Origin of the sequence: Actinomadura syzygii, assembly GCF_008085905.1 — a bacterium.
GTDB lineage: Bacteria > Actinomycetota > Actinomycetes > Streptosporangiales > Streptosporangiaceae > Spirillospora > Spirillospora syzygii.
Map to the genome: position 1 here is coordinate 56,893 of NZ_VSFF01000017.1, position 56,966 is coordinate 113,858.

Sequence of the window (56,966 nt, forward strand, 5' to 3'; positions counted from 1 at the left end):
CATGCCGGTCTGGGCCGTGTGGAACGGCGAGGCACTGCTGTTCAGCAGCGCCGTCCCGTCCAGGAAGATGGTGAACCTGCGGGCGAACCCGCAGGTCACGGTCGCCACCGAGGAGGCGGAGAACCCCGTGGTCATCGAGGGCCGCGCGGAGATCCTCACCGAGCGGCGCGACCTCCAGCGCTTCATCGACCTTGTCAACTCCAAGTACTCGACCCGATATCGTGTCGACTTCCTGGACCCCGAAGTGAACGCGACCGTCGCGGTGCGGCCACAGCGGGTGTTCGGGCTCCGCCAGGGAGACTTCACCGGTTCTCCCACCCGGTGGTCGTTCGCGACCTGACCTCCCGCCGGGATCAATCTGGAGACTCATCGCGTTGGAGAGTGTGTGAAGTCACCCTTTCGCCGCCGCAAGCGCGTCAAGGGACGCGCCATGGGCACCCGCCCCGAGCCGGCCCAGCATGAGTCCGTCGAGTGGCCCACCGACGGGACGGGCAAGTCGTCCCTGATGGGCGCCATCCGCGGCGACGGCAAGACCGGCGCCGGGTTCGGCGGCGGCATGTTCGAGGACCTCGCCTCCGTCTTCGAGGGATCGAAGAAGGTCAAGGTCGAGGAGCAGGAGCGGCAGAAGTCCATGCGCCAGGACGACCACCAGATGACCGGCGACGGCGACTCCCGGGACGATCTGGCCTCCGGCAAGATCCGCATCCGGCGGACCCCGCCCGCCGAATGACCGCCTCCGTCCATCGAACATAGGTTCGAATCCGGGTTATCCTGGCCTCGTGAGCGCCTACGTCCCGCCCGGCTGGCCGTCGCGGGTGCACCCGCCGGGCACCGACCGCTTCGAGGACACCGCCCTCGCCTGGCTGCTGGAGCTCGTCCCGCCCGAGTACCGGCGCTACGGCGTCCTGCGCCGCTACCCGATCGCCCTCGCCCGGATGGCGCGCCACCACGTCGCGGCCTCCGTCGAGGCGGCCCGCGAGGGCTTCCGCACCGCCCGTGTCGACCTCGGGGACGTCGTCCCGCCGCACGGGGTCGAGTCCGTCCTCGACACCTACCGCCGCGAGGGCGCCCGCCTCGTCGCGCTCCTCCAGGGCATCGAACTGGTCGAGACGGCCCTGCGCGGCCTCGCCGAGCCGGACGACCCCTCGCACCGCCGCCCCTTCACGCCGAAGCTGTGACCGTCCCGTTGACGCTGAGTCGCGGCGCGCGCAAGCCTTGACCCGCCCTGACGGGAGGCGGAGTCCGGTGAGCGCACCACCTGGGTGGTACCCAGACCCGGAGTTGATGGGCCGCGAACGCTACTGGAACGGCCACGCCTCGACCGACCACTCCCGAACCCGCCACCGCACTCCCCAATCACCCCCCACGGAGGACGCCCCCCACACCCCCGCACCCTCACCACCCGAGCCGCCTTCTCAGGGGCCGATGCACCTGCCTCCCGGTGCAGCCCAGGTCGAGGCGGGACGGGATTGGGCGGGCGTCTCCATCGGAGTCGCATTGGTCCGTGGGAGCCCTTTGGGTCGCTTGCGGCGATGCGCGCACCGCCCAAGCGGATTGACATCTGACTTGTCAGGCCGTCCATGTGGTTTCGACCTTCCCCTCGGACGCCTTGCTCAATAACCTGACCGACCATGACCCTGGACCGGGACGGGAACACGGAGAAGACCGACCGTCCGGCGGAGCCCGCCGAGCGTCCGCCCGCGCCGCCGCCGGATCGCCCCGGCGGCGAGGGCGGGCCGTCCCGGACGGAAAGCCGCGCGGAAAGCCGGACGGAGAACCGGGCGGCGGGCCGCGACCGTCCGGACGAGGCGTCGTCCGGCGAAAAGGAGGAATGGTTCGTGGTCTCCGCCGCATCCCGTCCCCCCGGGCCGGGCGGCGGCGGAGCGCCCGACCGGCCGCTCTTCCCCGTCGCCACGGACCAGACCGGGTACACGTTCTCCGAGCGCGAGTACGGTTTCGCCGACGTCACCCCCGAGCGGGCGTGGGACATGCGGGCCCGCCGCGCGCCGCTCGGAATGCGTCCCGAGCAATGGACGCGGTGCGTCGACGAACTGCGGGACGCGCTCACGGCGGAGGGCATCACCGGCGCCGACGTCCGGCTTCAGGGGCCGGGCGCGGCGTTCTGCACGCAGGACCCGAAGAAATGGTTTCCGCAGAACGAGGGCGAACTGCGGTCGAGGGTCATCCAGCAGCACCGGGGCGCGTCGGACGACGAGCGCATCCGCCGGGCCGACAACGCCGTCGCGAAATACCGTTCCGCCGGTTTCTCGCAGGGCGGGCCGAAACCCGCCAAGCCGTTCTTCGACAGCCTCTACAAGCTCGACCTCGCCCGCGATCCCGACGCGTACGAATTCCAGTTCGCGGGCGACGACCTCGCCGCGCGCCTGCGGGACGTTCAGCACGACGCCCCGGCGCTGCACGCCTGGGCGTGCCGCTGGGAGGAGGCCACCGGCCGCGACTTCACCCTGTCCGCCACCGACCGCCGCAACCCGGGCACGGGCCTGGGCGAGGACGACTGGATGGTGATCGACGAAGAGCGGGACCGCTGACGTGCGGGACGCCGTGCACGACCAGCCGGTCTGCCGCCTCCTCGAAATCCCGCGAAGGGACACGGCGGACGGCCGCGCCGAATGGCGCGACCAGCGCGTGGCTGCGCTTCTACATCACGCCCCCTGAAGAGGACGCTCATGCATCATGGAAAGCATGGGGACCTTGGAGCAGGTGGCGCCGAATCTGGTCGGCGTCCTTCGTCGTGACATCTGGTGGATGGGCTGGAACACCCTTCTCGCCTGGATACCCGTCGCTCTCGCCTGCGTCCTCTTCCGCGGGCGGCGCCTTTCGCGCTCACCGTTCTGGTGGGCCGGGCTCGTACTGTTCGTGCTCTTCCTGCCGAACGCGCCGTACGTCGTCACCGACCTCGTCCACCTGCGGGGCGACATCCTGCTGGCCGACGAGGGCGGCCCCGTCGTGACCGCGATCCTCCCCGTCTACGCGCTGCTCGTAGGCTCGGGTTTCCTGGCCTACTACCTGGCGCTCGGCGCCGCCCTGCGGCACCTTTCCCGGATCGGACTGGGCGCTTGGCAAGGACGCGCGACCATCGCGGCGCACGCCGTTTGCGCCATCGGCATCTTCCTCGGCCGATGGGCCCGCCTGAACAGCTGGGAACCGGTCGTCGCCCCGCACGCGGCGCTTGAGCGGATCGTCGTCCAGCTCACCTGGACATGGGCGCCCGTACTCATCATCGGCACCTTCCTCGTCACCTGGACGTGCCATTTCATGACGAAGGCGATCACGGAAGCGTCGTTCGACGCCACGATGAGAAACGCGCGCCGCCTTTTCGGCGCCCGCACGTCCTGATCAGGACGGCGGCGGGCCCTGCGGCTGCTGCCCCCACTGCCGGGCGGGCGGCGCCTGCTGCGGCTGCTGCTGTTGCGGCTGCTGCTGTTGCGGCGCGCCCTGATACTGCGGCTGCCCGTACGGAAGGCCCTGCCCGGGAAGCGGCGGCGGAGCCGTTTTCTGCCCGGCCGTCAACTGGAACCCGATCCCGGCCAGCACGAGGACCGCGCCGATGATCGCGTAATTGAGCATCGCGGCGAGCTGGAGCTGGACCTCCCCCTTGTCCGCGTCCGTCTCGTCAATCTTCGCCCCCGCCACCGTACTGGCGACCAGCGCGAAACCCACGATTAACAGCCCCGCGAAACAAAGAACCACGAAAACCGGATGAACCTTCTTCCCAGCCATGCGAGGCACGATACGCCCCCGGCGCCGCGCCCATCCCCGGTTACTGGGCCTTGGTCGTCAGGGGGCGGGCTCGGAGAGGGGTCGAGTACACGACGTTGGTGGTGATCTGGCCGAGGGTCGCGATTCGTCCGGTCGTCGTTTCGAGATGGGCCATGGAACCCGCGATCACCTTGAGGACGAAGCAGTCTTCGCCCGTCACGTGGTGGGCCTCCATGATCTCCGGCGTGGTCGCCAGCAGGTCGTCGAACGGCTTGTAGTTGCCGATCGGATAGCGGAGGCGGACGAAGGCCAGGATGCCCAGCCCGAGCCGCTCCGGGTTCACCGTCGCGGTGTAACCGCTGATCACTCCGCTCTCCTCAAGGCGGCGCACTCGTTCGGTGACGGCGCTGGCGGACATCGACACGTGGCGCGCCAACTCCGCGTAGCTGAGCCGGCCGTCCTGCTGCAGGGCCTCCAGGAGGCGCATGTCGGTCTCGTCCAGGGAAACAGCGGTCATGTGCGACTAATACCATTGCTTCCCCGGTCGAACGTCCACCGGGCCGGTGATCGTCACTTCCCGGCGGCGGCCGCGCGCCATAGCGTCTTCCCCATGAACGAGACCATGACCAGTCCGGTCCTGCGGCAGCCTCCGGCCGAGCCCGACCAGGCCGTCGCCTTCTTCACCGCGCGGCTGACCTTCCAGGCCGACGTCTCCGATGTCCACAGTTCGCTGGAATCCGGCGACCCGGGCTTCGTCCTCGTCGACTCACGCGGTCACGCGGCATGGGAGCAAGGCCATGTGCCGGGCGCCGTGCACCTGCCCACCGTCGACCTGCCGGCCCGGGCGGCGACCCTGCTCGATCCGGCGGTTCCCGTGGTCGCCTACTGCTGGGGCCCCGGCTGCGACGGCGCGACCCGCGCGGCGCTCGCCCTGGCGCGGCTCGGCTATCGGGTCAAGGAGATGATCGGCGGTATCGAGTACTGGATCCGCGAGGGCTTCCCGGTCGAAACCGCGGACGGCGTCCAGAAGCGCGGGGCCGACCCGCTGACCACCCTCGTCGGCTCCATTGCCTGCGACTGCTGAGGCCGTTGGACGGTCGGCGGGGTTCAGGTCAGTTTCTCCAGCTGGTCGGCGGCTTCGGCGGGGGCGTTCGAGGTGGTTATGTCGTCTCGGATGCGGGCGGCGGCGGTGCGGTGTGGTGCATCGTCCGGCAGAACGGTCATTAGGGCGGCGCGGAGTTCGGTCGGGTGAGCGCGGGCGAAGCGGGTCTTGATGCCCGCGCCCGCCGCATCGACCTGGCGGGCGATTTCCGGCTGGTCGTCGCGGATCGGGGCCAACACCAGCGGGAGGCCGTGCGACAGAGCTTCGCAGACCGTTTCGTGTGAACCGTGGCAGATGACGGCGGATAGGCGTTCCAGCAGTTTGATGCGCGGGATTTGCGCCCGCACGAGAACGTTCGGCGACGGGTCCGGCACCGTCCCCGGCGGCGCGACGAAGATCGCCTGGACGTCCAGGTCGCGGACGGCCTCGGCGGCGGCCCGGAGGAACCGCTCCCCCTCTGCGGAGACGAGGACGGCGGGACGTCCGTCCAGCCAGTCCCAGGGGAACGCGCTCGGCGCCGGGCGGCCGAGGACGGGCCCGACGAACGCGAAGTGGTCCGGGAAGAACGACACGTCCCCGACCAGCGCGCCGGTGGAGAAGACCAGCACGAGGTGGTCGGAGAACCGCAGGTCGAGGAGGTCGTCGATGCCGTGGTGGAGCTGGAAGTCGGCGATGCGCTCGCCGACCCACTCCTCGACCTTCGGCACGTGCGCGAGGGGGCGGGAGAACTCGGCGGACGTCGCCGCCGACGTCGCCCACGGGAGTTCGCGGAGCCGCGCCACCACCGGCGCGGCGAGGACGGTCTGGTCCGCGACGACGACGTCCGGCCGGAACCGGTCGACGGCCTTCTCGACGCCCGGCATCATCGCGTGCCCGAGCGGGACGACGAACTCCTCCCACCGGAAGCGGAGGGCGGCGAACCCGCGCAGTTCCAGAAGGCGGTCGCGGAGGGCCGGCAGGCGGGCCTCGAAGTCCGGCTCAAGGGCGGTGAAGAGGCGGGCGCCGGGGCGCAGCAGCCGTTCGAGGGTCGGGCGGTGGCCCGTCCAGGCGACCTTGTGACCGCGCCTGGCCAGTTCGGCGGCGACCGCGGCGAGCGGCTCGACGTGCCCGGCGAGGGGCGGGACGGCGAACAGGAAGCGCCGCTCCGGCGTCTTCGCGCGCCGGATCCCGGGGTCGTCCAGCAGGGACGGGACCTGGATACGCCGGCTCACAGGGCGGTCCCGCCGCCCGCCGGAGCCTCGGACGGCAGCCCGACGATGTGGTCGACCACGTCCCCGACGGTCAGGTCCATGATCTCGTCGAGGTCCAGTCCGGCGATGAAGCCGGGCAGGTCGGCGCGGTCGCCGTAGCGGGCGCGGAGCCGGTCGACCAGCGCGACGAACTCGATGCTCTCCAGGGCGAGGTCGCCGCCGAGCGCGGTGCCGTGGCCGATCTCCGCGCACGGGAGGTCCTCCCCCACCACGTCGGTCAGCGCGCGGACGACCTCGGCCAGGACGTCGTGTGCGGGTGGGTTCATGCGCGGGCCTCCTCCATGTCGGTGCCGCCGGACGCGACCGTCCAGGCGATGACGTGTCCTTCGAGTTCGCGGGTCTCCACCGTCGTGACCGTGCCGTCCGCGGCGATGAGGAGCCGTTCGGCGTCGGCGACGGTCACGAGGAGCTCCGGGCGGGCCCGGACGTCGTCCATGGCCTGGAGCACCGCCTGCTTGGCCGCGCGGAGCCGTCCGTCGGAGTCGCTCAGGGCGAGCCCGATGCCCGCCGGTTCGCCGCCGGGACGGACGAGCGCGACGCCCAGTTCGGCGTCCGACGCGATCGAGACCCGGAGGGGTTCGTCGAACGGCCCGGTGACGACCGGCCCGGAGACCCCCGACTGAACGGTGAGCTCGGCGGGGAACAGCGGCCCGTGCCCGTTGCGCCAGAGGTGGTCGCGGACGGCGTCCTTGGCCGCGATCCGTCCGAGCAGCCAGGTGCCCTGCGCGAACGGCGGCAGTGCCTCGTACTCGGCGCGTTCGGCGGCGCGCAGGTACTGGCGCATGAGCAGGTCGCGGGACGCGGTGCCGTCCCAGCGCCGCCGGGCGAGGCACCAGCCGCCGGGCTGCGGCTCGCCCGTCCCGGAGACCTCGGCGGTGAACCTCATCCGCCAGAGGGCCTCGTCGGTGTAGAAGCGGTGGGTCGTCCAGCCGTCGACGCGGGCCCAGACCGTCCCGTTCTCGCGGACCAGCTCGGCGGAGCACCGCATGGTCGTGTCGGTCAGGGACTGGTTCCAGATGGTCGTGTCCAGGCGTTCGCCTTCGGGCGGCAGCGGCCCGTACAGGGCGACGTGCTCGATGCCCACAGGGAACACGGTCTGGTTGGTGTCGCCGTAGACCTGGATCCAGTGGCCGCAGAGCTGGCCCGCGCTGTCCAGGAGCGCGCCGGGGGTGTGCAGCGAGGACAGGACGGCCCGCACGCCGTCCTCCGCCAGCGCCGTGATCTCCTTGATGCCGCGGAAGAGCGGGCCGTGGAACATCCAGCGTTCCTCGTAGAGGCGTTCGGCGGTGACGATCGGGGGGCCTTCGATGGTCAGCGGCGTACGGTCCGGCGCGGACGGCGGCGGGTAGCGTTCGGCGAGCAGGACCGTCCCGTCCGCGTGGCCCTGTACGACGACCTTCACCTTGCGCGGACGGTCGCCCTCGCCCACGAGGTAAGCGGTGATGTCGGCGGTGGTCGGCGGCGCGGCCACGACCCAGCGGACGGCCCGGACGTGCTCGAACCCCACGACCACCAGGTCCGGCAGCAGCTCCCGCGCCGTCTCCGCCATGACCTCCAGCAGCGTCGCCAGCGGGACGATCGGGAACCGGTCCGACGGGTCGGGCCAGCCGGGGGGCTGCGGGAACACGCAGTGGTCGGCGAGATAGGGCATGGCGTCCAGCGAGAAGACCCGGGACGCGGACAGCTCGGCGGGCCCCGGCGACGGGACCGCGGCCCCCATGGCGGGTCCGGCGCCGAACGCCTCCACGACGGACTGCGCCCCGGCCGCCGCGTCGTTGAGCAGCGCCTCCAGCTCGGCGAGGACGGGATCGTCCGCGGGCAGCGACGGCATCTCGGGCGCCAGGCGCAGCGGCGGGACGGCGCCGCCCAGCGTGACCAGCGGCGTGCCGAGGTCGAGCCGGACGCCCCCGGCGGGCGCGGGCGGCGGCGCGGACGTCCCGTACCCCTCGGCCCACAGCGCGGCGACGACGCGGCGGAGCTGGGCCGTCCCGTCGCGTTTCGGCGCGTTGGCGGCCATGGCGAGGTGCTCGCGCCCGTCCAGCCGGTCGGCGACGAACCCGGTGAGGCCGCCCGGCCCGACCTGCACGAACGCGCGGACATGCGCCGCGCCGTACAGCTCCTCGACCAGCTCGCTGAACCGGACCGGTTCGAGCAGGTGCCGGACGGCCAGCTCGCGGACGGCGGCGGCCTCCCCCGGGTACGGCGCGGCCGTCGTCGACGACCACACCGGAACGCGCGGCTCCCGCATCGGCAGGGCCTCGGACGAGCGCCGCGCCCGCTCGCCGTACGCCTCCGCGAGCGGCGTGTGGAACCCGGGCCTGAACGGCAACTCCTGGCAGAGGACGCCTTCTGACGCGAGCCGTCCGAGGACGTCGCGCACCGCGTCCGGCGGGCCGCAGACGACCGACTGGTGCGGGCAGTTGTCGTGGCTGACGTAGACGCCGTGGCGTCCGGCGACGGCGTCGGCCGCCCGGTCCGCGCCGCAGCCGAGCGCCGCGTAGAGGACGTCGGGAACGTCCGGCGCCTCCCCGTCGAGGGAGCGGACGAACGCCTCCACCGCGCCCGGCTCGCACATCCCGGCGACGGTCATCGCCGTCCATTCACCGGCGCCGTGGCCCGCGACGACGTCCGGCTCGACGCCGAGTTCGGCGAGCGCGGCGGCGAGGAGGCGGCCGACGCTTAGCACGTCGGCGGCGTGTCCGGGCAGGTCGGTGCGTCCGGTGAGGACGGGGCGCGGGAGGTCGAAGTGCGCGGCGACGTCGTCCACGCGGGGGTCGAAGGCGGGCTCGAAACCGGGGAAGAGGAAGGCCAGCCGCCCGCCCTCGGCGAGCAGCGGGCGGGGCGCGAACCAGACGTCGCTGCGTCCGCGCCACGGCGTCCCGCGCTGCACGACCGCCCGCGCGAGGTCGAGCCTGCGCGCGGTCGGCGCGACGATGGCGAGGCGGCACGGGAGGTCGGGCGCGGCCTCCGGCACCCGCGCGAGCAGCTCCTCGTCGGGGACGGCGAGCGCGGCGGCCAGTTCCTCCGCCGTCCGGGCGGCGAGCCTGAGCACGCCCTCCTCCTCCGCCGACGAAGACGCGGGCGGGGGGACGGGCGCGCGGCGGCGCCGGGCGCGGCACGACGGCGGCTCCTCCAGGACGACGTGCGCGTTCGCGCCGCCGAACCCGAACGCGTCGACCGCGGCGCGGCGCGGACCCGGTCCGCGCTCCCACTCGGCGGCCTCCCGGACGGGCCGCAGGCGGCCGTCGGCGAGCGCCGGATGCGGGTCGTCCACGTGCAGGGTCGGCGGCAGGACGCCGTCGCGCAGCGCGTACGCGGCCTTGATCAGCCCGGCGATCCCGGCGGCGGGCATCGCGTGCCCGATCATCGACTTGACCGTGCCGAGCCCGATCGGCGGGCCGTCCGCGCCGAAGACGCGGCGCAGCGTCGCGAGCTCCGCCTCGTCGCCCGCCGGGGTCCCAGCGCCGTGCGCCTCGACGAGGCCGACCGCGCCGGGCTCGGCCGGGTCGAGGCCCGCGTCCCGCCAGGCCCGCTCGACGGCGAGGACCTGGCCGTCCACGAGCGGGCTCATGATGCTCGTCGCGCGCCCGTCGCTGGACGACCCGACCCCGACGATCACCGCGTGGATGCGGTCCCCGGCGCGTTCGGCGTCCGACAGGCGCTTGAGCAGGACGATCCCGGTGCCCTCCGCGAGGAGCGTGCCGTCCGCCGACCGGTCGAACGGGCGGATGGTCCCGGACGGGCTCAGCGCGCGGAGCTGGCTGAACACGCTCCACACCGTGACGTGGTGCGCGTGGTGGACGGCCCCCGCCAGCATCGCGTCGGCCTGCCCGCCGCGCAGCGCCCGCACGGCGTGCTCGACGGCGAGCAGCGACGACGCGCACGCCGCGTCCAGCGTGTAGGCGGGGCCGCGCAGGTCGAACCGGTTCGCGATGCGGGACGCGGCGAAGCTCGGGACGAGCCCGGTCGGCGCGTCCGGTCCGTCCGGGCCGAGCCGGGCGCGGAACGCGCGCCGGATCTCCTCCAGCCGCCGCGGGCCGAGCTCGGGCACCAGTTCCGCGAGCAGCCCCGCGACCTGGTGCGACATGCTGACCCGCTGGTCGAACCGCGCCACTCCCGGGGTGATGTAGCCGCCCCGCCCGACGACCACGCCGATCCCGGACCGGTCGGGCAGCCGCTCGTCGCCGCCCGCGTCCGCGATCGCGGCGGCCGCCGCGCGCAGCGCGAGCAACTGGTCGGGCTCCATCCCGGGGACGGCGGCGGGCGTGATCCCGAGCCGGGCCGGGTCGACGGTGGCGTGCTCGTCGACGAACCCGCCGCGCTTGCAGTAGAAGCGGTCGCTCTCCGGGGCGCGGTCGTAGGCGTCCGGGTCGTAGTAGAGCGCCGGGTCCCAGCGCCCGGCCGGGACGTCGGTGATCGCGTCCACCCCGGCGAGGACGTTGCGCCACAGCTCGGCCGCCGACCCCGCGCCGGGGAACACCGCCCCGGCGCCGACGATCGCGATCGGCTCGCGCGCCGCGTCCGCCCGGCGGGTCACCGGACGGCCCCCGTGAACACGACCTGCGTCTCGTGGCCGTGCGCGATCTCGCGGAGCAGGGCGGCGGCGCCCGCGTCCGGGTCGATCAGGCCCCCGCCGCACCGCGCCTGCACCGGCGTCGCCGGGCCGCCGCCCGCCCACGGGCCCCAGTCGGCGACGAGGACGCGGCCGCGCAGCCGCGTCCGCCAGACGTGCGCGAGCGTGTCGCAGGCGTCGTTGGCCGCCGCGTGGTCGGCCTGCCCCCGGCTGCCGTGGACGCCCGCGACGCTGCCGAGCACGACGAGGAACCCGAGGTCGGGACGGACGGCCTGGGCCAGCGCGCACGCGCCGTCCACCTTCGTCCGGAACACGCGGTCGAACGACTCGGGGCTCTTGTCGCGGACGAGGCGGTCCTCGACGACGCCCGCGCCGTGCACGACGCCGTCGAGCCGCCCGTGCCGGAGGTAGACGTCGTCGACGACGCCGCGGACGGCGTTCGGGTCGCGCGCGTCCGCCGCGTGGTAGCGGACGGACGCCGCGTGCCGCCGCAGCGCGTCCAGGTTCCGCCGCATCTCCCGCTCGACCAGGACCGTGCGGATCGTCGCCTCGATCTCGGCGGGCTGCCGGTTCCCCTCGGCGACGAGCGTGCGGCGCAGCGCGGGCTCGTCCGGGGCGGCGGGGAACGCGGGCACGCCGCGGGGCTCCGGCGTCCGGCCGATGATCTCCAGGTGGCAGCCGCTCGTGCGGGCCAGTTCGAGCGCGAGGCGCGCGGTGACGCCGCGGGCGCCGCCGGTGAGGAGGACGACGCCGTCCGGCGCCACGGGCGGGGCGGGGTCGCCGTCCAGGTCCGCCGGGACGACGCTCAGCCCGTTCCGCCGCTCGCCCTCGTGCCCGACGACGACCGGCCCGTCCGGGTTGAGCAGTTCGGCGAGGATCCGCTGCGCGATCGCGCGGGGCGTTTCCTTTGTGTCGACGTCCAGGGCCCGGACGTGCGCCTCGGGATGTTCCAGGGCGATCGTGCGGGCCAGGCCGCCGAGCCCGGCGCCGGGGGCCGGGTCGCCGATGCCGCCTCCGGCGAAGCGGCGCCCGAACGTCCCGCCCGCGCCGCTCGCGACGACGAGCCAGCGCAACCCGCCCGCCAGCGCGCGGCGGATCCCGCCGTAGGCCCGCGGCAGGACGCCCGGCTCCCCCGGCCGCAGCGCCGCCAGGTGGACGAGCCCGTCGCAGTGGTCGGCGTCCGCTTCGACGTCGTGCACGGTCCGCGCCAGCGCGCCGTGCCGTTCGAGGAGGACGGCCAGCTCAAGTGCCACGCCGCAGCCGTCGTCCACGATCTGGAAGCCGCGTCCGGTGAACGCGGTGCCCGACTCGGGCGGGCGGGGCAGCGCGTCCAGCTCGACGACGCGCGGCACCTGGCGGACCACGCCGGGCCGTGTCGTCGGCTCGGGCCCGCACGCCTGCGCCGGGACGACCGGCGCCGGAGGCGCGACGGCATCGACCATGGCCTCGGCCTCGGAGTGGGCGATCGGCGCGCTGATCACCTCGGGGACGGTGACGTAGTCGTCGCGCGGCGCCTCCACCGGCGCGGGCAGCCTCTCATCAGGCAGCGTCTCGCCGGGAAGCGTCTCGTCAGGCAGCGTCTCGCCGGGCAGTGTCTCGCCGGGCAGGACCGGACGCGGCGCGGGCACGTCGGCGGGCCCGGGCCCCGGCTCCGACACGTCGGGCGGGATCGCGCCGAGGTGCCGCAGGATGACCTCGCGCTGCGCGGCGATCATCTCGCGTCCCGCGCGCAGGTATTCAAGGACGGCGGCCTCCGACCCGCCCGCCGCGTCATCCTCCTGGACGCGCTCGGCGGGCCGGAGCGCGCCCGGTGGGTAGCCGCCGTCCGCCGTCCGGACGAGATGGCCGTTCACGACCCAGCCCGGTCTCGCGGCGGGGATGCCGGAGAGCGGGCGTGCGTCCCGTCCGGCGAACAGGGGCAGCGGGTCGACCGGCACCCCGGCGGCGGCGAGTTCGGCCAGCGCGTACAGGAACCGTGTCAGGGCGTCCTCGCCGGGCGCGTCGCAGCTCACGGCGGTGTGCGGGTGCTCCCCGAGGATCTCGCCGACCAGCCCGGTCAGGACGCGCCCCGGCCCCGCCTCGACGAAGACGCGGGCGCCCGCCGCGTACATCGCCTCGACCTGCTCCACGAACCGGACGGGCGTGGCGAGCTGCCCGGCGAGCGTCACCGCCAGCTCGGCGGGGTCGGCGTCGTAGGGCGCGGCGGTCGTGTTCGCCCAGACCGGGAACGCGGGCGAGCGCAGGTCGCGGCGGGCCAGCTCGGCGCGCAGGTCCGCCGACGCCGCGCCGACGAGCGGGCTGTGGAACGCGCACGCCGCCGGCAGCCGCTCCACCGCGACGCCCGCCCCGGACAGGACGGCGAGCGCCCCCTCCAGCCCGGCGGACGTCCCGGCGATCACGACCTGGCGGGGCGCGTCGTGACCGGCGACGACCACCTCCGACGATCCCGCCAGCAGCTCGCGGACGGCGTGCAGCGGCGCCGCGACGGCGGCCATCCCGCCTGGATCGTTCCCGGCTGCGGCGAGGATCGCCTCGGCGCGGGCGGAGCTCAGCTCGATCAGGTCCGCGTCGTCGAACACTCCGGCGGCGCAGAGCGCGACGAGCTCGCCGTAGCCGTGCCCGGCGGCGAGGTCAGGATGGACGCCGAGCGCCGTGAGCAGCCGGTGTACCGCGAGCCCCGCGATGCCGAGGGCGGGCTGCGCGGCCCGGGTGTCGGTGATCGCGGCGTGCTGCCGCCGGACGTCCTCGGGGGTGAACGCGGCGGGCGGGAACATCGCGGGCGCGGGCCGTCCGCCGTCGAGGCGGAGCAGCCGCTGGAGACGGGGGAACGCCACGAACAGTCCGGCGAGCATGTTCGGCCGCTCACTGCCCTCGCCGGGGAAGAGGAACGCGACCTGCCCCGGCTCGCCGGACGGGACGAACACGCCCGGCTCCGACCGGAACTCGGCGGCGGCGGTGAGCGCGCGGCGGAGGTCGCCCGGGCCGGTCGCGACGACGGCGGCCTGGACGGGCCCGTCCAGCGCGGCGGCCGTCCGGGCGAGGTCGCGGAGCCGGGGCGGGCCGCCGACGCCGTCGCCGCCACCGTCGAGCAGGGCCAGCAGGCGGTCGATCTCGTCCCGCGCGGCGGCACGGTCGGCCGCGCGGATCAGGAACAGCTCGGCGGGCCATTCCGTGAGCCCGGACACCGGCTCCGGCGCGCCGCCGTACCCGGACAGCACGGCGTGGAAGTTCGTCCCGCCGAACCCGGACCCGCTCACCCCCGCGTGCCGCTCACCCGGCGGGGCCGCCCACGGGCGGGCGGCGGCGCCGAACGCGAGCGGGCCGTCCGGCGTCCAGGCGGCGTTGGGCTCGGACAGGTGCAGCGTCCCCGGCAGGACCCCGGAGTGCAGCGCGTATGCGGTCTTGACCAGCCCGGCGAGCCCGGCGGCGCACCCGGCGTGCCCGATCTGCGAGGCGACCGAGCCGAGCGTGACGGCGCCCGGCGCGGCGTCCGCGAAGACGGCGTTCAGCGCGGCCAGCTCGGCGCGGTCGTCGGCTTCGGAGCCGGTGCCGTGCGCCTCGACGAGCCCGACCGACGCGGGCGAGACCCCGGCGCGCTCGTAGGCGCGGCTCAGCGCGAGCCGCCGCCCCTCAGCGGCGAGCCCGCCTCCGTCACCGGCACCGGCGACCGACCTGACCACCGCGTAGATCCGGTCGCCGTCGCGTTCGGCGTCGGCGAGGCGCTTCAGCACGACGCACGCGACGCCCTCGCCGAGCGCGACACCGTCGGCGGACGCGTCGAACGCGGCGCACCGCCCGGACGGCGACAGCGCCCCGGCCGACGCGAACAGCAGGTAGTCCCGGATGCCGGTGCGCAGGTCGGCGCCGCCGCACAGCACCATGTCGCTCGATCCGGCGGCGAGGTCCTTGCAGGCGGCGTCGAGCGCGGCGAGGGACGCGGCGCCCGCGGCGTCCACGGTGTGGCTCGCGCCGCCGAGGCCGAGCCGGTTCGCGATCCGCCCGGCGATCACGCTGGTCAGCGCGCCGGAGAGGGCGTCGTCGGTGGGGCGCGGGAGCCGAGCGTCCAACGCGGGCGGGACCTCGCCGTAGTAGGACGGCAGCGCGGCCCGTATCCCGTAGGCGTCGCCGAGGTCGCCGCCGCCGCCCGCGCCGAACACGACCGACGTCCGGGAGCGGTCGAACGGGCGGTCGGCGTATCCGGCGTCGCGCAGCGCGCGGGACGCCACCTCCAGCGCCAGCAACTGCACCGGTTCGACGCGGCCGAGCGCGTCCGGCGCGATGCCGTGGGCGAGCGCGTCGAACGGCACGTCCGGGAGGAACCCGCCCCATTTCGACGGCGTCCTCCCCTCCTCGGACGGCCCGTGGTAGATCTCCGGGTCCCAGTGGGTGACCTCGGTGACGGAGTCGACGCCGCCGACGACGTTCGCCCAGTAGGCGTCCGCGTCGGCCGCGCCGGGCAGGACGCACCCGATCCCGATGATCGCGACGTCGACCGCACGGGCCGGGGCCGCCGGGGCGGAGCGTCCCACGCCCAGTTCGGCGGCGCGGGCGGCGAGGAGCGCGGTCGCGCCGGACGTCACCTGCTCGTGCAGCGCCGCGACGGCGGTCGTCGCCGTCCGCAGCGCGGCGACCTCGCCCATCATGAACATGCCGTCGGACCGCTGCGCCGCCGCGTCCACCGGCGCGGCGCGGCGCAGCCCCTTGCTGGCGACGCGGAGGCGGGCGAGGTTCAGCTTCTCCAGGCGGCGCCGCACCTCCCGGCGCGGCGTCCCGGCCTGTTCCAGCTCGCGGCGGGTGTCGTAGAACGTGTCGACGTAGGGGGTGCGGGCGCAGCGGACGGCGTGTCCGGGGGCGAGCTCCAGCAGCGCCGTCGTGTCGCAGCCGAGCGCCGCGTCCTGGAAGCCGGGCAGGATCGCGCCCGCCGCCACCGCCTCGGACGTGAACAGGTACGCGGTGCCCATCAGCACGCGGACGTCCGCGCCCCGCTCCGCGAGCGGCCCGGCGAGCGCCGCCGCCATCGCGGCGGACCGCTCGTCGTGGATCCCGCCCGCGAACATCACCGACAGCTCGGCGGGGTCGATCCCGGACTCCGTCAGCCGCTCGACCTGCGCGTCCCACAGCGGGAGGCTCGCCCGGGACCCGACGCGGCCGCCGCACTCGCCGCCCTCGAACACGAACCGGCGGGCGCCGCCCGCGAGGTACCGGTCGAGGAGGTCTGGCGACGGGACGTGCAGGTACGTCTTGATCCCGGCCGCCTCCAGCGGTTCGGCCTCCGCCGGGCCGCCCCCGGCGATCAGCGCGTACGGCGGCGCGCTCTCCCGGACGGCGGCGAGCTGCGCGGCCCGCGCCTCCGGCGGCGCGAACCCGGGGACGCCGGCGCCCCACGGCCGTCCGCCGAGCCGCGCCGCGGTCTCGCGGAGCAGGTGGCGGACGCGGTCGCCGTCCATGAGGGCGAGCGCGAGGAACGGCAGGCCGCCGTCCTGCGCGACCGCGCCCGCGAACGCCGAACCGTCGCTGACGTGCGTCATCGGCCCCTGCACGACGACCGGGTCGGCGCCGTCGCGGCGCATGAGCGGCTCGGCGCGGACGGCGGCGCGCAGGTGCGCGTCGATCGCGTCCAGGACGGCCCGCACCACTCCCCCTGCGGTCTTGTACCGGCCGCCGAGCGCGGCGGCGAGCGGCCCGTCCTGGCCCACCGGCAGCGGCTGCGCGCCCAGCCGGGCCGGGGCGGACGGCCCGACCACCGGAGGGGTGTAGACGCGGTGGCCGTCCACGACGACGGTCTCGCCGCCGTCCATGGCCTTCAGCGCGGACACGACGTCGGCGGGCAGGTCCATCTCCCGGACGAGTGCGAGCTGCACGTCCAGGACGACCCCGGCCGCGCCGCCCGCGACCGCCGCCGCGGCCGAGTGCGTGCCGATCCCGCCCGCCGCGTACACGGGGACGTTCGGCGACGGATCCGCCAGCAGCCGCTGGAGCAGCACGAACGTGCTCAGCCCGCCGACGCGCCCGCCCGCCTCGGAGCCGCGCGCGATCAGCGCGACGTCCCCGGTGAGGCCGCGAGCTGCGGAGACGGCGGCGGCGGTCTCGTCCGGCCCGACGACCTCGACGACCAGGCGGCGGCCGCGGGCGAACCCGGCGAGGTCCACGAGGCCGTCCGGGCGCAGCAGCGGGGCGTCGACGAGGACGGTGTCCACCGCATCCGGCAGCTCGCCGGGCCGCACCCGGCACCCGGCCGGGACGCGGACCCCGAACGGGCCCGTCCACCAGCGCCGCACGTCCGCGAGCGCGGCGAGCGCGGCCGCCCGGTCGGCGCCGAGGTCGAGGACCCCGGTCCCGCCCGCCCGCGCGACCGCCACGGCGAGCCCCGGCACGGGACGGCCGAACGGGGTCACCCCGATGATCCCTGGCCGGGTCCCGGGCCGGGGGCGGTCTCCCGGCCCCTGTCCGTACTCGTCCGCCGCCAATGCACTGCCCCCCGACGTCCGCCGGCCCTCCGCGGGCCCGTGACAACGGTGCGCCAGACTACGGTCGGTGACCGTCCGGAAACCGGGACGACACACCACCGGGCCCGCCCATGGCGGCGCCGCAAAGGACTTTGAACCGTCCGTTGACCCTCAACGGGGATTCCGGTCTTCCGCCGATCGCGGGCGGGTCCGCCGACCTGACCGCTGTGGGACGCCGCTGACCAGGGTCTCGCCTCGGCCGAGAATTTCCCGCATAATGGCGGTCACAGCCCGTAGCGGCGTTGCGACGGGCGTCGGGCCAGGTGGGTGCGTGATGGCGACGCTCATTCCGGCGATCGGACGGCTCCGGCCGCCGGCGCGTCGAGGGGAGGCGTCCGGCGGCCCGGACCCCGTGCGGGCCGCCCTCGCGCCGCTGCTTGCCGCGCACCGGGCCGCCTGCCCGGGCGCGGACGAGGCGGAGCTGCTGCGCGGGTACGCGGTCGCGGAGCGGCTGCACCGCGGGCAGCTCCGCAAGTCGGGCGCCCCGTACATCACCCACCCGCTGGCCGTCGCGCTGATCCTCGCCGGGATGGGCCTCGACACCCGGACCCTCGTCGCCGCGCTGCTGCACGACACCGTCGAGGACACCCCCTACACGCTCGGGGAGCTGCGCGCCGAGTTCGGCGAGGAGATCGCGGTCCTGGTCGACGGCGTGACGAAGCTCGACGGCGAGCGGTGGGGCGACCGGGCCGAGGCCGAGACGTTCCGGAAGATCGTGCTGGCCGCGGCCGCCGACCTGCGGGTCCTGGTGATCAAGCTGGCGGACCGGCTGCACAACCTGCGCACGCTCGGCTTCCAGCCGCCGCACAAGCGGGAGCGGATCGCGAAGGCGTCGCACGAGCTGCTCGTCCCGTTCGCGGAGCGGCTCGGCATCCACGTCCTCAAGCGGGAGATGGACGACCTCGCGTTCGCCGCCCGCGACCCCGGCGCGCACGCCGCCACCGCGCGGGCCGTCCGGCGCGCCCTGCGCGGCGCCGACGGGGCGTTCGGGCCCGCGACGGCGCTGCTCGGAACGTCCCTCGCCGAGCACGGCGTGGCGGCGGAGGTGCGGGTCAGGCCGTCGCACCTGTACGCGGTGCACCAGACGTCCGGCGGCGACCTCGCCGGGCTGCGGCCCGGCGAGGCGGCGCGGCTGCTGCTGCTCGTGGACGGCGCCGAACGCGACTGCTACATCGCCCTCGGCGCCGTGCACGCCGCGCTCCACCCGGTGGCCGGGCAGGTCCGCGACTTCATCGCGACGCCGAAGGACAACCTGTACCGGTCGCTGCACACCCGCGTGATCAGCCCGGACGGCGACCCGTTCGAGGTGATCATCCGGAGCCGGGCGATGCACCCGGTCGCCGAGTACGGGATCGTCGCGCACATCCGGGACGCGCGCGGCGGCGCGGGCGCCGCGGTCACCGAGCGCCGCGACCTCGTCTGGCTGAGCCGCCTGCTCGCCTGGCAGTCGGACGCGCCGTCCGCCGAGTTCCTCGACCGGCTGCGCACCGACCTCGCCGCCGGGAACGTCGCCGCGTTCACCCCGGACGGCGACATCGTCCCGCTGCCCGCCGGGGCGACCGCGCTCGACTTCGCCTACGCGCTCGGCCCGCGGATCGGCGACCGCTGCATCGGCGCCGTCGTCAACGGACGGCTCGCGCCGATGTCGGTGCAGGTCCGCAGCGGGAACGTCATCGAGATCCTGACCGACCCGGGCGGGACGCCGTCCGAGGACTGGCTGGGCTTCGCGGTCACGGTGCCCGCCCGCGTCCACATCCAGCAGTGCCTCGCCCGGCGGCACGCCGAGGAGGCCGCGGACGCGGGCCGCCGCCGCCTCGTCCGCGCCCTGGCCCGGCGCGACGTCGACCTGCTCTCCGCCGAGGCCCGCGGCGACTCCCTCGCGGTGGCGCGCGAACTCGGCTACACCGAGATCGACGACATGTACGCGGCCCTGGACGGCGGCTCCCTCGCCCTCGACGACCTCCTGGACCGCTTCACCCGCACCTGAACAGGGCTCGCGGGCGGGGCGCGCGGGCGGGGGTGGTTACGCTGGCGCCCGAGGTGATCGCATTGGGGTTCGAGTACGGCGTCGACGGGCCGAAGGTGATCGTGGCCGGCGTGGACGGGTCCGAGACGTCGCTGCGCGCGGGCGCCTACGCGTGGGGCCTCGCGCGCCGCAACGGGGCGCGGCTGATCGCCGTGCACGTGGCGTCGGTGTCGTCGCTGTCGGCGCTCACCCCCGGCGGCGCGGCCGCGATGCGGGAGACCGCCGACGACGTCGCCGCCGACCTGCGCCGCAACCTGGAGGAGGCCGCCGGGCGCGCCGAGGTCCGGTACGAGTTCGTCACCGAGCCCGGCGACCCGTACACGGTGCTCGCCCGCGTCGCCGACGAGTCCCGCGCGGACGTCGTCGTGGTCGGCGCGTCGGCGCAGGCCGGGCACCGGCTGATCGGGTCGGTCGCCGTCCGACTGGTCCGGACGGGCCGCTGGCCGGTCACCGTCGTCCCCTAGGGGACGCGCTCAGCGGGAGCGGGGCCGGCGGCGGCGGGGCCGGGGGGCGGACTCCCAGGTGAACGGCCGGGTGCCCGCCACCACGGCGGACAGCAGCACGACCACCGCCGTCCCGCCGACGAGGTTGAGCCCGGACGTCGCGAGCGCCGCGTCGAACGGCCCGTTCATCGTCAGCGGCAGGATCGCGAGGAGCAGGACGGCGAACCCGCCGATCCACGCGAACGCCCGGACCGGACGCGCCGCCGACGCGAGCAGCAGGTGCATCAGCGCGGTCGCCTGGATCGTTCCCGCCATCGCGCACAGCGCGTAGCTCGTCGCGGCGGGCGCGGCGGAGGTGTGCCCGCCCGCGAACACCGGGACCTCCGTCCCGAACGTCGTGCGCAGCCCGACCACCGCGGCGAACCCCAGCATGCCCGCGGTCAGCGCCGCGCAGACGCCCGTCCACCAGAGCGGGCGCAGCGGCGGCCCGGCGGAGGCGGAGATCCGCTCGTGCAGCGCGGCGTAGTCCTGGTAGCGCCGGACCGGGGCCGTCTCCGGCGGGCGCCGCCGCGCCGTGGCGGGACACCGGATCGACCGCTCCCAGGGCCGTGGCGCGGTACGGCCGGCGCGCCTGCCGTGCGGGCCGCCGGAGTACCGCCCGAATGACGAATCGGGCATCTTCCCCTCCCCCGGTGCGAACGTAGGGGTGCTACCCGGCACCGTGGGGCGGAACTCCCTCAAGCTGACATTTTGCCGATGCTTGCCGGACCGGCTTGCCTGGACGAGCCCCGGTTATGCCCACTGACCTGGGAAAACGCGACGGCCCCCAGGGGAGCGGTCGCTCCCTCGGGGGCCGTGGCCTCGTCCGGTCAGACCTGTCCGGCCCGCTCCAGCGCCGCGCAGCAGGTGCCGGTGATCAGCCGGGTCACCGTGTACGGGTCGACGTTGGCGTTCGGCCGCCGGTCCTCGATGTAGCCGCGCTTCTCGACCTCGACCTGCCACGGGATCCGCACGGACGCGCCCCGGTCCGACACGCCGTAGCTGAACTCGCTCCACGCCGCCGTCTCGTGCATGCCGGTCAGCCGCCGCTCGATGTCCGCGCCGTACCCGGCCACGTGCTCGTCCGCCTTCTCCGCGAGCGCCTCGCACGCCGTGACGATCGCGTCGTAGCCCTCGCGCATGGCCCTGGTCGAGAAGTTCGTGTGCGCGCCCGCGCCGTTCCAGTCGCCCTCGACCGGCTTCGGGTCCAGGGTGGCGGAGACGTCGTGGTCCTCGGCGATGCGGTACAGCAGCCAGCGGGCGATCCACATGTGGTCGCCGACCTCGACCGGGCCCGCCGGGCCGATCTGGAACTCCCACTGGCCGGGCATGACCTCGGCGTTGATCCCGGAGATCTTCAGCCCGGCGTCGAGGCAGGCGTCCAGGTGCTGCTCGACGACGTCGCGGCCGAACACCTCGTCGGAGCCGACGCCGCAGTAGTAGAAGCCCTGCGGGGCCGGGAAACCGCGCTCGGGGAAGCCGAGCGGGCGGCCGTCCTTGAAGAACGTGTACTCCTGCTCGATCCCGTACCAGGAGTCCTGGTCGGCGTACTGCTCGGCGATCGGACGGAGCTTGGCCCTGGTGTTGGTCTCGTGGGGCGTCCCGTCGACGAGGTACACCTCGCACAGGACGAGCTTGTTGTCCCCGCCCCGGATCGGGTCGGGACACGCGAACACCGGCTTGAGGACGCAGTCGGAGCGGTCGCCCGGCGCCTGGTTCGTGCTGGACCCGTCGAAACCCCAGTCCGGCAGGTCGGCACCGTCGGCGAGGACCCTCGTCTTCGACCGCAGCCGCGCGGTCGGCTCGGTGCCGTCGATCCAGATGTACTCGGCCTTGTAGCTCAACGTCGGTCCCTTCGGGCGGTTTCGGCTGGGTCTCACGGTGCCAACCAGGCATTTCGGACCTGTTGCCCGTTTGTGAACGGCATGTAAACCGCGCTCCCCGGCCCGTGACGCACGTCACGCCCGCCGGGCCGGTTCGACAATTCTCCCCTTTCCGGAAAATCGGCAAACCTCACCGGCCAGCAAAAGACCCTCGGAATGTTTTACTTCTCGCACATCAACGGAATAGCGTTCCGGGTTCAAGATGATCTAGGAATTCCGTTGCCGCGCGGGGCCATGGACCCCGCGCGTGCGCAAAAGAATCGGGGGAAAAGGAATGAGGCGGACTATTGCGGCCGCGCTCGGAACAACGGCCGCCCTGGCGGGAATCGCCGGGATCACGCCGTCGGCCCGGGCAGCGGCGCCCCGCGCCCACGTGCACGTCGTCCCGCCGGGGCACTCGATCCAGCGGGCCGTCGACCGGGCCAGGCCGGGCGACGTCATCAAGCTCAAGGCCGGACACTACGACGGGGGCGTGATCGTCCGCAAACGCCTCACGATCCAGGGCGAGGGCAACCGGACGATCCTGCGCCCCGGCGGCACCGACCACTGCGCGAAGGCCAAGCACCCCGGAATGGGGATCTGCGTCGTCGGCCGGGCCGGTCATCCCGTCAAGGGCGTGACGATCCGGAACCTCGTCGTCCGCGATTTCGCGGACACCGGCGTATTCGGCATCTACACCGACCGCCTGTCGGTGCTGAGCGTCCTCGCCCGCAACAACGGCGAATACGGCATCGCGGAGTTCAATTCCACCCGCGGCCGCTTCCGCTGGAACTGGGCCGTCGACAACAAGGACGACGCGGGCCTCTACGTCGGCGACACCGCCAACGCGCGCGGCACCGAAGTCTCCGACAACCATTCCGTCGGCAACACGCTCGGAGTGCTCGTCCGGCACGCGCGGCACGTCCTCGTGCACGACAACTCGATCACCTACAACTGCGTCGGCGTCGCGCTCGTCGACGACGGCCAGCGCACCGGCCAGGGCAACAACCTGGTCTGGAAGAACCACGTCACGAAGAACAACCGGTCCTGCGCGGCGCACGGGCCCGTCCCCGCGCTCGGCGGAACCGGCATCCTCTTCTTCGGCGGCGACCACAACGCCGTCGAGCGGAACACGGTCACGGACAACAGGGGCAGGCTCCCCTACTCCGGAGGCATCGTCCTGTTCCGCGGCGTCCCGCCGCAGAGCCGTCCGGCCCGCGACAACCTGATCAAGAAGAACCGCCTCCACGGCAACGAGCCGTTCGACCTGGTCGACAAGAGCGGCAGCAGGACGAACCGCTTCGTCCGCAACTCCTGCCGCACGTCGAACCCGCGCGGCCTCTGCTGACCGATCCGACCGGAGCCCCCTGTTCCCGAACAGGGGGCTCCTGTCACACACCCGCCCGGCCCGGCTCAGGGTGATATTTCGCCGCGCACGCCCACGACAGGCGACGATCACCTAATGTAGGCGGCAATGCACTTAGAGTTTGATCATTCGGGGTCGTCCCTGGGCGGACGCATCCGGTTGTGGTGCCTCCTCATCTTCGTCATATGCGCCCCGTGGACGCAGGGGCCCACCGGGCGGTCCCCCGAGTCGTTCGACGGGAGCCCCGTCGTCGCGGCGCTGGAAGCGTGGCTGCTCGGCCCGCGGTGGCGGCTGTGGGCCGACGGGCCGGTGGATTGGGGCGTACTTGTTTATCAAGACCTCAAGTTCGTCCTGTTTGTCGCGTTGCTCGCCTTCTTCGCATCGCGGCTGCTGAACAAGGGCGTCCTGAATTGGCCGCGTTGCCTCGCCGCAGGCGTACTACCATCGATACTGGTCGGCTTTATTCCTGCGACTTTGACCGTGTCCTTTGCAGACTTTCCGCCCGTTCCGCAACTGTTCCTCATTTATGTGTTTCCGCTGCCGGGCCTCGTCTTCGGCCTGGCGGTCGGCGCGCTCCTCGCCCTCCTGACGCTCGGGCGGCCGGGACGACTCGCCGGCAGATCCATTGGCGCCGCGAGGGCGTCGATTCGTCCAGGAAAGAGAGGGGTCGGCATGACGACCGCACAGCAGGTGCGAGCACCGGTCGGGAGCGTTCAGGGCGACGTCACCCGGTACTTATGCGCCGGGGCCTACATCGATGAGAAGTTCGCCGATCGGGTGGTAGAGGAGGTCCTGGCCGACGAGATCAGCGCCGTGGCTCCCTCCCCCGACGTCGATCTGGAGGCGGTGGCCCGCCATTGCCTGGCCGCGCGAGAGATCCGGTACCCGCGCGACTTACGGCTGGCGGGCGCGTTCGGGGTCGTGGCCCTGTTCGCACCGCTGTGGCTGCTGTTCGTCGCGTTCCTGGTGGCCGCCGCCGGTCAGGCCGACCGCCGGCGGAGCCTCAGCACCCGCGGCCAGCGCCATCCCGACGAGCGCGCGTTCCTGCGCGTCGGGGTCCAGGCCGGAGTACTCGTGCTCGTCGCCTTCATGTTCGTCACCGGGTTCTCGAAACTGCCCGTGCACGGCATTCTGAGCTGGCTGTTCGGCACCTACATGTCCGGCATCCCCGCCATGCTCGCGTCCATTGGGGCGGCGCTGTACGCATCCATGACGATGATGCGGCACGACCTCGCCACCGACGAGCTTCTGCGCACCACCCTGAGTCGCGAGGCATTCGCTTGGCCGGCCCTGCCGCTCGTCCCGCGGGGAGACTGGATCAAGGACCGCCTCGCCGCGATCAGGCAGGCGCAGGACGGAAACGTCACCGTGTACAGCGGGTACACGCCGTTCATGGGCTATGCGAATGCCCAGTCCAACTGGAAGCTGGCCGTGCCGCTCCTGCCCGCCGAACGTCCGACCGGGGGACCACGCCCCGACGCTCCGACGCCGTTCACCGTCGCCGAACTCGTCGATCACGTACGCGAACGGCTCGGCGCGGCCGTCGAAGGCGACGGCGCCCCCGGGACGGGAGACGCGGAGGTCTCCGGGTCCCTCCTCATCGAGGACCGGGTGTTCGCCGACGGCGCGACGATCGGCGACGACGAACGGTTCATGAGCGACCAGGACCTGGCCCCGGTCATGCGGCTGTCGCCCGACGCGGTCCAGGAGATCATCCTGAATCCGACCGGGACGGTCCGCCACTACCTCGCGCTGCACCTCCCGCTCTGGGGCGGGGACGTGGTGCCGAGCGTCTTCCTGCATTTCTCGACCGTGGGCGACACGCTGCACCTGCGGTGCAGCAACCACGTGCTCGGCCCGGTCGCCGCCGACTACCACCTCGTGGACCGCCTGCGCGACCCGCTCACCCCGGAGCGGCGGCGAGAACTGCTGCTGGGGGCCCTTTCCCGCACCGGCACGGCACTCTTCGAGGCACCGCTCAAAGCACTGCGCCACGCCCGCTTCGAGCACCGGCACGGCAAGCGGATGGAGCACGAACTGGCGGCCTTGACGCAGGACCCGATGTACGACCTCGGCGCCCGGCTCAGCATTCGGGAAATGGCGCTGAGCCCCACCTACTTCAACTATTTCCAGGTCACCGATGCCGAGCGGATCATCTCGTCGGTCCAACTCCACACCCTCGCCATCATTCGCAAGTTCCTCGACGCGCGCGGTTTCGACACCACCGACCTCCGCAGCCAACAGCAGACCATCGTCAATCAGGGCATCATCCAGCAGGGCGGCACGAGCATCGTCGGCAATCAGGCGGTCGGCACCGGCGCCAGCGCCACACAGAACGCCGCGGGTCACCCCGACATGGCCGCCGCCTCCAGCGAATAGGGATCGCACCATGCGCGACGACGAGCAGCCCGCCACCCCTTCCGTCAACCACGGCATCGTGTCCGTGGGCGGCACCCACTACGTGGCCAACCAGGCGGTCGGCCAGAATGCTCGGGCGTTCTCCAACGCGGTCACCTTCAACGCGCAGAACTCCGAGGACCGCGTCCAGGCGAGCGAACTCCTGGCCCTTATCGAGCGGTTGCTGGAGGAACACCGTGCGGCGCTGGCCGACCCGGAAGGCGCCGCCAGGGAAGTACAGCGCGTGCGAGAGGAACTCGACGAGGACGAACCACAACTCCCCTTCCTGCGGCGCGCACTGGACCGCCTGAACACCTACGCGGAGCCGATCGCTCCACTGGCCACAGCCGTAGGGCAACTCACGCAGACAGTGCAGGCAGCCATAGGAGGTTCCTAGCGGTCTTGGTCTCGCAGCCGATGATTCTGGCGGACGGACGCGGTCTATACGCATAGACCGCAACCCGTGCCCCCGGAGGAGCCCATGACCACCAAGCCGCTACCGCCCGTCGTGGACGTCGAGACCTGGCAGCGCCACCTCGACGACCTGCGCGCCCGCGAGAAGGCCGCGACCCGCGAACTCGACGCGATCGCCGCGCATCGCCGCCGGATGCCGATGGTCGAACTGCCCGACTACACCCTGGAGGGCGAGGAAGGCCCCGTACGCCTGCCCGACGTCTTCGACGGCAAGTCCCAGCTCATCGTCTACAACCACATGTGGTTCCCGGGCGAGGAATGGCAGTGCGACGGCTGCACCGGCTTCACGTCTCAGTTCGCGCGCCTGGAGTTCCTGGACGCCTACGACGCGAGATTCGTCATCGTCACCCAGGGACCGATCGACGAGGCCCTTGCGTACAAACGCCGCGTCGGAAACAAGATGACCTGGTACTCCACCGCGAACAGCCCGTTCGGCGCCGACGTGGGCGCACCCCCTGGCGGCGGCTTCGCCGTCAACGTCTTCCTACGCGACGGCGACACCGTCTACCGCACCTGGCACACCACCGGCCGGGGCACCGAACAACTGAGCCACACTTTCCCTCTGATAGACCTGCTGCCCTACGGCCGCCAGGAGGAATGGCAGGACTCCCCGGAAGGCTGGCCCCAATCCCCCACTTACAGCCGCTGGCAATCGTCCAAGGCCGTGGCCGCCAACTACGGTCCGAGCGTTTGAGGCACGTCAACCAGTGAGCGGCTTCTCCCACGTCAGCGAGTACCGACGGAGGACGTGCCGCCGATAGCGCATTCCTGGCAGCAACCGCCGCGCCGCCGCCCGCACTTCCCCATAGCTCATCTGCGGGTCGGCGACCGGCATCCCCTCAGGCCCATGCGCACGACGCAACACCTTCATGGTCCGCACGAACGGAGCGGCCGCGACCATCGCCGCCCACTCCCCCAAACTTCTCTCGCGTGCCAGGCCGACAACCACCAGCGTCCCGCCAGGACGAAGCAGCTCGCGCATCCGGGTCAATGCCGCCTCAAAGTCCATGTGATGGATCGTGGACACGGAGCAAATGAAGTCATAACCCTCGACCGGGAGATCGACGCTGAGGAAGTCGCCCTCAACAAAGGTGAGCTGCGGCTCCCCACCAGCCAATTCACGCGCACGGTTGATCATCGCCGCCGAACTGTCAAGACCAGTGACACGTTTCGCGTGCCCCATCAACTTGCGCGCGAGCAGACCGTCCCCACAACCAACGTCCAGCGCATCACTACACCCCTCCGGCACAGCACGCAGAATGCCCGGATGACGCGCAACGTTAGTGTTCCAGTACGGCTCCAAACCGGACTGCTCCATCAGGTCACTCTAAGGGACCTGGAAGTGCTCCCGTCTCAGAGTGTTCTGGGCTCGCGGCCCGACGCGGCCGTCCGGTAACCGGGTGCCCAAGCCGCTCGTCCCAGACGACCAGGCGTGCGGGGATTACCTTCATCCCGCCATAACCAGAACTGATCTTGGTCTAGCGGCCATTGGCCGCGGGGTAGTTGAGACTTGCGTAATCACGCGCATCGGCCCACCTAGATCTGGACACCAGTCATGATTCATCCCAAGCTGTCGAAATTCACGTGGCTCACGGCCTCCGTCCTAGTTCCCGCATCAGTGGCGGCCATTGCGATATCGGCGACCGCTCCTGCGGCCTCCGCATTCTCGAACCAGGCCCCCTGCCATGAGATCGTGTGTCCCGGCAAGAAGCCAGGGCCCACCGGCCCGACCGGACCTACCGGACCGACCGGCCCCGCCGGAATGGGCGGAACCGGTCCGACCGGCCCAACGGGACCCGCAGGACCAATGGGCGACATCGGAGCCACAGGGGCCACCGGACCCACGGGAGCGACGGGAGCAACCGGAGCAGCGGGGCCATCCAAGTGCGTCAGTACAGCGGCCGCCGCAGGGCAGACGAAGGCGGTCGTGGCCGTTCGCAATGGGAAGGTGTTCGGCCAAACGGTCAACGAGGCCACAACTCCGCCTACGCCTACTCCGCTGACCGACTTCACCGCAGCATTTGGCGCCGTGACAGTGGATTGCGCGTCGGTGGCAATTCAGGGCACCAGCAATGTGTTCGTCACCGTGCGCACGAACACCGATCAACTCCTTGAGGTCGGATGCACGTTGAACAACTTCCCGACCAGCTGCGGCGGGACAGTGGTCAACCTCGGGGTAATACCCATGTAGGCACGTCGGCGGAGCCTGAGTGTCACTGCCGGTCAGGAGCAGATTCTCCGGAACTTGGGGCCGGGGGGAACGTACCGGGCCCATTCGGCGCGTGTCATCGTTCGTCCCGCTGCCGCGCAGACGGCGCCGATGAGGTCATCGGGCATCGCGACATTCCATAGCCGTACCGTGCCGTCGTCGCTGCCGGTGGCCAAGGCTTTGCCGTCCGGACTGAACACCACTGAGGTGACATCTCTTATGTGGCCGCTGAGGGGCGCGCCGGTTCGGAGGTGGGTGGCCACGTCCCACAACCGAACCGTGCCGTCGTCGCTGCCGGAGGCCAGGGCTTTTCCATCCGGGCTGAACGCCACCGAGTTGACCTCTCTGGTGTGGCCGAGGAGGGGCGCGCCGGTCTGGTTGCGGGTGGCCACGTCCCATAGCCGCACCGTGTTGTCGTCGCCGCCGGAGGCCAAGGCTTTGCCGTCCGGGCTGAACGCCACCGAACGCACAGGGCCGGTTTGACCGGTGAGCGCGCCGACCTGACGGTGGGTGCTCACGTCCCACAGCCGTATCTTGCCGTCGTGGCCGCCGGTGGCAAGGACTCGACCGTCCGGACTGAAGACCACCGAGTAGACGCCTTCGGTATGGCCGGTAAGGGCGCCGGTCCGGTGGTGGGTGGCCACGTCCCACAGCCGCACCGTGCCGTCGTGGCCGCCGGAGGCCAAGGCTTTGCCGTCCGGGCTGAACGCCACCGAACGCACAGGGCCCGCGTGACCGGTGAGCGCGCCCGTCTGACGGTGAGTGCCCACGTCCCACAGGCGTACCGTGCCATCGTCCTGGCTGCCGGTGGCCAGAGCTTTGCCGTCCGGGCTGAATACCACCGAGCGCACGGGGCTGGTGTGACCGGTGAGCGCGCCAACCTGACTATGAGTGCCCATGTCCCACAGCCGCACCATGTTGTCGTCGTCGCCGGTGGCCAGGGCCCGACCGTCCGGGCTGAAGACCACCGAGTTGACGTCTCTGGTGTAGCTCGTGAGGGCACCGAGCTGGTGGTGGGTGGCCACGTCCCACAGCCGTACGGTGCTGTCGTCGCTGCCGGTGGCCAAGGCTTTGCCGTCCGGACTGAACGTCATCGAACGCACAGGGCCGGTATGACCGGTGAGCGCGCCCGTCTGGCGGTGACTGCGCACGTCCCACACTCGTACCGTGCCGTCGTGGCTGCCGGTGGCCAGGAGTCGACCATCCGGGCTGAACGCCGTCGAACGCACGGAGCTGGTGAGACCGGTGAGAGCGCCGCTTTGACGGTGAGTGTTCACGTCCCATAGCCGTACGGTGTTGTCGTTCTCGCCGCCCGTGGCGAGGAGTCGACCGTCCGGGCTGAATGCCACCGAACGCACGGGGCCGGTATTACCGGTTAGCGCGCCCGTCTGGCGGTGAGTGCGCACGTCCCACAGGCGTACCGTGTTGTCGTCCTCGCCGCCGGTCGCCAGGAGCCGACCGTCCGGGCTGAACGCCACCGAACGCACGGGGCCGGTATTACCGGTGAGAGCACCGCTTTGACGGTGAGTGCCCACGTCCCATATTCGTACCGTGCCATCGTCGCTGCCCGTGGCCAGGGCCTTGCCGTTCAGGCTGAAGACCACTGAGTTGACCTCTCGGGTGTGGCCGATGAGGGGTTTGCCGATCTGGTGGCGGGCGGCCACGTCCCATAGCCGTACCGTGCCGTCCTCGTCGCCGGTGGCCAGGACTCGACCGTCCGGACTGAACGCCACCGAGTAGACGCCTTCGGTGCGGCCGGTGAGGGTGCCGATCTGACCCTGGGTGTCCATGTCCCACAGCCGCAGCGCGCCATCCTCGTCACCGGTGGCCAGGACTCGACCGTCCGGACCGAACGCCACCGACAAAGCGCGTCTGGGTTGGCTGGTGAGAACGGCACGGTCTGGTCTGGAGAGGATGTCGATCAGTCTGGCGCGGCTTTCGGGCGTGTGCTGGATCCGCCATGCCGCCGCGGCGAGCAGGGCCGACAGGGTGCTGTCGCCGGGGAAGAGTTCGCTTTGGGCGGCGAGCTGGCGGGAGACGGCCATGTCGCGCTGGTGGTCGGCGTTGTTCTGGGCCCGGAAGGCGATCGAGGCCGCGACCAGGGCTACGGCCAGGAGCCCGGCCACAGTGGCCAGGATGATCCGTCGGTGGCGGGTCCTGCGGGTCTCGGCGGCGGCGCCGGCGGCCAGGAACTCGGCGGCGGCCGAGGGGAGCGCGGGGTAGCGGCCGGGGTCAGTGTTCCAGCGGGCGCGGACGTGCTGGACCTCGGCCAGGCGCTGGCCCCGGTACAGGTAGGCGGGGGCGCGGCCGTTGCGGTCCCATTCGTCGGTGTCCTGCACCAGCTGGGCTTGCAGGGCGTGCCCGGCCAGGTCGCCCCGCAGCCAGTCCCGCAGCCGCGGCCACGCCTCCAGCAGCACGTCATGGCTGATCTGGACGGTCCCCGTGTCGACGGTGACGAGCCGGCGCGCGGCGAAGGCGCCCAGGACCTGGTCGAGCCGGACGGACGTGTCGGGGGCGATGGCGCGGTGGAGTTCGGCGCGGGTGACGGCGCGGCGTGTCAGCCGTCCCGGCGGCGACACCACGGCCAGGTGCACGAACACCCGGCGGGCCGTCTGCCGTGCGGGATCGCCGAGACCGGCGTAGGCGTCCTCGGCGCTGGTGGCGACGGCGTGGGTGACGTCGCCCGTCCGGGCATAGCCGCGCAACGTCAACCGGTCGCCCTCACGGTGTTCCCACACCGTCAGCATCGTCTGGGACACCAGCGGCAACGCCCCCGGGCCCAGGCCGCCCGCAGGCGAGCCCAGACCAGCCACGATGGTGTCGGTCAGCCCCGCCTCCAGCTCCAGTCCCGCGGCGGCGGCGGGCCCGGCGATCGTCAGCCGCAGGTCCTGCTCACGCATCGGCCCCAGGACGAACTGGCCGTTCTGCAGCGCGTCGGCGAGCACCGGATGCGCGGCGCACCGGTCGACGAAATCACCCCGGACGGCGATCACCACCAGCGCCGCGGGAGCATCGGCGGCCCCGCACGGTCGGGTCGCGACGGCGTCCAAGGCCGCCACGAACGCCGCGACTTCTTCGGCGTCCGCACCGCCATCCGCCGATTCACCGTCCCCCTCACCGGCGGTGCCGACGGTGAACAGTTCCTCGAACTGGTCCACGACGAGGACCAGCCGGCACGCCTTCGCGACCTCCGCGGGCAGGCCCCGGCGGCGCGCGTCGCCTTCGACGGCCTGCCGGACCAGGAGATGCGCCCGCTCGGGGGCGTCGGCCAGGCTCGCGTGCACCGTGGCCGCGTCCAACCCCGCCATCGGCGCCAGCACCGACGCCAGCCGCTCCAGCGGCCGCCCAGACGGCGCCTCGATCACATGCCGCGGCCACTCGCGCGCCGGCTCGTGCAGCTCACCGCGGCCGATCGCCGGCAAGAGCCCCGCACGCAACAACGACGACTTCCCCGCCCCCGACGCGCCGGTCACCACCACGAGCCCCGGCGCAGCCAGCCGCTGAGACACCACGCTCACCAACTGCGCGGTGACCCGCTCCCGCCCGTAGAACACCTCACGATCAGCCTCGCCGAACGGCGCCAACCCCCGGTACGGGCACCCCTCCCACCTCGGCACCGGCCCCTCGCCCCGGGCGGCCTGAGCGCGACCGGAACGGGTTCGCTCCTCGATCGTGTCCACTTGCTCCAACAGGATCCGGGTCAGGGTCGCCTGCCGCTGCAGCAGCCCCACCGCAACCCGCATCTGGCCGCCCTGCTCGTCCACACCATCGCGCAGCAGCCGCAACTGGGACCGCACATCGGCCAGCACGAACCCGAACTCGCCGAACTCCCGCCCCACCTCGGCCAGCCCGACCGTCAGCGCCTCCAGCAACTCCCCGTCCCCGAACCGCGCCGCCTCCTCCAGCGCGACCCCCACCAGGCCGACCTTCTCCAGCACCTCGGCGATCTCGGTGCGCAACTCCTCCGCACGCCGCCCGCCCGCCTCCAGCAACCGCTGGATCTCCGAGGCGAGCGCGGCCTCCACCTCCTCCAGGCGGGCCCCACCACCGTCCTCGCCGCCGGCGTGCTCCCCCAAGCGCCCGACCCTGGACGTCACCACATCGCTCAGCACGTTCCCGCCGACCGAGGTGATCGCACCCGTCGCCGCGGCCAGCAGCGCCGTACCCCCGACCCCCGTCGTCACCAGGGGGGCGAACGCACCCCCGCACAACACCCCGACCAACACCGGCGGCGACCAGCCACGCACCCGTCCCCCGGCGGTACCCGCCAGCCGGGCCACCCGGTCCCGCACACCCGCGCGCATCAACTCCGGCCCGCGCCCCCGCGGATCGCTGTCCATGCCCCCAATACCACCGTTCGGCCGCCGCCCCCGCACCCGTTCCACCCCAACGCGACACTTCTATAACCCGCGTGCGCCTCCAAGAGGGCGTAGTCACTCGGCCGACCACTCACAAGATCAAAGGCCATGATCCGCTCTTGCGGATCATGGCCTTGACGTGGGTGGGCGCGGACGGTTTCGAACCGCCGACTCCTCGCTTGTAAGTATGCGCGATCACCCAAAAAGCGGCTCTGACCAGCACCCGATCACCATCCGAGACGCGCCCTCGTCCACCGGCGGCCCAACCTAATGGCACACGAATGGCACGCCCTCAAACCATGATCACCGAGGTCGATCCCGCTCCCGACCTGGTGAGAACCGCATACCTCGCGCTCCCCACTGGCACGCGAATGGCACAACATCTCGCCCGCCCCTCAGCCACGGCCGTAGGGCCACGTGGTGCCCGGTCCCCGTGGTCTCCATACTCCAAGTACTAAGCCCATCCGGCGGTCATCCGGAACATACGTGCCAGTGCCGAACCGCACGCCTGGCAGCTCCGTGAGCCTCATGGATGGCCGCCCTTCCAGTCCAGCCGACCACTGGAAACCAGCCAATGGGTGTCATGTGTCGTAGGCCGCGACCATGGCGGCGGCGCGTCCCCGTGGCGACCGGTCGGGGCGAGACTGGCGGACGCTTCGCGATGCGCGGCCCGGCGCGGCCGCCCGGTGACCGGCGCCCACGCCGCACGCTCCGGGCGGCCAGGCGCGGGGCCGCGCCAGCGGCCCAAGCGCCGCCGCCCCTTGATCCAAAACAGCCAGATTCGGCAGAGCATCTGGTCCGTAGCAAGATCAGGGTTGTCCAGCAGTGTCCCCACGAGTCCGCTGACCGGCCCCGCGCCCTTCCGCGCGTTCACACCCGTTAAAGATTCTTCCAGTCTGCTGTTAGCACCACAGTTAGCATGCACGCCCCTCCCGGAGGGTGCGCCCGCGCGAGCGGCAAGACCGGGGTGAGAGACAGATTTGCGCGGGCATGCCCTCCGGCCGCAGGGGCCTGGGGCCCACGCGGCCCTCTTTGCGCTCGTCCACTAGCCACGTGGGACGCGTCTCCGGTGCGTTGTGACACGTTCGGACCCCGGGTCGGAAGACCCTGACGCCTGCACCCTCCCGCCAGTGTGGACGCTGGTTGATTGGCGGACTAGTCTCACGATTGATATTTCAATTCCTGATTCCAGCCTCTGCAATTCCCTTTGGAGCAACGAGGGTGGGGATTTGGGCTTTTGGGGTCACCCCAGGCCAGTAAGGGCGATTTAATTGTGGTCAGCAGTCTAGCTATACCGACCAAAATACCTCGCAATATTCATGCGAGGGGTATGTGCAGGTCATTGGAGGCCAAAAAAGAGTAAAGTGAAGGATGATTGATGTCTTCAATGACGCCCTCGCGCACCAATATCTCACTCAATCGGGGAATTGTCCATTGTCGAGCACGTGATCGGTAGACTGACGGTTTTTCTTGGGCCACGAAAATAATCTCCTCGGCGATGTCGTCATCCACTATCACGGGTGTGACCCCGTTGTACTCCGGCTTGACAGCGTCGCGGCCACTGCGGTTGAAGTCGTGGATGACCGCTTCGACGAGTTCGGTGCTTAGTACAAGGAACCCGGCTATACTTTCGGGATCCGATCCTTCGATGCGTGAATCTAGGATATGTGCGCGCTGTCGCGAGATGACTGAGCGGGCTCGGTAGGCCCGGTCCCGGATCCAGGCGATCTCGTTCTGTGGCACATCTGCCAATGTAGGCGTGTTTCCACGTTCCCCATGCCTGGACGGCCGCGGCGGTACTCGCCTTACGATTTCATGTCCGAGCGCAAACGTGTGGGTTATCCAGCGTTGCCAGCGCTGGCTCCACTCCAAGGTATGAATTCCGCGATGAACGCCGCCGCTTCCTTCGAGAATGTAAACCAAGTTCAAAAAGGCTGACTCTGGTATGTCGCCGGTGATTTTAATTTTGATTTGCGTTTGATTATCTTCCAGCATAATGCCGGGCTGTGATTGGCGTCCAGCTCCATCCCCAGCCGCCAGGAAGAACATTTTCTTGAACGTTGCCCAAGCGTCCTCACCTGCCTTAGTCATGAAAGCGTTGAAGAACGGCATTGCCGCCACGGAGATGGTTAGAAGGATGTAGACGGGCCCGCCTTCATTACCTTCATCCTCTGCTTGAGCATCAATGCCATACTCGCCGAGTCCTGCGCTGATACCCGTGAGGATCTTGTCGGGGACGCGCCGGTGGAAGAGCACCAGAGCGTTGATCTCCTGCATGCTTCACCTTCACCTGTTGAGAACCTAGGTGGTGTGCACCACCGGCCGTGTCCCATTGTGACGTAAAGGGGCATGCTGAGGTTCCGCCACGACCTAATCCGGCATGGATGGGGTTGCGTCTAGCTGAGAGCCCATCATCCCGGGGGAGGATCCCTCCGGTGGACGTCTTGACCCCAATGGCTACGGTTCAGATCAGGAATTCTGGGCGGCGCTGATTAGCGGGCTCGGCGGGACCGGCTCGAAGAGGCCGCATGCCCGCCGAGCCCACTGGCGGATGTGTAGCAGGCGCCCTTGAAGGCGTGAGGATCTTGCTCATCTAGCTGGGGTGCGGTGTTTGGCTGGCTGGGTCGGTGTTGGGGGGGCCCAGCCGTAAGGTGGGCAGCGTGATTCGGGCTGTTGTGTTTGATGTGGGTGAGTGTCTGGTTAATGAGACTCGGGAGTATGGGACGTGGGCTGACTGGTTGGGGGTTCCTCGGCATACGTTTTCGGCGATGTTCGGGGCGGTGATCGCTCGGGGGTTGGACTACCGGGAGACGTTCCAGGTGTTCGCGCCGGGGTTTGACCTGTCGGGGCAGCGTGAGGAGCGGGTGAGGGCTGGGCGGCCTGAGACGTTCGGGGAAGAGGACTTGTACCCGGATGCGCGTCCGGCGCTGGCCAAGCTTCGGGGGGATGGGCTGTGGGTGGGGATCGCGGGGAATCAGACGGTGCGGGCCGGTGGCATCCTGCGGTCGTTGGAGTTGCCGTGCGACATGGTCGCCACGTCGGATGACTGGGGTGTGTCCAAGCCTGATCCGGGGTTCTTCCGGTGTGTGGTGGAGGCCGCGCCGTGTGATGCCGGGGAGGTGCTGTACGTGGGTGACCGGTTGGACAACGACATCATGCCCGCGGCTGAGGTGGGGTTGCGGACGGCGCTGATCCGGCGGGGGCCGTGGGGGATCATCCAACAGGACGACCCGGAAGCCGACCGCGTTCCGACGATGCGGATTGATTCGCTGGCCGAACTTCCGGGCTGTATCGCTGACTTCAATGCTGGGGGCCGCTGAGCGACAATCGTCGACCGACAGTCGATTGAGAAATTAGTTTCGTTATTTGACTTACCCGATATGCTGGGCATTTACGTGTTGAAGTAGAATGGCGGTCTCGGTCAGATTTTCCAAAACGGTGTCCGCTTCAGCGTCCCTCAATTCCTTGACGCTCGTTCGCCCTGAAGCTATGGCAATTATCTTCGCGCCGCCTTTACGGGCAGCTTCTACATCGCTCACTGTGTCGCCGATGACGTAAGTGGTTTCGCGCACGTAGGTTTGGCCGGTACGTGCGGCAGCACGAGCCTGGGCGATCGCGACGAGCCTGGGACGGACCGAGTCGTCAGTGCCGTAGGCGCCTATGTCCAGGTCTAGCCACTTGGTGAGATTGAAGGTTTCCAGCTTGGCGATGGCTGAGGGCTTGGGGTTGCCAGTCAGGGCGGTTTGAGTGATGGTCGGCAGTTCGGCGAAGGCTTGCAGGGCTTCGCGGGCTCCGGGGAGGGCTCGGCCTCGTCTGCGCATCTCGTCGGCTCGGGCGCGGTAGCCGGCGGCCTGTGCCTCGACGAATTTGGGGAAGTAGTCGCCTGGGTCCTCGATGCCGTAGAGGTCGAGGGTTTCGCGGAAGATGACTTGTTCGGTGCGGCCGGTGACGTCGGCTAGGCGGTCGATGTGGTGGCCCGTGACCTGCTCGAATGCGTCCTTGAAGACTTCGCCCCCTACGCCGCCGGTCTCTAGGAGCGTGTGGTCGATGTCCCACAGGATGAGCTTGTGCACGCTGTCACGTCCTTCACGGGCTGCGGTTCCGGTGCCTGGCTGCCTACCCTGGTTCTGCCCAGTCTTCCCGCCCTACGGGAGTGAACGTGTCTGAGTCGGAAGAGATCGGCATCGGCGAGCGTCTGCGGTTCTACCGACAAGGACGCAACAAGACACAGGCCGTGATCGCTGGGCTGGCTGGTGTGAGCGAGGATTACGTCTCGCAGATTGAGCGGGGTGCGAAGACTCCCACTATCGGGCTGTTGCACAAGTTCGCTCGGATTCTGGGTGTTCAGGTGTCTGTTCTGTTGGGGGAACCGCAGTTTGAGCAGAACGGCACTATTCATCCAGTGGCGTCGGAGTTGCATCGACGGATGATGTCGTTCGGTGGCTCGGAAAGTGGTGAGGACGTCGACCTTGCCGGGTTGCGGCACAGGGTTGACGCGGCCTGGGAGATTTGGCAGACGTCGCCTAAGCGGTACACGGAGGGGGCCGCGATCTTCCCGGCCCTGCTGTCAGACGTCCAGGCAGCGGCTCGGTCGTTTCGGGCGTTCGGTGAGGCTGAGCAGCGGCGGGAAGCGGCTCGGCTGTCGTCGGACATGTACTTCCTGCTGCGGACATTCGCAAAGCGGATCGGGCGGGCGGATCTGTCGTTGGTGGCTGCTGATCGGGCTATTGCGGCGGCGTATGAGACAGATGATCCGCTGCGGATTGCGGGAGCGCACTGGAATCTCGGGCACATCCTGATCGCGCAGAATGAGGCGGAAGCGGCCGAGGATACGGCCGTGCATGCGATTGAGGAACTCAAGCCGCGCTTGGGTGACGGGCCGGACTGGGTTGCGATGACGGGAGCGTTGTGGCTCGTGGCATCGGTTACCGCGGTGCGTCAGGGGGATGCCTGGGCGGCTCGGGATCGGATACGGAAACATGCCCTGCCAGCGGCTGAGGCTTCCGGTGAAGGCAATGTGCTGTGGACGGTGTTCGGGCCGACGAACGTCCATCTGCATGCGATGAGCATCGAGATGGAGGCGGGCGAGTCAGCGGAGGGGCTGAGCATCGCCGATCGCATCGACGTGACCTCATCGCCGTCGCTGGAGCGGCAGACCACGTTCTATCTGGAGCTGGCGCGGCTGCACGAGCAGCGCCGGGACGATGCGGCGGTGTTGCTGCACCTGATGAACGCTGAGGCCAGCGGTCCGGAGGATCTGCGGTACAACGTGCTGGCGCGTGATCTGGTGCGCGGGCTGCTCAAACGGGCTCGTCCGAGCATGGCTCCCCAGGCGCGGGCGTTGGCGCGCCGCATCGGCTTGGTTGCCGCGTAGGACCCGGACTGGGAGTCAACCCGAACTGAGAGTTCGGGTTGTTTGCTTGATCCGCTCTTAACGTCGTGGCGCGACGTTCCGAGAGCGGTCAAGGAGTCCCACCTTGCAGAACACCTCAGCGAACCCCCCAGCCGTTGCGACCTGCGATGCATGCCTTGGCCGTGGGTGGTCCTGGGTGTCGTCCCGGGTGGACCTGTTGGTGATGCGGCGTGGTCCTGGTCGTGGTCCGGAGCGGCGGCGGGAGCGGTGCGCCGAGTGTCAAGGGATCGATCCGGCTGCTGTCGCGTGACAGGACTGCGGGTCCGGCGGCGTGGAGTGGGGGGGGACCGGGTTTGGTTGCTCGCCCCCAGAAGCGACCGGACACAACCGGTTGAGACTTCGTGTCGCCGGGCCCGCTTCTAACCAGGGCTAAGGCGCGGACGTGCGAATGCTGCCGTCTCGCGCCGCTGGGAGGCTGACGGCAGATGATCTTTCTGGCCGTTGAGTGGGCGAGTGCCAAGCGGGCCCGTGATCACGTTGGTCAGATCGCGGCCGGGTGGCCGGTCGATCTGGATGACGTTCGGGTTGTGGCGTCGGAGTTGGCGACCAATGCGATCCGGCATGCCAAGACCGAGGTGATCGGGGTACGCGCCTATTCGGTGGGCGGCGTGTACACGGTGGAGGTGTGGGACGCCGACGCCGCGAACCTGCCCGTCCTGAACGAACAGACCGCCGTTGGCGACGGGGGCCGGGGTATCGCGGTCATCGCGGAGTTGGCCGCACACGTCGGGGTGTGGTGTGGGCCGGAGGGCGGGAAGGTCGTCTACGCCGAATGGACCGCCTCATGAACTCCGATGCCATGACGGTCGACACCTGGTATCAGCTCGCCGTGTTGCGCACATACGGCCCCTGGCTCTCGGCGAAGCTCCCTGTCCCGGATGAGGAACGTAAGCAGGCGACCGACCGCGTCCAGCACGCCCGGTTGGTTCTGTCCATGCGTGACGAGCAATTCCCCCAACTTCCCCCGCCGCCGGTGGTGGCGTTCAACCAGAGGAAAACCCCCTGATGGTCAATGTGCGAGTCGACGGCTGGGATTTCGGTCCCGGCCAGCTTCTTTCCCCCGGTGAGGTGGCCGACATGTTTCGGGTCGGTCCGGCGACCGTGGCGCGCTGGGCCGATGAGGGGCGGCTCTCCTGCGTCCGGACCCTGGGCGGAGTGCGGCGGTTCAGCCGTGAGCAGATCGAGCACTTCATGAACAACCCCGACAGCCTGGCCCCGACCGCCCCGCATGAGGAGGCCGGTGGTCTTGACGGGGAGACGTCGTGATCATCGACGGTTGGGATTTCGGTTCCGGGCAGTTGATGCGTCCGCACGAGGTGGCCGAGGTGTTTCGTGTGCACGTCCGGACGGTGTCGCGGTGGGCGTTGGTCGGGAACCTGTCGTGCATTCGCACGCCGGGCGATGAGCGCCGGTTCTCTCGTGAGCAGGTCGAGTACGTCAAGAACGGCGGCGCGTGGGGCCCGCGAAACGGCCGCACCGTGGACCGGGGCGGGGAAGGGACGGCGTGATGGGCAGTGAGATGCAGGACCAGCTTGATCTGCTGGCGGCGTGGTCCGATGGCGTGAACAAATTGGCCGGTGGCGGTGGGGTGGAGCGGCTTGGGTTGCTGGAGGTGGCGATGGCGCTGGAGTCGCTGGCCCAGGTGATCGAAGACGTCGCGGACGTGACCAAGTTTCTTAAGGCCAGGGCTTCGGACGTCCAGCGGCAGGCCGAGCAGGAAGCCTCGCTGAACCAGCCGGAATGGGTTGCCGAGTTGGATGCTGCGCTCCTGGACGTGAGCGTGGGGCATGAGGTGTTGTTGGCGGCGTTCCATCTGGTCTCGCGTGGTTGTCTCGGCGTCCTGCAAGTGGCCCGCGGCTAGGCGTAAGGGTGTAGAACTGCCTGGTCGTGGACCGGGGTGGGCGTGACATTGCCGGGGACGTCTGGTTTGCTTGTGTAACTCGTGTTGTCGAGCTGTTAGCAGGTCCTCATGTCGGAAGACGCCATGTACGCCCCGAAGTACGTCCGGATCATCGAGACGTTGCGGCGCCGCATCGAGGACGGAACCTACCCCGTCGGCTCACAAATCCCCTCGGAAACCGCGCTCGGACGGGAGTTCGGGGCCGCGCGCCCGACCGTGGTCCGCGCGTTGAACGAAATGCAGTTGCTCGGCGAACTCCAGCGCGAGCACGGACGCGGCACGTTCGTCAAAGCTCGCCCGTCCTCGCGGGCCTCCGACAGCAACCGGCCCGGATTGGCCGTGCTGGATCGTCAGGAGACCGGGGCATCGGTGCGGGTGCTGGAGACCGGGCGTCGCCCCGCCCCCAATCAGGTGGCGTTGCTGTTGGGGCTGGCTGAGGCCGCGCCTGTGCACTTGCGGCGCTATGTCGGGTTGTATGACTCGATCGCCAGTGAGCTGGTGTCGTTGTGGGCGCCGCTGGATGTCGCGCGCTCGGCCGGGCTGGACCAGGAGGGGCCGTTGACGGTGCCGGTCCGCGAACTGCTGGCCGCTGCGGGCAAGGAACGGCTGACCCGCGTGCACGAGCGGCTGCGGGCTCGTCGTGCGACCGAGGAGGAGCGCGCGGCGCTGGAGTTGGGCGAGGGTGAGCCGGTGTTGGCGGTGCTGGGCTCGGTGGAGGACTCGGCCGGGCGGACCGTCCTGGTCGTGGAGGTCGCGCTTCCGGGCTCGCTGCACGTCCTGGAAGACAGCTACAACTTGTGACGCAGATCACTCGATAAGTCGACTTGCACCCCTGGTAGTTCGTTCCGAGCGAGGTACATTGCTTGTACGGCAACTCGATAAGACGAGTTGTCGCTCACAAGAGCAGGCAACAAGGGGTGATTCTTGATGGCAGTGCAGGGTCCGTTCAAGGTCGCGTTCGGGGATGTGTTCCCGTTCGGGGCGTTCATCAAGGGCGGCGTCGAACCGGTCCGCGACTTCGACCGCTCGACGCGGGAGAACTTCGTCCAGGCCCGCGACAAGGAGTCAGGCGAACTGGTGTGGGCGGTGGAGGTGCTGGACGCCGACCCGGCGGCCAAGGGCACGTTCAAGGTCAAGCTGACCGCGCCCGTCCAGCCGGTCATGCCGGAGGCTCCGGTGGGGTTTCCGTTCGTGCCGGTGGAGTTCGACGGGCTGAGCGTGACGCCGTACGTCAACAGTCAGAACAACCGGCTGGCTTACTCGCTGAAAGCGGCGGCGATGCGCCCGGCCAACCACAAGCCGCAGGGTCGCCCGGCGGGCAAGGACACGGCGGCCAAGGACGCGGCCTGACCTGAGAAAGGTGGGGCGGCTGGAGCTGGTACCTCCGGCCGCCCCGATCTCTCCCCTGAACAGCACAAAGAAGAGGTGATCCATCATGGCATGGGAGTTCCGCAAACTCGGCCCCGGTGACAACGTCGCGGTCGAAGCCCAACGTGACCCGTTCGCGGCACCCAAGTGGGCGCCGCCGGTGTGGCACATGCCCGAAGGGCTCGTGCTCATCGTCAACCTCGTCCGCGCCCTCCTACGGACAATCGTCTTCCTCGTCCGCAACATCGTCCCCCTCTCGGTCCTGTCCGGGCTGGCCTGGCTGGGCTACCGGTTCGGGTGGCTCGTCCCCGTCCTAGTCCTGGCCCTCGTCCTCGTCGGCCTGTCCGTGTGGGTGGTGGTGGACCGTCCGGCCGTAGTCCGGTGGGTGGTCCGTCCGGCCCGGTCCTGGTGGCGGCTGGTGTCCGTCTACCGGCGCGACTGGCAACCCGTGCTCGTCACCGCCGGGCTGACCAAGACCCACAAGGGCCGCGAATACCTGCCCTCCCTCGTCCGCGTCCGGTCTGGCCCGACGTCTGATCGGGTGCTGGTCCGGATGCTCAAGGGGCAGGCTCCCGATGCCTGGGAGCGGGTCGCGGTCAACCTCGCGCACGGCTTCGGCGCAACCCTCGTCCGCGTCCGCGCCGGGGACCGTCCCGGCCGCATCTGGCTGGAATTCGTCCGCCGCGATGCCCTCGCCGAACCGATTCCCGCCCTGCCCATCCTCGCCCCGTCCGACATCGACCTGTCCGGCCTGGAGATCGGACGCCAGGAGGACGGTTCGCCGTGGCGGCTGCGGCTGCTGGGAACACACGTCCTCATCGCGGGCGCGACCGGGGCCGGGAAGGGCTCGGTCATCTGGTCCACGATCCGCGCGGTACTGCCGCTCATGCTCGGCGGGCTCGTGGAGGTCTGGGCGGTCGACCCCAAGCGCATGGAACTCAGCTTCGGGCGGGCGCTGTTCGAGCGGTACGGACGCTACAGAGACGACCCCAAGGGCGGCATGGTCGAGCTTCTCGAAGCCGCGGCCCAGGACATGAACGCCCGTGCGGAACGGTTCGCGGGCATGACCCGATCCTTCACGCCCTCGCACGAGTTCCCGTTCCGGGTGGTCGTGGTGGATGAGCTGGCGTTCCTGACCGCCTACTGCCCCGAACGCGACCTCAGAAAGCGCGCCGAATCCGCGTTGGCCGTGCTCACCTCGCAAGGCCGCTCGGTCGGGTACTGCGTGATCGGCGCTCAGCAGGACGCGCGCAAAGAGGTCAACAACCTGCGCAACCTGTTCCCCGACCGCATCGCCCTGCGCCTGGACGAAGACGAACAGGTCGACATGGTCCTCGGCGACGGGGCGCGAGACCGGGGCGCGCTGGCCGATCAGATCTCCTCCGTCCCCGACATCGGTGCGGGGGTCGGGTTCGTCCGGCTGGAGACCACCCCCGACCCGGTCAGGGTGCGCGCCGCCTACGTCTCCGATCACGACATTCGCGCCATGGTCGCGCTCGCCCTGCCCGACGTCGACGCGGAGGGGGCCGCGTGAGGCAACCCACCCTCGACGAACCCCAGACCGACACGGATGGTTCCGAATCCGGGGCGGTGGTCAAGACGCTGCCTCCGCTGGCGCGGGGCGTGCTAGAAGCGGTCGCGGTCGAGCAGGGCGTGTGCATCCGACCCGTCCCCATGCGGCGGGTCGACCTGACCACCGGAACCGGCGAAATCGTCTACGTGCCGTGCGGTCACACGCTGGCCTCGGTGTGTCCCTCGTGCGCCGAACGCAAGCGCAAACTCCGCGCCGTCCAGTGCGCCCAGGGCTGGCACCTCACCCAGGAACCGATCATCACTCGCGCTGATCCGGACGCCGAGCAACGCGCGTGGATGGAACTGCGGGCGCACGCGGCGGCGGCCCGTGATCGTGCTGGCGAAGTCGGGACGGCGGACGGGGAGGGAGCGGAGTTCTGGGACGCCGTTGTCCGCGACCTCGATCACGAGATCGAACGCTCTGGCGTGCGCGGCGGGCTCAAAACCGGTGATGAGGACAGGGGCCGGCGGACCCGGTCGACCCGGCGAAGGCAAGATGCGCCGGACCTTCCGCGCCGTCCGGTCGACTCCCGCACCGTTGGCAAGGTGTTCCGCGGCCGTGACGGCCAGACGTTCCGGCCCTCGCTGTTCCTGACCCTGACCTTGGATTCCTACGGGCGGGTGCGCTCGGACGGAACACCGGTCGACCCGGCGATCTACGACTACACGCGGGCCGCACGGGACGCCCTGCACTTCTCCAAGCTCGTGGACCGGTTCGTCCAGAACCTCCGCCGGTTCGTCGGCTACGACGTCCAATACTTCGCCACCGTCGAACCCCAACGCCGCCTCGCACCCCACCTACACATGGCCATCCGCGGCACCATCTCCCGCGCCGAACTACGCCAAGTCGTGGCGGCGACCTACCACCAAGTGTGGTGGCCCTCGACCGACCGGGTCCTCTACTCCGGGGATCGGCTGCCGGTCTGGGACGACGCGGCCGGGCCTGAGGGCGGCTACCTCGACCCGGCGACCGGCGAGGTTCTGCCCACCTGGGATGAAGCACTGGATGCCCTCGGCGCGGACGAGGACGCCGAACCCTTGCACGTGGCCCGGTTCGGGCGGCAGATCGACGCCCAAGGCGTCCTGACCGACTCCCCACAATCCCGCAAGCTGATCGGCTACCTCACCAAATACCTGGTCAAAGGCGTCGCCGAATGCCACCAGGCGCAAACCGACGCACAACGCGAACACGTCGACCGCATGGCCGAAGCCCTCCGCTACAAACCCTGCTCGCCCACGTGCGCGAACTGGCTGCGCTACGGCGTGCAGCCCAAGAACCCGCGCAAAGGCATGGCCCCGGGATTCTGCAAGGGCAAAGCCCACCGACACGAACACCTCGGCTACGGCGGCCGCCGCGTCCTGGTCTCCCGCAAGTGGTCCGGTAAGACGCTGGCCGATCACAAGGCAGACCGGAAGGCGTGGGTCTTGGCCCGGCTGGCTGAGGCAGGAATCCCCGTCGCCAATCCCGCCGACCCGAAAGCCGTGCATATCTGGGAGCGCGCTGGGCCGGGTGACCCGGACGTGAAACCGACCGCGCAACGACTCCTACTCCTCATCAACGAACGCATCCAACGGCGCCGCCAGCTCGACGCCGCGACCCACAACCCCACCCCGGAACTTTCGGCAACTGAGATCAGGGAGGCAGCCTGATGGCGAACAAGAAGGGCAAGCGTCGGTTCGGCAGTGTCCGTCAACTGCCTTCCGGGCGCTTTCAGATCAGGTATCCGGGACCGGACGGCAAAATGCGCTCCGGCGGGACGACCTACGCCACCGAGCGTGAGGCGGAGAAACAGCTTTCGCTGATCGAGGCGAAGTTACTTACGGGCGACTGGACGGACCCGAAGCGGGCCAAGGTCAAGCTGTCGGAGTACGCGGCCAAATGGATCACGGAGCGGCCAGACCTGCGCGTGCGAACAATCGAGATCTACCGGGGTCTGCTCCGGCGTCACCTCGTGCCGTATCTCGGCAATGTGCCCATCGGCAAGATCGACACGGCGGCCGTACGAGAGTGGCGGGCCGAACTGGTTAGTGTGGGCGTCGGCGCGTCCGAGGTAGCAAAGGCGTACCGCCTGCTGCGGGCCGTCCTCATGACGGCGACGGACGACCTGATCATCCCGCGCAACCCATGCCGGATCAAAGGCGCGGGGGAAGAGAAGCCGGACGAGCGGCCGGTCCTCACGGTCGCCCAGGTGTTCAAGCTGGCGAAGATGATGCCGGAGCATCTGCGCGCGCTCGTCCTCCTCGCGACGTTCGCGAGCCTCCGGTGGGGTGAGGTCGTCGCGCTGCGCCGGAAGGACATCGACCTCAACGCGCGCACGGTCACCGTCCGGCAGGCACAAGTAGAGCTGGACACGGGTGAACTGATCATCGGGCCGCCCAAGTCGCGGGCGGGCCTGCGCACGGTGGCACTCCCCCAGGCGATCATCCCCGAACTCAAGCGCCATCTCGGCAACTTCACCGGCCCCGAACCCGAAGCGCTGGTCTTCACGGGCAAGCGCGGCGGTGTCCTGCGGCGGGCCAACTTCCGGCGCGCAACCAAGTGGGGCGAGACGGTGACCGCGCTCGGCGTGCCGGACCTCCACTTTCACGACCTCCGGCATACCGGCAACACGTTCGCCGCGGAGTCCGGCGCGTCGCTCCGCGACCTCATGGAACGGATGGGCCATGACAGCGTCCGGGCGGCGATGATCTACCAGCACCGGACGGCGGGCGGTAACCGGGCGATCGCCCAAGCGATGGACGACATGATCAACGACGACCCGGACGACGAAGACGGGTCGGCGGGAGGGCTCGCGCTCGTCGGCTAATGGCACGCTAATGGCACGATGACCCCGTTTCCATGATCGGAAACGGGGTCTTTGCGCAGGTGGGCGCGGACGGTTTCGAACCGCCGACTCCTCGCTTGTAAGGCGAGTGCTCTACCCCTGAGCTACGCGCCCGCGTTGCCGGGAAAGCGTACCCGGTCGGTGGTGGCGATCGCGAAACGGTTTGGAGGGGGAGGTTACGGGAGGTGGATCCAGACCCCCTTGATCTCGGTGTAGGCGTCCAGGGCGTAGGGGCCCATCTCGCGGCCCCAGCCGCTCGACTTGTAGCCGCCCCAGGGGGCGGCGGCGTCGGGGATGGGGAGCATGTTGACGAAGATGGCGCCCGCGCGGATGTCGGCGGCGAGGCGGTGGGCCGTGGACAGGTCGCGGGTCCACAGGGACGCGGCCAGGCCGAACTCGGTGTCGTTGGCGCGGACGGCGAGCTCCTCCACGTCGTCGTAGGCGAGGACGGGCAGGACGGGCCCGAAGATCTCCTCGCGGGCGATCGTCATGTCGTCGGTGACGCCGCCGAAGACGGTGGGGGCGTAGAAGTTGCCGGGGCCGTCGCCGCGGTGGCCGCCGGTGACGAGCTCGGCGCCCTGCTTGCCGCCCGTCCGGACGAAGGAGTCGACGCGGTCGAGGTGCTCGGCGGAGACCAGGGGGCCGATCTGCGTCTCCGGGTCGAGGCCGGGGCCGACGCGGAGGCCGGACGCGGCGGCGGCGAGCTTCTCGGTGAACTCGTCGGCGCGGCGGCGGTCGACGTAGAGGCGGGTGTAGGCGGCGCAGACCTGGCCGCTGTTGAGGAGGGCGCCCTGGAGGTTGCCGGCGACGGCCTCGTCGATGTCGGCGTCCCTGGCGATGATGGAGGGCGCCTTGCCGCCGAGTTCGAGGGTGACGCGCTTGAGGTTGCTCGCGGACGACTTGACGATCTCGCGTCCGACCGTGCTGGAGCCGGTGAAGGAGATCTTGTCGACGCCGGGATGCGCGACGAGGGCGCGGCCGACGGCGGGGCCGCCGGTGAGGAGGTTGACCACGCCGGGCGGGAAGCCCGCCTCGGCACACAGCTCGACCAGCCGGACGGTGGTCAGCGGCGTCTGCTCGGCGGGCTTGATGATGACGGTGTTCCCGCAGGCGAGGGCCGGGGCCAGCTTCCAGGACGCGATCATCAGCGGGAAGTTCCACGGGGTGATCAGCGCGCAGACGCCGACGGGCTCGCGGCGGACGTAGTGCAGCGTGTCCGGGAACGAGATCGGGGAGACGGCCCCCTCCAGCTTGGTGACCCAGCCGGCGAAGTAGCGGAAGTGGTCGGCGGCGCCGTCCACGCTGACCGACTTCGCGACGCCGAGCGGCTGGCCCTGGTCGCGGGTCTCCAGCTCGGCCAGCTCGGCCGCGTTCTTCTCGATCAGCTCCGCGACGCGCCAGAGGATGCGGGCGCGCTCGTTGGGCAGCATCTTGGCCCAGGACGGCTCGTACAGCGCGGCGCGGGCGGCGTCGACCGCCTCTTCGACGTCCTGCGGTCCGGCCTCCGCGCAGGTGGCGAGGAGCTTCCCGGTGGCGGGATCGGTCGTGGTGAACTCAGCACCGTCCGCCGCGGCGGCCCACTCGCCGTTGACGTAAAGCCGGGTGTTCATTACTGGCCTCCCCCTGGTCGCGGAATGAGGCAAGTCTCGGCCGCGGCCCCCGGCGTGTCTTGTCTGTGCCGGTACGGAGCTTGCCCAAACCTGTATCGATCAGTCGCCGGAGACGGTCACCCGGTACTCGCGCGGGCTGGCGCCGTAGGCGGCCTTGAACAGGCGGCTGAAGTGCGCGGCGTCGACGAAGCCCCAGCGGGCCGCGATGGCGCTGACCGGGCGGTTCAACTGGAGGGGGTCGCGCAGGTCGCGGCGGCAGTGCTCAAGCCGCCGCTCCTTGATCCACGACGAGACGGTCGTGCCCTCCTCGCGGAACAGGTTGTACAGGTGCCTGGACGAGACGAAGTGCGCGGCGGCGATGTCGTCCGGGGACAGGTCGGGGTCGTCCAGGTGGCGTTCGATGTAGGCGCGGACGCGCAGCAGCAGGGCGCGGCGGCGCGACTCGGGGGTCGGCGCGGACATGTCCATGTGCTCGGCCAGCAGCGTGACGAGCAGGTCCGCGATGTTGTCGCCCAGCCGGACGCCGCCGTGGTCGTCCAGCTCGTCGAGCTGCTCGGCGAGCTGGACGAGGAACGCCGACAGCAGCGCCCCGACGCCCTGCCGCCCGGAGATGCGGGTGGCGGTGACCCGGGCGATGGCGTCCTCGGGCAGGTGCAGGAGGCGGCGCGGCACCATCAGGACGAGCTGCCGGTACGAGTCGTCGAACGCGAGCGTGTACGGGCGCGTCGTGTCGTAGATGGTGAAGTCGCCGGGGACGAGCGCCGCCTCCCGTCCGTCCTGGGTGAGCAGGCAGTACCCGTTGAGCTGGACGCCGATCTTGTAGTGCCCCGGGTCGGAGCGCGCGATCAGCGCGCCGGTGCGCCGCACGACGCTCGGCGTCGACGTGACCTCCGTGACCTTGAGCGCCCCGAGCTCGCGGCCGCGGATGCGGCCCTCGAAGAGCTCCGGGCGGGTCGTCTCCGCCCGGAGCGGCACGAAGGTGTCCGACACCGAGCTGCGCCAGAAGTCGAACCGCTCGGCGGCGGGCAGATCGGCTGTCCTGATGACCATGGACATGCGCGTTTCCCCAGGTGAAGCCCCACTTGCTCCGTCGTTCACATGGTGCACCCTCGGACCGGGGTCGCGCCAGTGGCAACCGTGCTCACTGCATGGCCTCGCGGACGAGATGGGTGTCGGTGAACTGCTCGAAGGCCGTGACCTTACCGTCCTTCACCCGCCACGCGTGGACGAACCGCACGCGCATCGCCTTTCCGGTCGCCCGATACGTCCCGGAGTAGTGGCCGATGGCGACGACCGTGCCGTCCTCGCCGTCGACGAGCTCGTCGGGGTCGGCGCGGAAGTTCTGCCAGTCCTGGCCGAGCCGTCCGAAGACCCCGGCCTTGATCGCGTCGACGCCGACGTAGGTTCCCGCGTAGGGGAAGCCGTCCATCTCCGTCCAGGCGATGTCGTCGGCGAAGTCGGCGACCATGCCGTCCAGGTCGCCGCGGTCGGACGCCGCGTAGTGTGCCTTGACGACGTCGTACGCCTCGCTGCTCATGTGCATCCCTCCCAGTGTCCGGCCAAGTCCAGCGGCTCGCCCCGCCCGGGATCTTGGCTGTGTCCGAACACTCCTTGTCTGTGGAAGCACACTAGGACGCGGGGGTGAGGCGCGTCAGAGCGTCGGCCAACCGGTCGGCGGCGGTGGGCCGGGCCGCGGCGGGCAGCCCGCCGACGACCTTGAGCGCGAACCGCATGAGCCACGGGTGGGACAGCCCCTGCCGGGTCGCGAGGCGCATCACGCGCGGGTCGTCGATGGCGCGGGTGAAGGCGCGGCCCAGCGTGAACGGCCCGCCGTTGGCGCGTTTCAGCGCCGCCGGATACGTCCGCAAGATCCGTTCTGGGACGGGGGCGGACGACGCCTCGACGACCACCTCGGCGGCGATGCGGGCCGCTTCGAGCGCGTAGGCGATGCCCTCGCCGTTGGACGGGTTGACCATCCCGCCCGAGTCGCCGACGAGCAGGAGTCCAGGCAGGTAGTGGGGCTGGCGGCTGAATCCCATGGGCAGGGCCGCGCCGCGCAGGGGGCCGGTGGCGCCGTCCTCGGTGAAGCCCCAGTCACGCGGGAGCGTCGCCAGCCAGCGGGCGAAGAGGCCGTGGTAGTCGGGGTGCTCGCCGCGCAGCAGGGCCACGCCGACGTTGCAGGTGCCGTCGCCCATGCCGAACACCCAGCCGTATCCGGCGGGCGCCAGGTCGAGCCAGATCTCGAGGTGGTCGTCGTCGTGCCGGGGGCTGCGGTAGTAGCGGCGGCCCGCGATGCCGATCGGACGGTCCCGGCGGGCTCGCACCCCGAGCGCTACCGACAGCCGGGACGACGCCCCGTCCGCCGCGATCACCAGCCGGGCGTGCTCGACGCCGCCGGCGGTCCGGACGCCGGTCACCCGTCCGTCGGCGTGGACCGGGCCGGTGACCTTGGTGTTCTCGCGCAGCGTCGCGCCCGCGGCGGCGGCGTGCCGGGCGAGCTGCTCGTCGAGGCCCGTACGGGTGCGGGTGAGGCCGTGGCCGTCCGGCCAGGGGATCTCCAGGCGGCGGCCCGCGCCGACGAGCCGGATGCCCTTGTTGGGGAACCAGCCGGGCCCGGCGAGGTCGAGGCCGAGGGCGCGCAGTTCGTGGACGGCGCGCGGGGTGAGCCCGTCCCCGCAGACCTTCTCGCGCGGGAAGGACGACTTCTCCAGGACGAGCACGTCCAGGCCGGACCCCGCGAGGTGGCGGGCGACGGCGGATCCGGCGGGCCCGGCGCCCACGACGATGACGTCCCGCATCACACCTCGCGAGCGGCGCGCGGGGTCACCGGTTCGGCGGTTCGGCGCTGATGTCGGCGAGCGCCGAGCGCTCGTCGCGCTGGACGGCGAGGTCCCCGATCGACACCATCCCGATCGGGTGGCCGCCGTCCACGACCGGGACGCGGCGGACGGCGTGCCGGCGCATCAGCAGGACGGCGGCGTCCGCGTCGGCGTCCGGCGCGATCGTGACCATGTCGGTGCTGCAGATGTCCGCGACGGTCGTGGCGGACACGTCGCGGTCGACGGCGACGGCGCGGACCACGATGTCGCGGTCGGTGACCAGGCCGCGCAGCCGTCCCTCCTGGACGACCAGGACGTCGCCGATGCCGTGCTGGCGCATGAGGTCCCCGGCCCGGGTCAGGGACGTGTCCGGCGGCACCGCGACGGGTACCGGGGTCATCACCTCGTTGACCTTCTGGGGCATGAGCGAGCCTCCCCTCTCAATGGCTCGCCTACCCGGCGTCGGGCCGGATATGTCCGTGCGGCCGACGCGGTGGGGAGAGGGCGGCTAGCCCTGGGAGTCGGGTCCGTCCTGTTCGGCGAGGAAGCGCTCGAACTGGGCGCCGAGCTCGTCGGCGGTGGGCATGTCCTGCGACTCCGCGAGGAGGCTGTCGCGCGCGGCGGCCCCGGCGAAGGCGTCGTACTGCTGCTCCAGCGCCCGGACGACCTTCTCCACCTCGTCGTTGCCGTCCACCTGCTCGGCGATGTCGGCGTCGGTCGCGGAGGCCGCCTCGCGGAGCCGCTCGACCGGCAGGTCCAGCCCGGTCGCGTCGATGACCCCCTCCAGCGCCGCGACGGCGGCGGCCGGGTACGCGGACTGCGCGAGGTAGTGCGGGACGTGCACCGCGAGCCCCACCGCGTCGTGCCCCGCCTCGCCGAGCCGCAGTTCGAGCAGCCCGGCGGCGCTGCCCGGGACCTGCACCTTGTCGAACCAGGAGTTCCGGGTGACCAGTTCGGGCCGCGTCGCGTGCGCGGTGATGCCGACCGGACGGGTGTGCGGGACGCCCATCGGGATGCCGTGGAACCCGACGACCAGCCCCACGCCGAGCCGCTCGACCAGGTGCAGGACGGAAGACGTGAACCCTTCCCAGAGCCGGTCGGGCTCCGGCCCGGAGAGCATGAGGAACGGGCTGCCCGCCTCGTCCCGGAGCAGCCGGACGACCAGCTCCGGCGCCTCGTAGGACGCCCAGTGGTCGCGGTCGAAGGTCATCGGCGGGCGGCGGGCCCGGTAGTCGATCAGCGAGTCGACGTCGAAGCGGGCGACGACACGGTGCTCCAGCGCCTCCAGGAGGTGCTCGCGCACGAGCTGCCCGGTGGACCCCGCGTCCACGAAGCCGTCGAGGCTGTGCAGCAGCACCGGACCCGTCAGCTCTGGCAGGTCGGTGTCGAGCTCGTACAGATCCTCAGGGTTAAGCAACGTCTCCCCCATCTCCGTGTCCAACATCCACAGTACTCATTCCGGGCCCGTCGCCGTCGGGCCCCGGGACCGTCCCGCCGGGCTCCGCGAACATGCCGCGAAGCCCGGTGGTCAAGGGTGTCGGATAACACTCGCCCGGCTTGAAAGCTTCCGCGCGGAGGGGTGATCAGGGGCGACGGCGCGACCGAGTCGCCCCGTCTGTTCTCCATTACCTGGAGGAGAACTTGGATTGCCTCCAGGCCACAGTCGCCGGGACCGTCCGGTCGGGACGATCTAGGGGAGGCTCCACAGCGAGACCGACAGCAGGCCCAGGCTGACGGCGATGAGCAGCATCGCGGTGGAGCGTCCGCCCTCGCCGCCGGAGACGCCCCGCCCCCGCGTCAGGAGGAAGGCGAAGCACGCGAGGAAGCCCGCCGCGACGACGTCCATCGCCACTGCGAGCGCGGTCACGGCACCACCTTTTTCTTCGTCTGAGCAAACCCTAGAGGAGTGCGGACGATCACACCGCAGCCAGCCGACCGCCGCGTCCAGCCGCGTCGGCGTGCGCGTCCCGGCCCCGACACGACAGAATCAGATTCGGAACTGCGAAAGGGAGGACGCGCATGACCGCCGACCGATCGTCCCGTCCCGGGCGCCCGTACGACGTCGTGCTGTTCGGCGCGACCGGGTTCACCGGGGCCCTGACCGCCGAGTACCTCGCCGGGCGCGCGGGGCCCGAGACGCGCTGGGCCCTGGCCGGACGCGACGAGGCCAAGCTCGCGGCCGTCCGCGAAAGGCTGGCCGAGCTGAACCCTGCCTGCGCCGACCTCCCCCTGCTGCACGCCGACATCGCCGAACCCGCCTCGATCGAGAAGCTCGCGTACGCGGCGCGGGTCGTCATCACGACGGTCGGCCCGTACTCGAAATACGGCGAACCCCTGGTCGCGGCGTGCGCGCGCGCCGGGACCGACTACGTCGACCTGACGGGCGAGCCCACGTTCGTCGACCGCATGTACGTGAAGTACCACGAGGAGGCGGTGCGGAGCGGCGCGCGGATCGTCCACGCCTGCGGGTTCGACTCGATCCCGCACGATCTGGGCGTCTACTTCACGGTCAAGCATCTGCCGGAGGGCGTCCCGCTGCGCGTCGAAGGGTTCGTCCGGGGGCGCGTCTCGCCGTCCGGCGGCACCTGGCACTCGGTCATCGACGTCGTCTCCGACACGGCGGGCATGCGGCGCGCGGAGAAGGAGCGCGCGCAGATCGAGCAGAAGCCCAGGGGCCGGACGGTGCGGATCTCCCGCCGTCCGATCCCGCGCACCCGCGTCGGCGGCGGCTGGACGCTCCCGATGCCCACCCTGGACCCGCAGATCGTCGTCCGCTCGGCCGCCGCGCTCGACCGGTACGGACCCGACTTCAGCTACGGCCACTACGTCGCCGTGAAGCGCCTGGCGGGCGCCGCCGCGCTCGCCGCCGGAGCGCCCGTGCTGGTCGGGCTCGCGCTGCTCCCGCCGACCCGGTCGCTGCTGCGGCGCCTGCGCGCCCCCGGCGACGGCCCGTCCGCGCGGGAGCGGGAGCGGAGCTGGTTCAGCGTGACGTTCGTCGGCGAGGGCGGCGGCGCGCGGGTCGTCACCGAGGTCGCGGGCGGCGACCCCGGCTACGGCGAGACGGCCAAGATGCTCGCCGAGTCGGCGCTGTGCCTCGCCCACGACGACCTCCCTGACACGTCCGGGCAGGTCACGACGGCCGCCGCCATGGGCGACGCGCTCGTCGAGCGGCTGGTCAAGGCGGGCATCACATTCCGCGTCCGCCAAGGCGGATGACGATCAGATCGCCTTGCCCGGGTTCATCAGCCCATCGGGGTCGAGGGCCTGCTTGATCTGCCGCTGGACGTCCCGGACGCCGGGCTCCAGCTCGCCGTCCAGCCACGGCCGCTTCAGCACGCCGACGCCGTGCTCGCCGGTCAGCGTGCCGCCGAGCTCGATCGCGGCGGTGAACACCTCGTCCGCGGCGGCCTGGACGTCGGGCGGCGGCTCGGTCAGCCCGCGCTCGAAGATGAACACCGGGTGGAGGTTGCCGTCGCCCGCGTGCGCGACCGTCAGGATAGTGACGCCGTGCCGCTCGGCCGCGCGCTCGACGCGGCCGACCATCTCCGGGAGCCGGGAGCGGGGCACGCACACGTCCTCGACCAGGCAGTTCCCGAGCCGCTCGGCGGACGGGTGGGCGAGCCGCCGGATCTCCAGCAGCGCGGCGGCCTCGGCCTCGTCGGTGGACATCGCGGCGAAGTCGGCGCCCGCGTCCTCGCAGTGCCGGAGCAGCTCCTCGGCCGGGCACTCGGGCCCGTCCGTCTGCGTGATGATCATGGCGGCGGTGTCGGTGTCGAGGTCGATGCGGCGCCAGTCGTCGATCGCGCGCAGCATCGCCCGGTCGATCAGCTCCAGCAGGCTGGGCCGCAGGCCCGCGCCCATGATCGACGCGGCGGCGGCGCCCGCCGCGGAGACCGACCCGAACGTGGCGAGGACGGTCACCGGCGGGCCCACCGGCGCGGGGCGCAGCCGGACGGTCGCCGACGTGATCACCCCGAGCGTCCCCTCCGAGCCGACGAACAGGCCGGTGAGGTCGTAGCCGGTGACGCGCTTGACCGTCCGCCCGCCGGTCTGGATCACCCGCCCGTCCGCGAGGACGACCTCGAGGCCGAGCGCCGAGTCGCGCGTCACCCCGTACTTCACGCAGCGCAGCCCGCCCGCGTTGGTGGCGAGGTTCCCGCCGATGGTGGAGATCTCGTGGCTGGACGGGTCGGGCGCGTACATCAGGCCGTGCTCGCGGGCCGCCCGGTCGAGGTCGGCGGTGATCACGCCGGGCTCGACGACGGCCAACTGGTCCGCCGGCGCCAGCTCGCGGATCGCGGTCATCCGCGCGAGCGACAGCACCAGGCAGCCGTCGGTCGCGGTGGCCCCGCCCGCGAGGCCGGTCCCGCCGCCGCGTGGCACGATGGGGACGCGGTGCTCGGCCGCCCAGCGCACGGCGGTGACCACGTCGGAGGTGTCGCGGGCGAGCACCACGGCGAGCGGCTCGCCCGGCACCGCGTAGGTCTGGTCGCGGCTGTGGGCGTCCATCGCGTCCGGGTCGGCGATGACCCGGCCGGAGGGGAGCCGGTCGGCGAGCGCGGCGACAGCGTCCATCCAGCGAACATCCTTTCCGTATTATGGAAGGCTATTTCGCATTATAGACTCTGTCCAAGTTCAACCTGCGGGGCGGTCCAGCTCCTCGGCGAGGACGGCCTGCAGCCGCACCGCCACCTCGGTCAGCCGCCCCTTCGGGAAGCGGTCCTTGGGCGCGGTCACGCTGACCCCCGCGGACGGGACGCCCCGCCCGAGGAACACCGGGACGGCCGCGCACCGCACGCCCTCCTCGTTCTCCTCCAGGTCGAGGGCGTAGCCGCGCTCGCGGATCGCGGCCATCTCCTCGGCCAGCCGGGCCGGGGACGTGATCGTGTTGCGGGTGACGGCGCGCAGGTCCTGGGTGGAGGCCCACAGCTTGATCGCCTCGTCGGTGGGGTAGGTCCAGGCGAGCAGCGCCTTGCCGACGCCGGTGCAGTGCGCGGGGTTCCGCCCGCCGATGACCGAGGTCATCGTGATGGGGTGGATGGCCTCGACCTTGTCGACGTAGACGATCTCGGGGCCGTCCAGGACGGCCATGTGCGTGGTCTCGTTCAGCTCCTCGCGCAGCCGCAGCAGCACCGGATGGACGAGCGAGCGCAGGTCGATCCGGTCGTAGAAGCGGAAGGCCGCGGCGAGCAGCTCCGAGCCGAGGAAGTACGGGCCGTTCGGCTCCGGCTGCGAGGCGAAGCCGCGGTGCCGGAGCGCGCCGAGGAGCCGGTGCAGGGAGCTGCGCGGGATGCCGGAGCGGACGGCGAGGTCCTCCAGGGTCACGCCGCGCCCGCTCTCGGAGAGCAACTGAATGATGCGCAGCGCCCGGTCGACGCTGGCGACCGGCGACTCTTTGGTGCTCATACGCCCCTCTTCCGGATTTCCATGATACGGAATGATAGCCCACAATACGGATGCCCTGCTACATTCGCCGCGTGATGAAGGCACTCGTATTCACCGCACCGAGTGTGGTGGAACTCCAGGACATCGACGAGCCGTCCGTGCGATCCGGGGAGACCCTCGTCGCGGTGGCCGCCGCCGGGATCTGCGGGAGCGAGCTGCACGGCGTCCGGACACCCGGGTTCCGCACGCCGCCGCTCGTGATGGGACACGAGTTCGCCGGCACCCTGCCGGACGGCCGGCGCGTCGTCGTGAACCCGATCCTCTCCTGCGGAGTCTGCGACCTCTGCGGGCGTGGGCAGCGCCAGCTCTGCCGCGAGCGGGCGCTGATCGGCGTGCACCGGCCCGGCGGGTTCGCCGAGCGGGTCGCCGTGCCGGCGTCGGCCGTCCACCAGCTGCCGGACGGCATGCCGTGGACGGCCGCCGGCCTGATCGAGCCGATCGCCTACGCCCTGCACAGCTGGAACGTCGCCGGGGGCCCGGACGGCGCGCGGATCGGCGTGATCGGCTGCGGCACGATCGGGCTGCTCTGCGTGCAGCTCGCGCGGCTGCGCGGCGCCGCGTCGGTCGTCGCGGCGGACGTGTCGCCGCGGCGGGCGGCGATCGCGGCCCGGCTCGGCGCGGACGCCGCTGGCCCCGCGCTGACCGGCGAGTTCGACGTCGTCTTCGACGCGGTCGGCCTCCCGGCGACGCGGGCCGACGCGCTGGCCCGGCTGCGTCCCGGCGGGATCGCGGTCGCGCTCGGGCTGGCGAGCGCCGACCCCGGCTTCGACGCGGCCGACCTCGTCCGGGCGGAGAAGCGGCTGCTCGGCTCGTTCGGCTACACCGCCGCCGAGTTCGCCGCCGCCACGGACATCGCCGCCGAATGCGACCTGAGCTGGGTGGACACGTTCCCCCTCGCGGACGGGGCGCGCGTCTTCACCGAGCTGATGAACGGCGGTACGGAGCCCGTCAAGGCGCTCCTCACCCCCTGAAGAGGCGAGAGAGGCGAGAAGGGAGACGGTCATGAACGTCAGCGCGGGTTTCCGGGAGCTGTCCGTGCCGTCCGGCATGGTCGGCGTCTGCGCCCTGGGCCAGGCCGGGTTCCTGCTCAAGGGCGCCGACGGGACGGTCGTCGCCGTCGACCCCTACCTGTCCGACCGGCTGGCCGAGGAGTCGGAGTTCGGCCCGCCGGGACGGTGGGCGCGCAGGTTCCCGCCCCCGTTCCCGCCGGGCGAGCTGGACGCCGACGTCGTCCTCGTCACGCACGAGCACGCCGACCACTTCGACCCGCACACGCTCGGGCCCGCGCTCGCGCGCACGCGGTTCACGGTGGTCGCGCCGCCCGCCCTGCGCGACGAGGTCGCCGCGCTCGGCGCGCCCTTCGAGCCCGCGCACGCGGGGCGGCCCCTTGAACTGGGCGGCGTCCGCGTGCATCCGATCCCGGCCGCGCACTCCCCCGAGTACACCGGCCCGGACTGCTACGACGTGATGGTCCAGGACGGCGCGCACCGCTTCCTCGGCTACGTCGTCGAGCTCCAGGAGGGCGTGTCGGTGTACCACGCGGGCGACACCGTCCTGCATCCGGAGATCGACCGGGCGCTGGACGGCCTGCGCCCGCGCGTCGCGCTGCTGCCGGTGAACGGCCGCGACCGGATCCGCGAGGAGCTCGGCATCGTCGGGAACCTGACCGTCCGGGAGGCGGCGCACCTG

General features: G+C 71.3%; 50 protein-coding genes, 1 tRNA gene and 1 pseudogene (2 of these 52 only partly in view). 29 read left to right on the forward strand and 23 right to left on the reverse strand.

What is annotated here, in order from left to right:
* The 6 genes from FXF65_RS38560 to FXF65_RS38585 all read left to right on the forward strand — a co-directional run.
* Positions 1 to 340, forward strand: the 3' portion of a protein-coding gene (locus tag FXF65_RS38560; RefSeq protein WP_148355275.1) for a pyridoxamine 5'-phosphate oxidase family protein. 194 nt of this gene lie to the left of the window's left edge; only the last 340 of its 534 coding nucleotides appear in the window; its start codon lies beyond the left edge, outside the window; the stop codon is at positions 338 to 340.
* 45 nt (positions 341 to 385) lie between these two features.
* Positions 386 to 730, forward strand: coding sequence for a DUF6191 domain-containing protein (locus tag FXF65_RS38565; protein WP_148355278.1), 345 nt, complete (start codon positions 386 to 388; stop codon positions 728 to 730).
* 49 nt (positions 731 to 779) lie between these two features.
* Positions 780 to 1,178, forward strand: coding sequence for a hypothetical protein (locus FXF65_RS38570; protein WP_148355280.1), 399 nt, complete (start codon positions 780 to 782; stop codon positions 1,176 to 1,178).
* 67 nt (positions 1,179 to 1,245) lie between these two features.
* Positions 1,246 to 1,620, forward strand: a complete 375-nt coding sequence (locus FXF65_RS46350; RefSeq protein WP_378232821.1) for a DUF2510 domain-containing protein — start codon at positions 1,246 to 1,248, stop codon at positions 1,618 to 1,620.
* Between the two features lie 11 nt (positions 1,621 to 1,631).
* Positions 1,632 to 2,549 (forward strand): hypothetical protein, encoded by a 918-nt coding sequence (locus tag FXF65_RS38580; RefSeq protein ID WP_148355283.1) that lies wholly within the window; start codon positions 1,632 to 1,634, stop codon positions 2,547 to 2,549.
* Between the two features lie 154 nt (positions 2,550 to 2,703).
* Entirely contained in the window at positions 2,704 to 3,357 is a 654-nt protein-coding gene (locus FXF65_RS38585; RefSeq protein WP_148355285.1) for a DUF1361 domain-containing protein, read from the forward strand.
* Here FXF65_RS38585 and FXF65_RS44245 read toward each other — a convergent pair whose 3' ends face one another.
* Positions 3,358 to 3,741, reverse strand: coding sequence for a hypothetical protein (locus FXF65_RS44245; RefSeq protein WP_187412757.1), 384 nt, complete (start codon positions 3,739 to 3,741; stop codon positions 3,358 to 3,360).
* A gap of 40 nt (positions 3,742 to 3,781) precedes the next feature.
* Positions 3,782 to 4,237 carry an Lrp/AsnC family transcriptional regulator gene (locus FXF65_RS38595; protein WP_148355288.1) on the reverse strand — a complete coding sequence of 152 codons (456 nt, stop codon included), beginning with the start codon at positions 4,235 to 4,237 and terminating at the stop codon, positions 3,782 to 3,784.
* Positions 4,238 to 4,330: 93 nt separating this feature from the next.
* Between FXF65_RS38595 and FXF65_RS38600 the strand changes: the two genes are divergently transcribed.
* Positions 4,331 to 4,804 carry a rhodanese-like domain-containing protein gene (locus FXF65_RS38600; protein WP_148355290.1) on the forward strand — a complete coding sequence of 158 codons (474 nt, stop codon included), beginning with the start codon at positions 4,331 to 4,333 and terminating at the stop codon, positions 4,802 to 4,804.
* Between the two features lie 23 nt (positions 4,805 to 4,827).
* Here FXF65_RS38600 and FXF65_RS38605 read toward each other — a convergent pair whose 3' ends face one another.
* The 4 genes from FXF65_RS38605 to FXF65_RS38620 are packed head-to-tail and all read right to left on the reverse strand — an operon-like array spanning position 4,828 to position 17,040.
* A complete protein-coding gene (locus FXF65_RS38605) occupies positions 4,828 to 6,033 on the reverse strand; it encodes a glycosyltransferase (RefSeq protein ID WP_148355292.1) in 1,206 nt (401 codons plus the stop codon).
* Positions 6,030 to 6,338 (reverse strand): acyl carrier protein, encoded by a 309-nt coding sequence (locus FXF65_RS38610; RefSeq protein WP_148355294.1) that lies wholly within the window; start codon positions 6,336 to 6,338, stop codon positions 6,030 to 6,032. Before FXF65_RS38610 ends, FXF65_RS38605 begins: the two co-directional genes overlap by 4 nt.
* Complete coding sequence (locus FXF65_RS38615) at positions 6,335 to 10,609, reverse strand: beta-ketoacyl synthase N-terminal-like domain-containing protein (protein ID WP_148355295.1); 4,275 nt, start codon at positions 10,607 to 10,609, stop codon at positions 6,335 to 6,337. Before FXF65_RS38615 ends, FXF65_RS38610 begins: the two co-directional genes overlap by 4 nt.
* Positions 10,606 to 17,040 carry a type I polyketide synthase gene (locus FXF65_RS38620; protein WP_222868972.1) on the reverse strand — a complete coding sequence of 2,145 codons (6,435 nt, stop codon included), beginning with the start codon at positions 17,038 to 17,040 and terminating at the stop codon, positions 10,606 to 10,608. The genes FXF65_RS38615 and FXF65_RS38620 overlap by 4 nt, the downstream gene beginning before the upstream one ends.
* Positions 17,041 to 17,425: 385 nt before the next feature.
* On the opposite strand from FXF65_RS38620, the gene FXF65_RS38625 reads away from it, so the two are divergent.
* Both FXF65_RS38625 and FXF65_RS38630 read left to right on the forward strand, forming a co-directional pair.
* On the forward strand, positions 17,426 to 19,138 hold the full coding sequence (locus FXF65_RS38625) for a RelA/SpoT family protein (protein ID WP_148355297.1): 1,713 nt from the start codon (positions 17,426 to 17,428) through the stop codon (positions 19,136 to 19,138).
* Positions 19,139 to 19,191: 53 nt separating this feature from the next.
* Entirely contained in the window at positions 19,192 to 19,641 is a 450-nt protein-coding gene (locus FXF65_RS38630) for a universal stress protein (protein WP_148355299.1), read from the forward strand.
* 9 nt (positions 19,642 to 19,650) lie between these two features.
* Here the strand turns inward: FXF65_RS38630 and FXF65_RS38635 are convergent, their stop codons facing one another.
* Positions 19,651 to 20,298 (reverse strand): hypothetical protein, encoded by a 648-nt coding sequence (locus FXF65_RS38635; RefSeq protein WP_148355301.1) that lies wholly within the window; start codon positions 20,296 to 20,298, stop codon positions 19,651 to 19,653.
* A gap of 191 nt (positions 20,299 to 20,489) precedes the next feature.
* A complete protein-coding gene (gene glnII / locus FXF65_RS38640) occupies positions 20,490 to 21,503 on the reverse strand; it encodes a glutamine synthetase GlnII (protein WP_148355303.1) in 1,014 nt (337 codons plus the stop codon).
* Positions 21,504 to 21,816: 313 nt separating this feature from the next.
* Here glnII and FXF65_RS38645 point away from each other — a divergent pair, with 313 nt between their 5' ends.
* The 4 genes from FXF65_RS38645 (at position 21,817) to FXF65_RS38660 (ending at position 26,452) form a co-directional block, all read left to right on the forward strand.
* Positions 21,817 to 22,869 carry a right-handed parallel beta-helix repeat-containing protein gene (locus FXF65_RS38645; RefSeq protein ID WP_148355305.1) on the forward strand — a complete coding sequence of 351 codons (1,053 nt, stop codon included), beginning with the start codon at positions 21,817 to 21,819 and terminating at the stop codon, positions 22,867 to 22,869.
* 126 nt (positions 22,870 to 22,995) lie between these two features.
* On the forward strand, positions 22,996 to 25,266 hold the full coding sequence (locus FXF65_RS38650) for a hypothetical protein (protein WP_148355306.1): 2,271 nt from the start codon (positions 22,996 to 22,998) through the stop codon (positions 25,264 to 25,266).
* Positions 25,267 to 25,276: 10 nt separating this feature from the next.
* On the forward strand, positions 25,277 to 25,681 hold the full coding sequence (locus tag FXF65_RS38655; protein ID WP_148355308.1) for a hypothetical protein: 405 nt from the start codon (positions 25,277 to 25,279) through the stop codon (positions 25,679 to 25,681).
* Positions 25,682 to 25,765: 84 nt separating this feature from the next.
* Positions 25,766 to 26,452, forward strand: coding sequence for a DUF899 domain-containing protein (locus FXF65_RS38660; protein WP_148355310.1), 687 nt, complete (start codon positions 25,766 to 25,768; stop codon positions 26,450 to 26,452).
* Between the two features lie 6 nt (positions 26,453 to 26,458).
* Here FXF65_RS38660 and FXF65_RS38665 read toward each other — a convergent pair whose 3' ends face one another.
* Entirely contained in the window at positions 26,459 to 27,076 is a 618-nt protein-coding gene (locus tag FXF65_RS38665) for a class I SAM-dependent methyltransferase (RefSeq protein WP_148355312.1), read from the reverse strand.
* Between the two features lie 609 nt (positions 27,077 to 27,685).
* Between FXF65_RS38665 and FXF65_RS44250 the strand changes: the two genes are divergently transcribed.
* Positions 27,686 to 27,949: a hypothetical protein gene (locus FXF65_RS44250; RefSeq protein ID WP_187412758.1), complete on the forward strand. Its 264-nt coding sequence runs from the start codon at positions 27,686 to 27,688 to the stop codon at positions 27,947 to 27,949.
* A 32-nt stretch (positions 27,950 to 27,981) separates the two neighbouring features.
* Here FXF65_RS44250 and FXF65_RS38675 read toward each other — a convergent pair whose 3' ends face one another.
* The 3 genes and pseudogenes from FXF65_RS38675 to FXF65_RS38685 form a co-directional block, all read right to left on the reverse strand.
* Positions 27,982 to 32,307 carry an nSTAND1 domain-containing NTPase gene (locus FXF65_RS38675; protein WP_148355314.1) on the reverse strand — a complete coding sequence of 1,442 codons (4,326 nt, stop codon included), beginning with the start codon at positions 32,305 to 32,307 and terminating at the stop codon, positions 27,982 to 27,984.
* A gap of 162 nt (positions 32,308 to 32,469) precedes the next feature.
* A pseudogene (locus FXF65_RS38680) lies at positions 32,470 to 32,572 on the reverse strand.
* 1,070 nt (positions 32,573 to 33,642) lie between these two features.
* Complete coding sequence (locus tag FXF65_RS38685) at positions 33,643 to 34,602, reverse strand: hypothetical protein (RefSeq protein ID WP_148355315.1); 960 nt, start codon at positions 34,600 to 34,602, stop codon at positions 33,643 to 33,645.
* A gap of 398 nt (positions 34,603 to 35,000) precedes the next feature.
* Between FXF65_RS38685 and FXF65_RS38690 the strand changes: the two genes are divergently transcribed.
* Positions 35,001 to 35,645: an HAD family hydrolase gene (locus tag FXF65_RS38690; RefSeq protein WP_342787841.1), complete on the forward strand. Its 645-nt coding sequence runs from the start codon at positions 35,001 to 35,003 to the stop codon at positions 35,643 to 35,645.
* A 51-nt stretch (positions 35,646 to 35,696) separates the two neighbouring features.
* Here FXF65_RS38690 and FXF65_RS38695 read toward each other — a convergent pair whose 3' ends face one another.
* Positions 35,697 to 36,398 (reverse strand): HAD family hydrolase, encoded by a 702-nt coding sequence (locus tag FXF65_RS38695; RefSeq protein ID WP_148355319.1) that lies wholly within the window; start codon positions 36,396 to 36,398, stop codon positions 35,697 to 35,699.
* Between the two features lie 86 nt (positions 36,399 to 36,484).
* Between FXF65_RS38695 and FXF65_RS38700 the strand changes: the two genes are divergently transcribed.
* The 11 genes from FXF65_RS38700 to FXF65_RS38750 all read left to right on the forward strand — a co-directional run bounded on the left by FXF65_RS38700 (position 36,485) and on the right by FXF65_RS38750 (position 45,385).
* The gene (locus FXF65_RS38700; RefSeq protein ID WP_148355321.1) at positions 36,485 to 37,699 is read left to right on the forward strand and encodes a helix-turn-helix domain-containing protein; all 1,215 of its coding nucleotides are present in this window, start codon (positions 36,485 to 36,487) and stop codon (positions 37,697 to 37,699) included.
* Between the two features lie 464 nt (positions 37,700 to 38,163).
* Positions 38,164 to 38,526 (forward strand): ATP-binding protein, encoded by a 363-nt coding sequence (locus tag FXF65_RS38705; RefSeq protein WP_148355323.1) that lies wholly within the window; start codon positions 38,164 to 38,166, stop codon positions 38,524 to 38,526.
* A complete protein-coding gene (locus tag FXF65_RS38710; RefSeq protein WP_148355325.1) occupies positions 38,523 to 38,744 on the forward strand; it encodes a hypothetical protein in 222 nt (73 codons plus the stop codon). The genes FXF65_RS38705 and FXF65_RS38710 overlap by 4 nt, the downstream gene beginning before the upstream one ends.
* Positions 38,744 to 39,004: a helix-turn-helix domain-containing protein gene (locus FXF65_RS38715; RefSeq protein WP_148355327.1), complete on the forward strand. Its 261-nt coding sequence runs from the start codon at positions 38,744 to 38,746 to the stop codon at positions 39,002 to 39,004. Before FXF65_RS38710 ends, FXF65_RS38715 begins: the two co-directional genes overlap by 1 nt.
* A complete protein-coding gene (locus tag FXF65_RS38720) occupies positions 39,001 to 39,246 on the forward strand; it encodes an excisionase family DNA-binding protein (RefSeq protein WP_246199388.1) in 246 nt (81 codons plus the stop codon). Before FXF65_RS38715 ends, FXF65_RS38720 begins: the two co-directional genes overlap by 4 nt.
* Positions 39,246 to 39,599: a hypothetical protein gene (locus FXF65_RS38725; protein ID WP_148355329.1), complete on the forward strand. Its 354-nt coding sequence runs from the start codon at positions 39,246 to 39,248 to the stop codon at positions 39,597 to 39,599. The genes FXF65_RS38720 and FXF65_RS38725 overlap by 1 nt, the downstream gene beginning before the upstream one ends.
* A 108-nt stretch (positions 39,600 to 39,707) precedes the next feature.
* A complete protein-coding gene (locus tag FXF65_RS38730) occupies positions 39,708 to 40,439 on the forward strand; it encodes a GntR family transcriptional regulator (RefSeq protein WP_148355331.1) in 732 nt (243 codons plus the stop codon).
* A gap of 126 nt (positions 40,440 to 40,565) precedes the next feature.
* Positions 40,566 to 40,988 (forward strand): plasmid replication, integration and excision activator, encoded by a 423-nt coding sequence (locus FXF65_RS38735; RefSeq protein ID WP_148355333.1) that lies wholly within the window; start codon positions 40,566 to 40,568, stop codon positions 40,986 to 40,988.
* Between the two features lie 85 nt (positions 40,989 to 41,073).
* A complete protein-coding gene (locus FXF65_RS38740; protein ID WP_246199389.1) occupies positions 41,074 to 42,540 on the forward strand; it encodes an FtsK/SpoIIIE domain-containing protein in 1,467 nt (488 codons plus the stop codon).
* Entirely contained in the window at positions 42,537 to 44,228 is a 1,692-nt protein-coding gene (locus FXF65_RS38745; protein WP_342787822.1) for a replication initiator, read from the forward strand. Before FXF65_RS38740 ends, FXF65_RS38745 begins: the two co-directional genes overlap by 4 nt.
* Complete coding sequence (locus FXF65_RS38750) at positions 44,228 to 45,385, forward strand: site-specific integrase (RefSeq protein WP_187412759.1); 1,158 nt, start codon at positions 44,228 to 44,230, stop codon at positions 45,383 to 45,385. The genes FXF65_RS38745 and FXF65_RS38750 overlap by 1 nt, the downstream gene beginning before the upstream one ends.
* 60 nt (positions 45,386 to 45,445) lie before the next feature.
* On the opposite strand, the gene FXF65_RS38755 is transcribed toward FXF65_RS38750, so the two are convergent.
* The 8 genes from FXF65_RS38755 to FXF65_RS44255 form a co-directional block, all read right to left on the reverse strand.
* A tRNA-Val gene (locus FXF65_RS38755) sits at positions 45,446 to 45,517 on the reverse strand.
* A 62-nt stretch (positions 45,518 to 45,579) separates the two neighbouring features.
* Complete coding sequence (locus FXF65_RS38760) at positions 45,580 to 47,013, reverse strand: aldehyde dehydrogenase family protein (protein WP_148355335.1); 1,434 nt, start codon at positions 47,011 to 47,013, stop codon at positions 45,580 to 45,582.
* 99 nt (positions 47,014 to 47,112) lie between these two features.
* Complete coding sequence (locus FXF65_RS38765) at positions 47,113 to 48,069, reverse strand: AraC-like ligand-binding domain-containing protein (RefSeq protein ID WP_187412760.1); 957 nt, start codon at positions 48,067 to 48,069, stop codon at positions 47,113 to 47,115.
* Positions 48,070 to 48,154: 85 nt separating this feature from the next.
* Positions 48,155 to 48,550, reverse strand: a complete 396-nt coding sequence (locus FXF65_RS38770; protein WP_148355337.1) for a nuclear transport factor 2 family protein — start codon at positions 48,548 to 48,550, stop codon at positions 48,155 to 48,157.
* A gap of 91 nt (positions 48,551 to 48,641) precedes the next feature.
* Positions 48,642 to 49,811 carry a geranylgeranyl reductase family protein gene (locus FXF65_RS38775; RefSeq protein ID WP_148355339.1) on the reverse strand — a complete coding sequence of 390 codons (1,170 nt, stop codon included), beginning with the start codon at positions 49,809 to 49,811 and terminating at the stop codon, positions 48,642 to 48,644.
* Positions 49,812 to 49,836: 25 nt separating this feature from the next.
* Positions 49,837 to 50,256, reverse strand: a complete 420-nt coding sequence (locus FXF65_RS38780; RefSeq protein WP_148355341.1) for a CBS domain-containing protein — start codon at positions 50,254 to 50,256, stop codon at positions 49,837 to 49,839.
* Positions 50,257 to 50,340: 84 nt separating this feature from the next.
* Positions 50,341 to 51,276 (reverse strand): proteasome assembly chaperone family protein, encoded by a 936-nt coding sequence (locus FXF65_RS38785; protein ID WP_378232843.1) that lies wholly within the window; start codon positions 51,274 to 51,276, stop codon positions 50,341 to 50,343.
* Positions 51,277 to 51,522: 246 nt separating this feature from the next.
* Positions 51,523 to 51,699, reverse strand: coding sequence for a hypothetical protein (locus FXF65_RS44255; RefSeq protein WP_187412761.1), 177 nt, complete (start codon positions 51,697 to 51,699; stop codon positions 51,523 to 51,525).
* Positions 51,700 to 51,851: 152 nt separating this feature from the next.
* On the opposite strand from FXF65_RS44255, the gene FXF65_RS38790 reads away from it, so the two are divergent.
* A complete protein-coding gene (locus FXF65_RS38790) occupies positions 51,852 to 53,048 on the forward strand; it encodes a saccharopine dehydrogenase family protein (protein WP_148355342.1) in 1,197 nt (398 codons plus the stop codon).
* A 3-nt stretch (positions 53,049 to 53,051) separates the two neighbouring features.
* Here FXF65_RS38790 and FXF65_RS38795 read toward each other — a convergent pair whose 3' ends face one another.
* On the reverse strand, positions 53,052 to 54,407 hold the full coding sequence (locus FXF65_RS38795) for an FAD-binding oxidoreductase (RefSeq protein WP_148355343.1): 1,356 nt from the start codon (positions 54,405 to 54,407) through the stop codon (positions 53,052 to 53,054).
* A gap of 60 nt (positions 54,408 to 54,467) precedes the next feature.
* Positions 54,468 to 55,238: an IclR family transcriptional regulator gene (locus FXF65_RS38800; RefSeq protein WP_148355354.1), complete on the reverse strand. Its 771-nt coding sequence runs from the start codon at positions 55,236 to 55,238 to the stop codon at positions 54,468 to 54,470.
* A 74-nt stretch (positions 55,239 to 55,312) separates the two neighbouring features.
* On the opposite strand from FXF65_RS38800, the gene FXF65_RS38805 reads away from it, so the two are divergent.
* Both FXF65_RS38805 and FXF65_RS38810 read left to right on the forward strand, forming a co-directional pair.
* Positions 55,313 to 56,248 (forward strand): zinc-binding dehydrogenase, encoded by a 936-nt coding sequence (locus FXF65_RS38805; RefSeq protein ID WP_246199403.1) that lies wholly within the window; start codon positions 55,313 to 55,315, stop codon positions 56,246 to 56,248.
* Positions 56,249 to 56,279: 31 nt separating this feature from the next.
* On the forward strand, positions 56,280 to 56,966 hold the 5' portion of the coding sequence (locus tag FXF65_RS38810) for an MBL fold metallo-hydrolase (protein WP_148355358.1). The gene runs 162 nt beyond the window's last position; the window shows 687 of its 849 coding nt (coding positions 1-687); its start codon is at positions 56,280 to 56,282; its stop codon lies beyond the right edge, outside the window.

Bases quoted from the DNA above. Each gene is read 5' to 3' on its own strand.
- FXF65_RS38775 (WP_148355339.1), bottom strand. From the start codon at position 49,811: ATGCGGGACGTCATCGTCGTGGGCGCCGGGCCCGCCGGATCCGCCGTC.
- FXF65_RS38655 (WP_148355308.1), top strand. From the start codon at position 25,277: ATGCGCGACGACGAGCAGCCCGCCACCCCTTCCGTCAACCACGGCATC.
- FXF65_RS38580 (WP_148355283.1), top strand. From the start codon at position 1,632: ATGACCCTGGACCGGGACGGGAACACGGAGAAGACCGACCGTCCGGCG.
- FXF65_RS38715 (WP_148355327.1), top strand. From the start codon at position 38,744: ATGGTCAATGTGCGAGTCGACGGCTGGGATTTCGGTCCCGGCCAGCTT.
- FXF65_RS38805 (WP_246199403.1), top strand. From the start codon at position 55,313: ATGAAGGCACTCGTATTCACCGCACCGAGTGTGGTGGAACTCCAGGAC.
- FXF65_RS38760 (WP_148355335.1), bottom strand. From the start codon at position 47,013: ATGAACACCCGGCTTTACGTCAACGGCGAGTGGGCCGCCGCGGCGGAC.
- FXF65_RS44245 (WP_187412757.1), bottom strand. From the start codon at position 3,741: ATGGCTGGGAAGAAGGTTCATCCGGTTTTCGTGGTTCTTTGTTTCGCG.
- FXF65_RS38710 (WP_148355325.1), top strand. From the start codon at position 38,523: ATGAACTCCGATGCCATGACGGTCGACACCTGGTATCAGCTCGCCGTG.
- FXF65_RS38645 (WP_148355305.1), top strand. From the start codon at position 21,817: ATGAGGCGGACTATTGCGGCCGCGCTCGGAACAACGGCCGCCCTGGCG.
- FXF65_RS38800 (WP_148355354.1), bottom strand. From the start codon at position 55,238: ATGAGCACCAAAGAGTCGCCGGTCGCCAGCGTCGACCGGGCGCTGCGC.
- FXF65_RS38730 (WP_148355331.1), top strand. From the start codon at position 39,708: ATGTCGGAAGACGCCATGTACGCCCCGAAGTACGTCCGGATCATCGAG.
- FXF65_RS38665 (WP_148355312.1), bottom strand. From the start codon at position 27,076: ATGGAGCAGTCCGGTTTGGAGCCGTACTGGAACACTAACGTTGCGCGT.
- FXF65_RS38595 (WP_148355288.1), bottom strand. From the start codon at position 4,237: ATGACCGCTGTTTCCCTGGACGAGACCGACATGCGCCTCCTGGAGGCC.
- FXF65_RS38635 (WP_148355301.1), bottom strand. From the start codon at position 20,298: ATGCCCGATTCGTCATTCGGGCGGTACTCCGGCGGCCCGCACGGCAGG.
- FXF65_RS38725 (WP_148355329.1), top strand. From the start codon at position 39,246: ATGGGCAGTGAGATGCAGGACCAGCTTGATCTGCTGGCGGCGTGGTCC.
- FXF65_RS38675 (WP_148355314.1), bottom strand. From the start codon at position 32,307: ATGGACAGCGATCCGCGGGGGCGCGGGCCGGAGTTGATGCGCGCGGGT.
- FXF65_RS38625 (WP_148355297.1), top strand. From the start codon at position 17,426: ATGGCGACGCTCATTCCGGCGATCGGACGGCTCCGGCCGCCGGCGCGT.
- FXF65_RS38585 (WP_148355285.1), top strand. From the start codon at position 2,704: ATGGGGACCTTGGAGCAGGTGGCGCCGAATCTGGTCGGCGTCCTTCGT.
- FXF65_RS38770 (WP_148355337.1), bottom strand. From the start codon at position 48,550: ATGAGCAGCGAGGCGTACGACGTCGTCAAGGCACACTACGCGGCGTCC.
- FXF65_RS38780 (WP_148355341.1), bottom strand. From the start codon at position 50,256: ATGCCCCAGAAGGTCAACGAGGTGATGACCCCGGTACCCGTCGCGGTG.
- FXF65_RS38600 (WP_148355290.1), top strand. From the start codon at position 4,331: ATGAACGAGACCATGACCAGTCCGGTCCTGCGGCAGCCTCCGGCCGAG.
- FXF65_RS38660 (WP_148355310.1), top strand. From the start codon at position 25,766: ATGACCACCAAGCCGCTACCGCCCGTCGTGGACGTCGAGACCTGGCAG.
- FXF65_RS38650 (WP_148355306.1), top strand. From the start codon at position 22,996: ATGCACTTAGAGTTTGATCATTCGGGGTCGTCCCTGGGCGGACGCATC.
- FXF65_RS38765 (WP_187412760.1), bottom strand. From the start codon at position 48,069: ATGTCCATGGTCATCAGGACAGCCGATCTGCCCGCCGCCGAGCGGTTC.
- FXF65_RS38785 (WP_378232843.1), bottom strand. From the start codon at position 51,276: ATGTTGGACACGGAGATGGGGGAGACGTTGCTTAACCCTGAGGATCTG.
- FXF65_RS38610 (WP_148355294.1), bottom strand. From the start codon at position 6,338: ATGAACCCACCCGCACACGACGTCCTGGCCGAGGTCGTCCGCGCGCTG.
- FXF65_RS38705 (WP_148355323.1), top strand. From the start codon at position 38,164: ATGATCTTTCTGGCCGTTGAGTGGGCGAGTGCCAAGCGGGCCCGTGAT.
- FXF65_RS38685 (WP_148355315.1), bottom strand. From the start codon at position 34,602: ATGCAGGAGATCAACGCTCTGGTGCTCTTCCACCGGCGCGTCCCCGAC.
- FXF65_RS38750 (WP_187412759.1), top strand. From the start codon at position 44,228: ATGGCGAACAAGAAGGGCAAGCGTCGGTTCGGCAGTGTCCGTCAACTG.
- FXF65_RS38790 (WP_148355342.1), top strand. From the start codon at position 51,852: ATGACCGCCGACCGATCGTCCCGTCCCGGGCGCCCGTACGACGTCGTG.
- FXF65_RS38795 (WP_148355343.1), bottom strand. From the start codon at position 54,407: ATGGACGCTGTCGCCGCGCTCGCCGACCGGCTCCCCTCCGGCCGGGTC.
- FXF65_RS38735 (WP_148355333.1), top strand. From the start codon at position 40,566: ATGGCAGTGCAGGGTCCGTTCAAGGTCGCGTTCGGGGATGTGTTCCCG.
- FXF65_RS38740 (WP_246199389.1), top strand. From the start codon at position 41,074: ATGGCATGGGAGTTCCGCAAACTCGGCCCCGGTGACAACGTCGCGGTC.